The sequence below is a fragment of the Leuconostoc falkenbergense genome (assembly GCF_045801155.1).
Classification (GTDB): Bacteria; Bacillota; Bacilli; order Lactobacillales; family Lactobacillaceae; genus Leuconostoc; species Leuconostoc falkenbergense.
The window spans coordinates 2,020,001-2,077,671 of the sequence record NZ_CP174386.1 but is presented as its reverse complement, the minus strand read 5'-3'; the positions used below and the strand labels follow the sequence as shown (position 1 = coordinate 2,077,671).

Here is a 57,671-nt window from a genome sequence, read left to right as displayed (position 1 = left end):
TCAACGTACTGCTGGGAAAGCGGTGCTGGTAGTGAGTTTTGAATTAGATGAAATATTAAATTTGTCAGACCGGATTGCTGTCATTAATGCTGGTAAAATTGTTGGTATTGTAGACGCCAAGGAGACAAATAAACAAGAATTAGGTTTGTTGATGACTGGCATGAGTTTGGAAGCCGCGCGTGAAGCGTTGAAAGAAGAGGTGACAGTCTAATGGTGGTGCAAAAAAATAATTTTTCAGTTGCACTGTTTTCTGTATTATTTGGGTTGATTGTCGGCGCTATCATTATGCTAGTGTTCGGTTATAATCCTATTTCAGGTTATATTGCTTTAATTAGTTCGGCGTTTGGGTCAATGCAAGACATTGGTGGTGTCCTGACGCAAATGACACCGTTGATATTGACTGCCTTGGGTTTCACGGTTGCATCAACGGCGGGATTCTTCAACATTGGTTTATCTGGGCAAGCATTGGCTGGTTGGGTAGGCGCTGTATGGTATGCGTTGAGTTTCCCTGATATGCCAGCCTTTGTGATGATTCCTAGTGCGTTAATTTTAGGTACTGCTTTGGGTGCCGTTGCTGGGTTAATTCCGGGTTGGTTACGTGCACAGTTTGGTGCTAGTGAAGTGATTGTCACAATCATGATGAACTATATCTTGCTCTTCTTGGGTAACAATATTTTGCAAAATACGATGGCAAAAAGCATCAAAGAATCTGCTGAAACGACGAAACAAGTTGGGCATAATGCCTCTCTTCAATTAAAATGGCTGACAGATTTGACACAAGGTTCAAGCGTTTCGACTGGAATCTTCATTGCTTTAATTATGATAGTGGTAGTTTGGTTTGTCATGAAAAAGACAACATTAGGTTTTGAAATTACCGCTGTTGGTTTGAATGCTGACGCTGCTAAATACGCTGGTGTTTCGGCAAAAAGAACAGCAGTTGTTGCGATGGCAATTTCTGGTGGTTTAGCTGGTTTAGCTGGTACAATCGAAGGACTAGGCAACTATCTCAACTTCTTTACGCAAAATAGCTCACCATCTATCGGATTTGATGGTATGGCCGTTGCATTGTTGGGTGGTGGTTCATATTTGGGCATCTTGGGTGCTGCTGCGCTATTCTCAGTGCTTAAAATTGGCGGTTTAGGTATGCCAATGAGTTCAGGTGTGCCATTTGAATTAGTAGATATTGTGATTGCCTCAATTATTTTCTTCGTTGGCGCAAACTACCTAATCCGTCTGATTCAAAAGCGCATTAAAGCTATGGATGAAAAGGCAGCAGCTCAAGACGCTGCTAAAAAGTCGGCCAAAGTTGCTAGCAAACAAGCGAAAGGTGGTGAATAAACATGTCATTAGTAGCGATTCTTACATTAGTTGTATCAAGTACATTGGTTTATTCAGCACCACTGATATTTACATCAATTGGTGGCACATTTTCGGAACGTAGTGGTGTGGTCAACGTTGGTTTGGAAGGTATCATGGGTATGGGTGCGTTTGCGTCCGTTGTCTTCAATCTTACGTTTGCAAATACTTTTGGCACGTTGACCCCTTGGCTTGGTCTGGTTGCTGGTGCGATTGTTGGGTTAGTCTTCTCACTCTTACATGCAGTGGCGACGGTCACTTTACGAGCTGATCACATTATTTCTGGTACTGTTATTAATTTGATGGCGCCAGCGTTGGGTGTCTTTTTGATTAAAGTAATCTATGGCAAAGGACAAACCGAACCTATTTCACAAGACTTTGGTTATGCTAATGTACCTGTTTTAGATAAAATTCCGTTCATTGGACCAATCTTTTTTGAGAAAACATCAGCCCCAGCATGGTTAGCAATCATCGTGGCTGTTCTATCATGGTATATCATTTTCAAAACAAAATTTGGCTTGCGCTTGCGTTCAGTAGGTGAAAATCCACAAGCAGCTGACACGCTAGGTCTAAATGTTGCTCGTTTACGATATTCTGGTGTGATGATTTCAGGTGTTTTAGGTGGTGTTGGTGGTGCAGTAGTTGCTCAGTCAATTTCACTTAATTACAGTGTCGGCACTATCGTGGGACAAGGATTCGTGGCTATGGCGGCCATGATATTTGGCCGATGGAATCCATTAGGTGCCATGGGCGCTTCATTGTTTTTCGGATTATCACAGTCACTTGCAGTTGTGGGTGCACAATTGCCGGGCTTGAAAAATGTTCCGTCAATTTGGTTACAAATTGCGCCATACGTACTGACAATTGTCGTGCTTGTCTTCTTCTTTGGTAAGACACGAGCGCCAAAAGCAGATGGTGTTAATTATATTAAAGCAGCTTAATACACTTCAAAACATGTCAAAATGGCATGTTTTTTTTGATGCAAAAAACCCTTCGTAAGAAGGGTTTATGATTTAAGAATAATCTGCTGTTTTGGTTTGAATAGCTTTAGCGCTGGCTGCCAACTTGTCTTGCTCCTCAGCAGTTAGTGGCAAATCGAAGTTAGCGACAACACCGCCGCGACCAATAATCGCTGGGGATGAAATATAGCCATCAAAATCCTCGTTATAGTGAGAAACAATCGCTTCTTTTCGTGCATCAGACAAAATAATTTGTAGCAATGAGACGGCGGCGTGGGCAATGGCAAAATTTGTATAGCCTTTACCAGAATGAACAGTGAAGCCACCGACGCGAGCGTCATTTTCTAATTTATCCAAATCAAGTGATTTTTCTGCTGCCCACGTACGGGCATTTTGACCCATAACATTAACTGTTGACCAAGCGGCAAACTGGGAGGCGCCATGTTCACCTAATACATAGCCGTTGACACTACGCGGGTCGACACCTAGCGCTTCGCCAAAGACGCGCTTGAGTCGCGCTGTGTCAAGGTAAGTTCCTGTCCCGATGACTTGTGCACTTGGCAAGCCGGTAGCTTGCTGGTAGATACCAGTAATGACATCAACAGGATTACTAATGGCTAACAATACACCATTAAAACCGACTGCTTTCAAGTCAGCACCAACCTGCTTGGCCATTGGCAAGTTTGCCTTGAGTTCACCAAAGCGATCACCATCTGGTTTGATGAGATGAATGTGACCAAGTGCGCTGATGACAACATCTGCATCTGCTAAATCAGGGTAATCACCAACATGCACATCAATGTGCTTATCCAAAAGACTTGCTGCGTCGCTGAAGTCTAATGCCTCAGAGGCCACTTTCTCTGGTTTCTTGTCAATCAGCACTAGTTCATCAGCTAAACCTTGTGACACAATCAAGTGTGCGACGGTGGCACCCACATGACCGATACCAACTATTCCTACTTTACGCATAAAAACCCCACCTATTCATTTTCATTAAATATGAATTAAATTATACACTTAATAAGTTAAGATTTCATTGCTAATATCACATTTAATTAGTTAGGCAATAAAATACTTTAGAATTTGTTCTTCGGTGAGCATTTTTTTATCTTCGTCACGAACATCAAGGACAATTTGGCCTGCATTTAAAATGATGAGGCGATTACCATATTGTAAGGCGTCTGCCAAATTATGAGTAATCATCAAAGCGGTTAAATGATTGTCCGTGACCTGCTGATTGGTGGCTAACATCAGTTGTTCTGACGTTTTTGGATCGAGCGCTGCCGTGTGTTCATCTAGTAAAAGTAGCTCTGGTTTGACGCGTGTTGCCATTAAGAAGCTTAAAGCTTGTCGCTGACCACCAGATAAATCACCGGTGGCTGTTTGTAGCCGTGTATCTAAGTTATTACCCATTGTTTTTGTAATTGCGGCGTACTCATTGAGCTTTTCTTTTGTCAAACCTCGACTACGCAGACGACGCTTAGCACCTCGTTTTTCAGCGAGCAATAAATTCTCGGCAACAGTCATCCGAGGCGCTGTACCCATCTTCGGATCTTGAAAAACACGAGCGATATAGTTGGTGCGTGTTACGGCAGATTCGTTGGCAATGTTGTGATTATGGTGCAAAATTTGACCCGTACTAATTGGCAAATTACCAGCGATTGCGTTGAAAAGGGTTGATTTTCCAGCACCGTTGGTGCCCAAAACAGTAATGAAGTCACCGTCAAAAATATCAAGGTTGAGCGATTTGAGAATTTCGGTATTCTCACCGACAGTCACAACGACATTTTTAAGTGAAAAAACAGGTTCAGTCATGAGGGGCAACTCCTTTTTTAAGCATAGTGTCTAATTTCAGTGCGTGGCGAATTTGTGGTAACATCATAGCCAGTGCCAATACAAAGGCAGAAATTAAGTTCAAATCGTTAGTGCTAAAGCCAAGTTGCAAGACAGCCAGCAAGACCAAACGATATAAAATCGAACCAACAATCACGGCAACAAGTCGTTCATTTAATGTTAATTCGCCAAAGACAACTTCACCAATAATGATTGAGGCTAGGGCAATGACAATAATACCAATGCCCATATTAATGTCGGCGTAGCCATTATTTTGAGCAATGACAGCCCCGCCAAAAGCGATTAAACCATTTGATAACATCAGTCCCATGATTGTCATCCGATCGGTTTTGATACCAATTGATTGCGCCATATTAGGGTTATCACCAGTGGCAATGAAAGCTTGTCCGAGTTCAGTTTGGAGGAAGAAAATCAGTGCGATAGTAATGATTGCAATGATGACGAAGCCAACCAATACGGAGTCAAAATATTTAGGCAGGTGACGTAAGAAAGCGGCCGAAAAGAGTGACTTTTGGTTGAGCAATGAAATATTAGCTGACCCCATAATGCGTAAATTGATGGATAACGAGGCTGTCATAACCAAGATACCAGCCAACAAGATAGGAATTTTTCCTTTTGTGTAAAGTAGACCAGTGATTAAGCCGGCAATTGCGCCAACAATAAAAGCGCTGATGGTTGCCAAATAGGGATTCACGCCGTGGGCAATCATAGCCACAGCAGTCGCTGCACCCAATGGAAATGAGCCTTCGACAGTCATATCAGGAAAATTTAAGATACGAAATGTGAGAAATAGCGCGACCCCTAATACGGCCCAAAGTAGTCCTTGACCAATGCTTGAAACGATAATACTCATTTGATTACTTCTCCTTTACTTTCAGCGTCTTTGACGAGTGATTGTGGTAATGTGATACCCAATAATTTAGCTTGTTTTTCATTGACTACTGGCACACCCTTAGTGATTGTTTTGACAGGGTATGTGGCAGGGTTTTTGCCTTTCAAAACCTTAGCAGCCATGATGCCGGCTTGGTAACCAATGTCATATTGGCTCACTGAGATAGTGGCTAAACCACCGTCTTTAACCATTGTATCGACTGCGGGGATGACTGGAATCTTTTCTTGGTTTGTGACATTAATTAGAGTTTTCATGGCTGAAGCAACACCGTTATCTTGTGGGGCGTAGACAACATCGACTTGACCGGCCATGGTTTCAGCAATTTGTTGCATATCGTTGGTTGTGGCAATCGTGTACATTTTGACGTCATAGCCTTGGCTCTTAGCTAAAGTTGCCATTTTTTTGGCATTATATTCGCCACCGTGATCAGAAGTTGTGTAGATAATGCCAAGCTTTTTGGCAGATGGGACAACTTCTTTAATCACATCTAAATGCTGTTGAAGAGGTGAATCACCTGATGTACCAGTAATATTTTTACCTGGGCGTTGTGTTGATTTGACTAAGCCTCCTCCGACAGGGTCAGTAATACCGGCCAAAATAACAGGCGTTTGTCCGTCAGCTGTTTTAGCTAACGATAAGGCGGCAGGAGAAGCGATACCAACGGTTAAATCAGCATTCTCGTTAGCAAATTTCTGTGACATGGTCTTCAAATTAGACTGATCTGCTTGCGCATTTTGATAATCAATTTTGATTTTGCCTTTGGTGTAACCTTCATGAGCCAAACCAGCGACGACACCTTTGTGGATTTGATCCAGCGCCGGATGGGTTACTAGTTGTAGAATGCCCACAGTTGGTATGTACTGCTTTTTGGCGGTTTGAGGCTTGGATGTTTGGAAAAATGCGACACCCAAAAATGCGACAATGACGATGATAACTGCTGCTAAACGTTTGTTCATAATATAATCTCCATAACTGTTCTCTTCATAAAAAAATGACCTTGGGAAGCCACACAAAGCTTTCCAAGGTCAAAAGAAAAGTCTGCATGGCGTGTTGATTGCCATACAGACTCAAAGTAATGCAAAAGTCGTCGGTATGGACAAAACTGATTGTCTCAGCTTGTCCGTTACCGAAAAGCTGATTTACCGACGCCACCAAGCGTTACTAAATTGTGCTGAAACTTTTTGCATGATTTATCTCCGAGTTGTTTATGGAATAAGGATACTAAGAATTTGATGAGTTGTCAAGCACATTGTTAAGATAATTATTAAATCTGTTGTGTGATAATACAAACAGTAGTGGTTTGTCGCGTTAAAGGCTGTGTATAAACTAACAAAATCTCATATTTTATTCACAGTACGCCGCAACAAAGGGCTAGGTTTGCCGATTAAAATACCGGCCACTTCTTTGGCAAATTCAGATCTGGCAACTGGTCGAAATTTATTGAAGTAGGCGATACTTTTCAGATGGGTCAAGGCCACACCCGGCCAATATGAACTTTGTCGCGCGGGATCAAAAATAATACCAGGGTAAACTGCAAAAGCGCGACCAGGTAGCGCCTGAGCCATTTCGCGCTCAACGGCTAGTTTGGCTTTTAAGTAAGGTCGCATAAAGAATGGTCCAGCGTTTGCTGATATGAAAAGGAACTTTGGTTTGATTTCCTGAGCTAATAAATGAATCAGTTGATGAGCTGGTTCATAACTGCTGTTTTGGTAGGTTTGATTTTTTAATGGGTTGGGTAGCAGAATACCAACAGCGTCAATTACCCAATCCGCATCACTCACAATAGGACGCAATTGTTCACTATCACTTAGCGCAATTGCGTGATAGTGTGTCTGATCACCTGGTTTGCCGTTGAATGGATGGCGTGAAATGCTGTGCACCTCAAATAATTCGGACGACAAATATTTAATTAAACCCTGACCAACGAAACCAGTACCACCCACAATGACAATCTTTTGTTTCTTTTCAATCACCGGCTTACCTCACGATTATTTCAGCATATTGTTGCGATTGTCCCAAATATATGAAATAGCTAGAATCAATAATCCTAAGTTAGAAGTCAAAATAGCAAATGTAGATTGCTTCATAATCCAACTAATCAATGAGACAAACATCAAAACTAATGCTAGTATCACGACATACACGGTGCTTTTTTTCATGATAATCTCCTTAAATATATTACAATTACTATTTTAACACGAGTCCCTTGATAATCGTGAAATGAGAAACTGATTGCAGCAGTCATGATGGACTAGGCGAATGAGATGTCAATCGCTTGTAAATAGGCTGTACTGGTGTAATATAGATGAAGAACATTTGTCAGAAGGGACAGACAGATATCTGGCTTATCAAAAGTCGATTTGTTAAAATAGAGGGTATGCAAAAACAGAGTAGATTCTTAACTGAATTGATAGGGGTTGGTATCGGCGGTGCCATTGGTGGTAGCGTACGGTATTTGTTGGGATTAGTGCCAATCATTGGTGCTATGCCGGTAATGACAATGCTGATTAATTGGGTAGGAACGTTTTTGCTTGCATCACTTGGCGCTTATCTTGCGAAGCGTGAAAGTCGCTTACAACCTTGGCAAACTTTTATTGGTACAGGGGTAATCGGCGGCTTTACAACTTTTAGTACGATGATTTTACAAGTTAACCAGCAGGCTCTAATTAGCCTGACAACTGCCATAATCTATGTTGTCTTAACAATAGGTGGTGGGTTAATTATGGTTAAAATCGGTCAAAAGTTTGGTCGTAAAGTGAGCGAGGTGCGTTCATGACATTACTAATTGTTGCGATTGGTGCAGGATTAGGTACAATGTTGCGATACTTAACGGTCACTTTTTGGTCGACTAAGCCACAGTATCTCACAGCTATTTTTGCGGTTAATATGGTTGGTGCTTTTTTTATGGGGATACTAATGGCAACAGGCGCTACCAATGCCTTGCATCATTTTTGGTCAACCGGTGTACTAGGCGGATTGACGACATTTAGTACGATGATGACCCAAAGTGAACAACATGCCACCTTGCAGCAACTATTATATCTATTAATCCAGTTGGTTGGCGGTTTGGTCATCTTTGGCTTGGGATTTGCTTTAGCCACCTTTTTGTAAATATGGAGAGAACAAATGAGTAAAATAGCAGTTATTATTGATTCATCATCAGCGATGCCAGTGGTAACGCGCAATCGTTATCATATTTTTCAGGTCAATGATCCCATTATTTTTGGTGATGAGGTCTACAAAGAAAGTGTTGATATTCATGATCTTGGTGAGCTGGTTAAGATGATGAAAGATAAGAAGCAAATTGCTTCGACTTCTCAACCAGCACCCGGCGATTGGGAAGAAGCTTTGAATTTAGCCAAGGCATCAGGGTACGATCAGGCTTTATTGGTCACATTATCATCAGGTATTTCAGGCACTTATCAAACAGCTGCAGCAGTCGCTGATAGTTATGAAGGCATGTCTGATGTACGCGCATGGGATTCTAAAATTGCTGTCATGGGTGCTGGTATGCAGGCGTTAATGGCCGCTGCTATGGCTGAAAAAGGTAAGACATTAGATGAAATCATGGTAGCGCTTGAAAAATTGCGTGAGTCGATTGTGGTTCGTTTTGTGGTGAATGACATTTCACATTTGCAACGGACTGGGCGTTTGTCACGTGGTGCAGCCTTAGTGGGCGGTTTGCTCAATATTAAGCCGATATTATCAATGGACGTGCAAGATGAAGGTAAGATTGGTGCTGTTGGTAAGGCCAGAAAAATGAGCGGGGCGTTGAAAGAAATTAAAGAAACGCTACGTCAATCATTAGCCGAAGTCGATTATCCCGTGCGTGCCATTGTAGTCGATGGTAACGACGCCAAATTAGGTGATAAGTGGCTCAAAGATTTGCAGGCTGAGTATCCCACTGTCAAATTTGAACGTGGGGTGTTGGGTGCGTTTATTGGTGTTCACACAGGTGACGGCGCTATGGGCGTTCTCTGGGCACATGATTGGGAAGATTTAATTTAACTTAGAACAAAAATAGAAAGCATTGTCATCTTGATGACAATGCTTTTTGAGTGTTTTAGTGCTGTAAATGGTATTGATGCGTTACACTGAAAGTAGAGGAAATCACGATGGTAATAAAAAAGTGGCAGCATGTCGCCCTATTAGTTGGAATGGTTGTTGTGGTGGAGGCAATTGGTGGATTATCGGCTTTTTTAGCGGGTGACATTAAGCAAATTTATAATCAGTTAGTACAGCCACCACTTTCACCGCCAGATTTCGTTTTTGGGATTGTTTGGCCCATTTTATATCTGTTGATTGGTGTGGCTGCTTATTTATTATTAGTTAGTCAGCATCATGCAGCAGCCAAAAAGACTAATTTGGTGTTATTTGGGTTACAACTTTTTGTTAATTTTATTTGGAGTATTGTGTTTTTTGGTGGTAATCTTTACTGGATTGGTGTACCGATTATTCTGGTTTTAGATGTCCTAGTGATTGCCTGCATTGTCTCTTTCAGGCGCAATCAATTGTGGGCGAGTTACTTGATGTATCCGTACTTGGCGTGGATTATGTTTGCGACTTACCTCACGATTGCAGTGGCTATCTTAAATTAAAAAGTGACAGTTTTGTCAACTGTTAATCAACCGAGTCGTTCTAAAAATGGCTCGGTTTTGTTGTATAATTAAATCACATAATTATTTACGGGGGTTACTAATGCAACGTTCAAAACGTTACCTGATTGTTTACGAGGTATTAAACGCTGTAACACACGGTTTAGGATTTATTTTGGCCGTGATTGCTGGCATCGCATTGCTATTTCATGTCTTGCAACGACCAGTGTCTGCTTTCGAGTTGACAGCGATAATCATATATATCGCCACAGTTGGCTTGTTTTTGCTTGCATCAACTTTGTTTCATTCGTTGGTATTCACGCGTGCGGCCAAAATATTTCAATTTTTCGACCATGCGGGTATTTATCTAGTGATTTTAGGTAGCTATACGCCGTACACTTGGCTACTAATCAAAGGATGGGTCGGCTGGAGTATCTGGGGTGCTATTTTGGCAATGACGATTGCCGGCTTTGTCTATGACTTATTCTTTGTCGGACGCTGGCCATGGGTGTCGGTGGTCATTTACCTTGTGATGGGGTGGCTGATTATTTTGGCAATGCCAATCTTGTGGGGCGTATTGTCACACACAGCCTTCTGGTTGCTTTTGGCTGGCGGCTTAACCTATTCTGCGGGGACAATTTTTTATCTAATTCCTAAGATTCCTATGGGGCATGTCTACTGGCATCTATTTGTACTCGGTGGCGCTGGCTTGATGTATGCCAGTATCTTTATTTCACTCTAAAAATTTAAACAAAATCAATGTGATATTATTGTTTTTGAGCTATAATATAGCTGTTAAATAATTGCAGGAGAAATTAAAATATGGCATTGACACAATCACACGTTAAGCAATGGGTAATTGATCAGCACTTGGATACTTGGGGGCCAGTCAACGTTACCTGGCATGATGATTTGAAGCGTACGGTGATTATCGTCGCTGACGGGACGAAAAATCAAGTTCGTCAAGAGATTAAGAAAATTGTTGCTGGTAATATTGAAAAGGGCATCATTTCAAAAGAAGACGCAAATGACTTTCTCGATTCCTTACATGTCAATGATTATGCCGTTGAAGATTGAGCCGAAAGGCTTTTTTTTGACATCTAATCACAAAAAAAGCTATCAGAATTAATTCTGATAGCTGATATAGTGGTCAGCCAGGGGCTCGAACCCTGGACCCACGGATTAAGAGTCCGTTGCTCTACCAACTGAGCTAGCTGACCATATCATCTGTTTCACAACAATAAATATAATACCACGTGATTTATGAAAAAGCAAGCAGCAAATATGATAAAATGGAACTATTCTCAATATGGAAGGAAAAGCGTTGACTGTTAATAAGCAGTCTGAAACGCGTTTAGACACATGCTAGATCTGATTAAATCAATCATTATTGGTATCGTTGAAGGCCTGACAGAATTTTTGCCAGTATCATCAACAGGGCACATTATTTTGGCGGAAACACTGATGAAAATCCCCGGCGGCGCTGTGTGGACGAAGTCTTTCACCCCATTTTTCGACTATGCCATTCAATTGGGTGCCATTTTTGCCGTGATTCAACTTTATTTCAACAAACTGAATCCATTTTCACCCCAAAAAACAGACCGTGAAAAGTTCCAAACATGGCGCCTGTGGATTCGTGTGGCCGTTGGTGTCTTGCCCGCTGTGGTCTTTGGTTTATTGCTGAATGACTTCATGGATGCGCATTTGCTGAATTTCTGGGTTGTTTCAGCTATGTTGATTATTTATGGTGTGATCTTCATTGTGATTGAAAATCGTCAAAAGGGTATTGCGCCTTTAATTACAGACGTCAACCAAATCACGTTTAAGCTAGCGCTCTACATTGGTTTGTTCCAAGTTTTGTCATTAGTACCGGGAACATCTCGTTCAGGTGCCACGATTCTTGGTGCCATCATTCTTGGTGCTTCACGCTTTGTCGCTGCGGAATTTTCATTTTTCCTATCAATTCCGGTGATGTTTGGTGTCACGCTGTTGAAGATGTTCAAGTTCTTCCATGAAGGTGGCTCATTCACGGGTATGCAAGGCTTGGTTATGCTATTTGGCTTTGTGGTTTCTTGGATTGTGGCGTTGTTTGCGATTAAGTTCATGATGAATTACATCAAAAATAACGACTTCAAGGCATTTGGTTACTACCGTATTATCGTTGGTGTGATCTTCTTGTTGCTTGGCATGACAGGCGTGATTACGACAATGCATTAAAATAAAATGTGTTACCATTTCTGAAAAAATTTGATAAGACAATGAAATGTCATCTATCAATTACTAACTTATAGCTAGTAATTGATTTTTTTTATCAAAAATGACGGATGATTAGGTGACTTTTATTTGTTTATAAAAAGACATTTTTTGGACACATTTATTTCATAATATAGTCGCGTTATTGTGAAATAATGTTATTATCAAAAGAAAATGTAAATATAAGTATACAAGAGAGAAATGACAACATGAAAATTAAAATATCAATATGCCTATCGATATTACTAATAAATATTTTAATTTCACCAATAATGATGGTTGCAGCTGATGAAGTGAATGCAACGAGTTCAATGGCAACATCAGTACGTGATGAGCAAAAGGTCATGGCATCAGACGAAACAGTGAAAGAAGCGATAAAGGAAGCACAAACAGAATCTTCCGACACAAAGATAGATAAAAGCAACAAAAAGACCACTGAAGTTGAATCTGAAGATCATTCTAAAACAAGTAGCACTAAACGTGACATATCCTTATTAGATATGGCTGGGCAAGTAACAGTAACCAATGCAGCTGAGTTTACGGAAGCATGGAATACCCCAGCTGTGACTAAAATAACAGTAACTGATGATATTGATTTGAAGTATGATACTGAGTTGAGAACACAAGAAACTGGTACAGCGGCGCCCACAATCTCTAATGCAGAAAAGGCAGTCGATGACTATATGGCGGACGCACTAAAGCCTAGAGCTAATAATATTGAAATTACATCTAACAATAAAACTATCAATCTGAGTTCATCCGTTTTCACTGTTAGACGGGCGTCGGGCACAACTAATACAAGGATTGTAACGCGATATTACGGTTTACCAGTATCAACTGGTGTGGCGCCTGATATTAATATTAATCACTTAACGTTTACTTCAGCAAGTGCAGATGACTTTAAAAGTATGTCCGATTTTCGTAATAGTATCTTGTATCGTGGCACAACTAGCGCGTCAGGTGATATTGGTGGCACGTTAACATTATCAGACGTAACAGTGGCGATTGATAATGATCCTGCAACCGACGCAGGTAATACCATGTCTGCCTTTGTAGTACCGGGTATGAACATCGCGCTTTATAACCATATTGATATGCAAACCCGAGGTACTCAACTGATGGGCTCAAATATTCATGCTGATGCCTCAGTCCGTTATAGAGGTATTCATGATAATGTACCGGGGGTTATTGGTGTAAATTCGTTTAGTTATTTAGCAAATACATGGGCGTTATACAATAACTACTATTCAGGTAGTAGCTCAGGAACGTACCAAAATTATACTAATACTATTGCTAAAAATATTGATATTGAAAAAGGTGCCAAAGTTTACATGTCACGGTTAAATTTTGGCGCAACAAATAATGCCAGTCTATTATATCAAAATGGTGTGATAGATGGCGCCATTAGTAATCTTAACATTGCTGGCACGCTGATGATGAATGTCAAAGATGATGGATTTGTTTTTCAGTCACGCCGAGGTAGCGCCGTTAACATGTTGACAACCAAAATTAACGTTGCCTCTGCTGGTATCTTGGCAATGAACGGGACTAACACGACTGCTTCTGATTATTCTGGTGTTATTCAAGCACCTGCTAATCTCGTTCGAGGAGAATTTAACATTGCCGATGATGCGACTTTCTATTTAAAAAGTGGTCAGGGCTGTCAGACATTCTCTATTCCTGCTGGTGTTAACGAAACCAATGGCGGGATTGTTTTTAACGTTGAATCACCAAAATATATGTTAATTGCAAATCATAAGAGAGAAACTGATGCCGATGTTGCTGGTGCTGATTGGACGGGATATACAACTGGGTATATGCAATTAAACGTCAAGCATTCAGATGTTTCATTTTACAGTTCTGTCACGAATTATAATAATGGCAATCATTTAACTTATAATGCCCCTGCCGGATATAGTAGTTGGAAACGAGTTGGTATTGCAGACATGATGCAAGAAACTCAAGTTGGATCTACAGATAGTAGTTATTATAGTTTAAAAGAAACGCCTGAATCAAAAGTTACTGGTTCGGCAGGTGCTTTATGTAATAACAGATACTATCGTGTTTTTGAAATTCAGTCATACGTATTTAACTGGCTTAAATGGGTGCCTATGTCTGAAGCTGATACAGATGCAAAGTTGGCGCTGATTAGTGACGCCGAAAACCAAGAAGAAGCAGTTAGTGATGCGGATCGGTATATTCGTGGTCAATATGGTATATCAGAAAAACTGATTCCTAATTTTGCATTGCCAAATGCTGAGTGTGATGGAATTGCTGACTTTGAAAGCACAGGTGGTGCTAACAAACAAGTGACATGGGAAAGCAATCAGGTTGGCGTTAAACAAAACACAGTAACGACAAATAGCAATGGTATTTTTGTTTTTGAAAGCAATCGAAGTCAAGACTTCTCAATTCCAGGCGGTGATGCAAATAACCATGTTAAATATCAACAGGGTGATGATACAGTGTCTGTCACAGTGGATGGTGGAACCTATGAAACAAAGGTGGCATCAACACCAACCTACGCACCACAAGTCTATGATTTGCCCGCAGTGAATGTTGTTGGTGGCACAATCACTTTTAAAACATCAATGGCTGCGGATAACATTCTGATTAATGGTGAAGACAATGCTGAACAGTATGTCACGTTAGCAACACTAACAAAAGCTAATAATTCTGCGAATGGTGATGGGAAAGAATGGTCATTTAATATGACTGATTATAATAATGCCCATCAAGATGATCCAATTGAAGTTGGTGAAGGACTGGAGTTTTGGGTTATTGGAAATGATCAAGGTGTTGAAGCAGAATCAACTCGAACGACTTATACTTATCATGATTATTTGGCAGAAGCAGTTGGGTATCGGTTAATTGCTGCAGATGATTCATTGCCAATCATAGCTGATACAGTTGAAAAAATGACATTTGGTAATCTGAAACGTGGCAAGGATGGCTTATTTAATCGGGCACCGCTTGATTTGAGTCTGGACTACGGTCACTTAATAGTTGCTGATGGCACAATTCAAAAAACAACACCTTGGCAGATGCAAGCGTCATTGGTTGATAAAGGCTCTTTTGGCGATGATGAGTTACAACTTGAGTATGTTAACAGTACAAATGATAGTTCATTTTTGAGTAACGAAGGCGATTCATTATTGGTTGCTACGGCCCCTAACGGAAATAATGGCGATATGGTTGTGGAATTGGATACATCTTGGAACAAAGTAAGTAATGGTCAGGGCTGGTATTTGACGTTAAATAGTTTGAAAAAGTATTCGGTTGCGGATTATATTTATGATGATATAAAAACGCCGATAATGCAATGGACGCTAACAAGTGTACCTGGAGACGACTAAGGGAAAATATAATGTTACAAAAAATATTAACTTTTGCAACGGTTATTAGTCTATCGATTCTTATAAACCAAACAGTTGCTGCAGATTCAATTGAGTATGGGTCTGTAACGAATGGATTAGAGTTCAATGTGTCCAATAATTCGTTGCTAAATAACATTAATACTAATAGTGATTGGGGTACAGTGGGAGAGGTAATAAACCAAGAAAATGAAGGTATTATTATCGAAGATGGTGTGGGTTTTACACATTTCCCAGTCTTGAACTTTGGTGAAATAACGGAGAGCTCACTTGACGATGAACAAGTTGTGCAAAAATCAGACACGAGTTATAAAGTTTGGCCACTTTCTAATGTGCAACAAGTGGGAGATCAATCTGTTATCACACGACCATATTTGCAAATTGTGGATCAACGTTCTGATAAAGATGATCAACCTCTAAGCATTTCTGTACGTATGACGCAACCTTTCCAAGGTATGTATCGTGAGGCTGGGAGTGATAAAATTGATGTTCAACCGAACTTATTGGTGAGGACTGTGCCCTTTTTTGATTACAGCATCTCCGGATTAATTAATACGACGGGTCATTTTACTCAAAATTGGGGTGGCGAAGTAGGCGCTGGATCGGAATGGACTTTTGGACCAGATAGTTTAGAGATGACGGCTGGACCATCAGCAGATAGTTTTGGCACTATGAGCTACGAATATGGATCGCTGAAAAATCAAACGAATATTGAAGCAGGCAGCAACGGTAATAGAGCTGGGACAGCTACTTACAACAGTAATGAACGCATTAAAAATGGTATATATCTTGAGTTACCCCGCAATATAGTTTTAAAATCAAAAAGTTATCAAGCAGAGTATACATGGTCAATTGTTAATGGGCCCAACAGTGATAGTTAGCGTAAAATTTGCAATCGTAGGATGGTGGAAAGATTAATAATGCTAAAAAAAATATTAAAAGGGTGTCACGTTATTGTTGTTATTAGTATTTTAATATCGTCTTTTTTGATGATGAATGTATCAGCTAAAGCCGATACGTCACATTCTAGTATCAATTTTGCAGATGGGGCAATTGATATCTCAGTGCCATCTCTTGATTTTGGTGAAATAGATGTAACATCGCTACAAAATAATGATACTACGGCTCAATTTTTTCAAACATCATTAGGTCATATGAAATATTATCAAGGGGATGCAAAGTTAGTAGCGACGGATAAAAGATTTAATTCACGAGACGGTTTTCGTATTACTGCATCAACTGATGGGGATTGGTATCAAGGTGAGGATAAGGTTGCTGATGTTACGAAATTGGTGTTATTTATGAAAGATCCAGGAGATGACGATTTAAACATATTGTATGGTCCTGGCGCTGTTGTTATGGACGTTGACTCGCCTATTCTAGGTGAGAATAGCGAACGTAGTTTTAATTACGATGAGGATTCGACGGATCATGTTAATTTTGGAATTTTTGTCCCTAATAATGCTGATGTGAGTGCGCTTAAAAACAAGACGCTAACAACAACAATTACTTGGACGACAAGTGATATTCCACAAGTTTAGTATAGATAGCATTTCTTTAACAATGATTGATATCAAAAAGTTATTCTGAAAATAGTAAATTAAAGGAGCGGATAGTAGATATATCCGCTCCTTTAATTTACTATTTTATGATAATGACACCAATGGGACATCGTTCATAATCCAAGTTAATTCTGCTTGATAATGCTTATTCATAATAGTGGTTCCCGCGGGAATGTCTAATGAAAAACCACCAACAACATAGTTTCTTTTGCCATTATTTTTCTGACCAAATGTGTTGGTCCAATCACCCGCAGCTGTTGTTTCTTCGCCCATCATCATGCAAACTGCTTGCTGATCGGCAAAAGCTTGATTATTGTAATCCCGTGTATTAGCTGTTGATCCTAATTCGGTACCGCTTAAATTATGATCAGTAGTACTAACTTTTAGTTGTGCATTGGCAAGTGTTTCACCATCAGCTGTTTTAAAGTCACCGGTTTGAATCACGGATGCGCACCAGACATGTGCATTCGAAACAGTATGCACTTGAACGAATGGATTGACGTTCACTTGCTTATTATTCAAGAGCACCTGATCTGCGGAAGGATATAAGGTGTGACTTGTTTTTAATAGAAGACTTTCATTGCTTTTTTTACTTGCTAAACTATCGATGATTGGCGAAAAATTTAGTTCAGAAGCATAAGCGACGTATATACCATCTGAGCCAATTGTTGACATAGCAGTGTTGTTAATTGGCTTCACTGGTGTGTCATTGTTAATAATTGTAATTGGTTTATTCCCAGAAAGCCGTACTGTCGCTTTTGAAGTGTGGTGACCATCAGCTAACGCTATGCTTACAGGTGCCATTGCCAGCGCTAGAAAACTCAGGCTACCCAATAAATATTTTTTCATACAAATTTACCCTCAATTCTTCTTTACGTTTAGTGTATCAAATGGGTTAGTTTAAATTGGTAATAACTTTCGAATAGATTGTGACGAGTTGTGAAGAAAGTGTTGTGATCTGCCAATCTTTTTTGTTAATTAGGTGTTTCGTCATTTATTGCGATTTAAGGACACAAAAAATTCCCATTTTATCCACAAAATGCGCAAAGTGAGGTCACAAACTATTGGTATAGTAAAACTATAAATTGAAGTTGAGAAGGTAAAAAGTTATGCTAATTAAAAAAATTGGCCTTATTTTAGCGACAGCAACATTTTCTATGACACCATTACTTGGATTAGCGCATGGTGATGAGTCGTCATCGTCATCTGCTGATTCAGGAGCTATGGGGATGCGTGTTAGTGCTGTTTTGCCAGAAAATCAAGTTAACAAGGATCATACTTATTTTGATTTGTTAGTAAAACCCAATGACGAGCAAACGCTTGTTGTCAATCTGACTAACACGACTGACAAATCACAAACAGTGACGACGGCAGCAGCGGCTGCTAAAACTAATATTAACGGTGTGGCTGAATATGGTCCCTCAAAAAATAAATTAGATAAGTCAGCACCGTTTGATTTTGGAAAAGTCGCTGAGTTGCCGAAACAAGTTGAAGTGCCAGCTAATAGTACAAAAAAGTTAGAAATAAAGGTTAAAATTCCTGATAAGCAATGGCAAGGTATTGTGGCGGGTGGTATCACAATTACACAAGCTGCCACTGCAACAGAAAGTAACGCGTCAAAAAAAGCTGGCGTTACGATTCGTAATCGCTACGCTTATGCTATTGGTGTTGTGCTACAAACGGCTGAGAAAACAGATGTCAAAGAAAATCTTAGTCTTGAAAAGGTAGATGCTGGGCAAATCAGTTCGCGCAATGCGATTATTTCAGAATTGCATAGCACGACGGAAGCATATTTGAATGGTATTTCAATTACATCCAAAGTAACACGTAAAAATAGTAAAAAAGTGTTATATGAAGCCAAAAAAAGCAAGATGCAGATAACGCCAAATTCAGTTTTTGCATATCCGCTATCTCTTGACGGACATGCTTTCAAACCCGGCAAATATACGATGAACATGACAGTTAAGTCGAAAAAAAGCACTTGGCATTTTACAAAAGATTTCCCAATCACTAATGAGGAAGCTAAGAAGTTGAATGATAAAGATGTCACGCTTGTTCATGATGAGGGCTTTAATTGGTGGTGGCTTGTGTTAGCCGGTGCAGTCATTATAGCAATCATTCTGTTTTGGTGGCAACGTCGAAAGAAGCAGAGCGTCAATAATGATGTTAAGCATTTCTAGGGGTTAATCGGTAGAACTTTATTAAAGTGTCACTTTGTCCCATCATTTTTAAATTTTAAGCGTACAAGGTGGCAAAGTATTCTTGATAAATGCCAAAAAACATCTTACGAATCAATAAAACTTACAAAATCAAAAAATAAGGGGACTGCTATTGCGCTGCTGTGTGCTTAAATGGCATTCCCTTTATCAAGTGCTGGAAACGCAGTTATTGGCAGTCCAATAATAATATATGTTGATTCTGGTAGGTAAATATGTGTAGTTATAAAAGGTAGGTTAGTTATGAAAATAGTCAATAGAATCATTATTGTGATTTTAACGGCACTAATTGCCCAGTCGCCCATTACAATTTCAGCTGATACTATTGTCAGTAGTTACATTCAGTTCCAGAATGGTGAACTGAGCATGTCTGTTGATGATATGGATTTTGGTGTCTTAGATACGAGTAATCTCGAGGATACAGATAACCAGACATTTATGTCAGGCCTTGGACATTTCGTGTTATATAAGGGAGATGCTGAGTTAACAGTTACTGACGACAGGCTTGATAGTAATGATGGGTATACAGTGACTGTCAGTACTGAGGACGATAATTGGTATGATGATTCAGAGTCAGTAGTAGCTACAACCGATAGTATGGCTTTAGTACAGCTAACTTCTGATGAGATTAACTTAATTTCTAGCGGGACTAGCACGCTCGTGAAAACCGTCGATAATAGTCCCATTGCGCATCAAGAAGTTATTCCACTTGACAATAGCAGTACAGATATTGGGTATGCGATTTTAGTTCCAGCGAGTGTTGATGTGTCTAATTTGTTGGGAAAATCAATTCACACTAGTGTCGTCTGGACACTTGGTGATACGCCTTCTGAATAGTTAATGTTGTCAGTAAGATCGCGTAATTTTATCATCAAAAAAGACAAAACCCTTGTAAGTTTTATAAGTGAATATGTTTGTTATGAAAAATGTTTCACGTGAAACACTATTTCGATTAAAAAGGGCACTTTCTAATTGAAATGTTGTCAGTAGTTTTGTTAAGTTTCTTAACGTGTTTGATTTAGTGGCTGTTGATTAAAAAGCTAGCCGTCGACTTGTTTTTCGGGTAGAATAGAAGTACTATGGAAAACTTTCAAGAACAACTAAAAAATCGGCGGACTTTTGCGATTATTTCTCACCCCGATGCTGGTAAAACAACCTTAACTGAGCAGCTATTGTTGCATGGTGGCGTGATTCGTGAAGCTGGAACGGTTAAAGGTCGTGGCTCAAATAAGCTGGCCTCGTCGGACTGGATGGCAATTGAACAGCAACGTGGTATCTCAGTGACCTCGTCAGTGTTGCAATTTGATTATGAAGGTAAGCGAATTAACATTTTGGACACACCGGGGCACGAGGATTTTTCTGAAGATACCTATCGAACGCTGATGGCGGTTGACTCAGTTGTCATGGTTGTCGATGCAGCTAAGGGAATTGAGCCTCAAACAAAAAAGCTCTTTGAGATTGTGTCGCAACGTGGTATTCCCGTGTTTACTTTCTTCAACAAGATTGACCGAGATGCACGACCAGCGCTTGATTTGGTTGATGAATTAGAGTCTATTTTAGGTATTCAAGCCTATCCAATGAACTGGCCAGTTGGATCAGGACAAATTTTGCAAGGCATTTATGATTTGCAAAAAGATGAATTAGTACCTTTCAAAAATGCCAGTGATCACCCAGAAGTTGTCAGTGAAGCAATGGATGAAATTGAGTTATTACGTGATGCGGGTAACGAATTTGACGCCGATAAAATTGCTCATGGCAAATTGACCCCAGTCTTTTTTGGGTCAGCTTTGGTGAATTTTGGTGTCACCGAATTTCTGCGTGAATATTTGACCTATGCGCCGGCACCTGCTGCTGTGACAACAGTTGACGATCAAGTAATCTCGCCAGACAGTCCACAATTTACTGGTTTTGTCTTCAAAATTCAAGCCAACATGGATCCACGTCATCGTGATCGCATTGCCTTTGTTCGTATTGTCAGTGGTGAATTTGACCGAGGTATGGATGTCACTTTACAGCGAAATGGCAAGAAATTAAAGCTCTCTAATGTCACACAGTTCATGGCTGAAGAGCGTGAAAATGTACAAACAGCAGTACCCGGAGACATCATTGGTGTCTATGATACCGGAAACTTCCAGATTGGTGACACGATTTATGCTGGCAAAAAGAGTGTGCAGTTCCCTGATTTGCCAACATTTACCCCTGAATTGTTTAACCGTGTGATTGCCAAAGATGTGATGAAGCAAAAGTCTTACCATAAAGGCATTGAACAGTTGGTACAAGAAGGTACAATCCAACTTTACAAGTCTTGGAACGGTGGTGATTACATCATTGGTGCCGTTGGACAATTGCAATTTGAAGTGTTCCAGTTCCGTATGGAAAATGAATACAACGTCGAAATTCAATTTGAACCAATTGGTTCAAAAGTGGCACGTTGGATTAAACCAGAAGAACTTGACGAAAAAATGGGTTCATCTCGTAATTTACTTGTTAAAGACCGTTATGACGCCCCAGTTTTCTTATTTGAAAACAAGTTTGCACTCAATTGGTTCCATGATAAATACCCAAATGTGACGCTAGAAGAAAAAATGTAATGTGACCTAAACCACAAAAATCAATAACGATTTTGTGGTTTTTGTTTGCCTTTTTGGTGTTCAAATTGTGAATACATACGATAATATATTACATTTTAGGACAACAATGTGTTATTATTACATGTGAAATAGTTAACGAAAGCAAGGGGAGAATATATCATGGCTTTTCATATTGATGAAAATCACTATAATGAAGCATTAAAGTTTTTTATTAGGGAAAAGGGTGTGCCAGTAAAAATCATTTTGGCACACGCTGATATTTCACGTAGTCGTTTCTATGGTTATTTAAATGGGTCGGGTGATCTTGCAATGAGCAGATTACTCTCGATTTTGGAAGTGATTCATGTGTCACTTGACGAGTTTATGTTGTATGCGCGTTCATTAAAAGCGGTCAATACCAACATGCAGTCACAACCAGAAGCGCTAATTGTTGATGAAGCAATGGTGGAAAACGCATTACAAATATACAAACAAACCAAAGATGTTGCAGCGATTGGAACAGCTATTACACAAATCAAAGCACATGATTCGGAAGAGGTTGCGGGAAAATTATTTAAAAAAATTTTACCAACAGCTCGTAATATTTTGTGCAGACGTCATTATTTCTCGCTGATGGATGCGAATTTGTTATTAGATATCATGGACAATCTACGCTACGAGGATTTGCAAACAATTTTACCGTTTGTACGCAAAACAATGATGCAACAACAAGCTTGTCAACAGGCTGGTTTCAAAATGGAAGTCGTACGTCAACAAGCATTACTCACTGTAATCTATCGGTACACATTGCGAGCGTTTCACGAAAAAGCAAATGATGACACTAAGCGTGATTTTGATCTTGTTGATAGTCTTGAACCAGCTATTAGCGATTGGTATACGAACGTTATTCGTAAATTGATGACCGTGATAAAAACGCTCATCGTTGTCGGTAATGAATACGAGGCGCGAGTGGCATACAATAATATTTTGGCAGCCGTTTATGCGATTCAACCACAATCGGCTTGGAATAATTATGAGAAGCTCATGCACAATAACTTCAATGATTTCAAGACATACGCTATGTCATGACCTCATTTAATTCGGGATTCGCATTCAGTTTTGGTCGTGACTTATGTTAAAATGTAGTAACACTACATTGGAGAAAAATAATGGCATATTACACACAACAACTTTTTAATGGCCAAAGAGATCGCATTTTGCGTGTCGTTGACGCTGCGGATGAAACGCAAGCAACAGCAGGCTTTATCCATATTTTTGACGAACGTCGCCCGTTTGATTTTGAATACGCAACGGAATTAAGTAATGGCGAAATGACACAAGAGGAATTTGATGAGCAGGGTGGTGCTGGCAATACATTCAGTGCCAATTTTATGCCTATTGCTCAAAATGAGGATGAAGAGATACCTGCAGAAGTGTTTGAAGAATGGGCTGGTCTAGTTGGACGAGAGTACGCCTTAATTCCTAACTTGCACATCAATATGTACCAACAATCACTCAAGGCAGAAATTGAAGATATTGATAAAGATACTTTTGAAGAACGTTTGATGGAGTTAATCACACGTGTGTTGGGCTCATCTGTTGTGGGCTTTGAAGAAAAGTCATTGACACTTTATCCCAGCTTCTTAATCCAAGAGCAACCTGAACAGGCTGAACCACAAGGCCCTTCAACGCAAATCATTTTACCAGAATAAGACGCTGCCTAGAGGTGGCGTTTTTTTACGAACAATTAGCTAACTTTAATACCAACGTTCGGTTCATTTGGTGTTACAATGTTCGTTGTCGATAAGACAAAATAAAATCGGGGTAGATTGATGCGCGTTAAGTGCAGCGGAAACGGAATGTGGGTCGCTGACGAAACACGCTTGTGTGCGGTGCATCAATCACATTCACCAATATAATCATATAGGTGAACACTCCACTCGGAGGTTCTTTATTATGGAAAGTACATCGCGTACATGGGCGCTGTCAAAATTAGACACGCGCCAGTTTGTTGTTTTGGCATTTTTAATGGCCATTGACATGGCATTAAACAAATTCACTGTTGGGACGAACGTGATACAAGTCAGCTTTTCGTTCGTGGCAATGTCTTTGATTGCCAAGTGGTATGGTCCGCTGTGGTCGATGTTGATTGCTGCCGTATTAGACGTGGTTAATATCACGATTGTTAATCCCGGTGTCTTCTTCATTGGTTTTACTTTAACTGCGGTTGTTTCAACATTAATTTATGCGCTAGCTTATTATCGTCAAGATCACACAAGTCTATGGCGAATTATTGTTGCCGTTGGCTTGGTGTTGCTCATCACTAACATTGTGATGAACACAGCTTGGCTGGTAATCATGTATCACACAGCGCATGATTGGCCATCATTGGTGGCGTTCGCAATACCAAGAATTATCAAAAACTTAATTATGTACCCAATCCAAGTTGCTATCACCTATTTCTTTCTAAATAATCCGGTGGTACGCCGCACAACAAAAATAATTTTTAGTTAAACAGCTTCGGCTGTTTTTTTGAAAGCAGGTTATGATGACAAACGAATTTCCTCAAGTATTAACAATTGCCGGTTCTGATTCTGATGGATCAGCTGGTATGCAAGCTGATTTACACACCTTTTTTATTCGTAAGACGTATGGTATGAGTGTTCTAGTGGCAGCTGTTGCGGGTAATTCTTACGGTATCCACGCAGCGGAAACATTACCGTTGGCGTTTATTGCCCAACAGTTTGAAGCTTTGGCTGATGATTTTAAAATCAAAGCTAGTAAGACGGGAATGCTGTCTGATGCAGCTTTAATTGGCACGGTAGTTAAGGCATATCAGACTTACGATTTTGGGCCATTGGTCGTTGATCCCGTTATTACTACGAAACATGGGGCACAATTATTAGAAAATGAAGCGTTCAAAGCTTTGAAACAACAGCTGCTACCATTGGCAACTGTTGCCACGCCTAATTTTTTTGAGGCACAATTGTTAACAGGACGAACAATTCAAAGCGAAACAGACCAAGCAGCGGCAGCACGGGACATTCAGGCACTAGGTGTTCAGAATGTCATTGTGAAAGGTTGGCATCATCAAGATGACCAACAAGAAGTTGCAGACTACGTGTTACTAGCTGATGGATCAGATTTTTGGCTGCGCCATCCTTATTTTGATACGACACATATCAACGGTACGGGCGATACGTTAAGTGCCACCATTGCAGCTGAAATTGCAAAAGGACAGTCAGTCGCTAATGCCATTCGTATCGCGCATGATGTGACAACGGCAGCTATTGCTAGCGAAATAGCGGTTGGCCACCAATTTGGTCCAATTAATCATTGGGCAGCTCAAAATATTGATTAAAAAAAGTGTGAGTTGATAAATTTCAACTCACACTTTTTTAGGCTTGACCTGTGATATCACCATGGACAAGCCGTTTAAAAATATGTCGGTCGGCCCAAGCGATGTTACGGCCTTGGAAAAGAAAAGATACAATTGTGCCTAGTCCTAAAGCCACAAGCTGATGACTGAAAGGGAAGCAAACTGCTGAAATACCAATGGCAACAGCAAAGTTACTCATTTGCGCTTTACTAGCGTTGCCGTGAAAATAATCAAACCGTAAAATGTTGGTCAAGTCATCAAGGGGATGTAGAATCCAATTGACACGCTGATAAATTGAGATAGCAACACCAATCGTCCACACCGCAAAAATATCGATTGGAAGTAACCACCACCAAGCAAGATGTCGAATGCCTAAGGAGACAAAGAGATTAGCAAAGACGCCAACCAACAAACTAAACGACATGCCAAACACAATATTGCCAATTAAACGGGGCCAATTAAAGTGCATGGCGAGCCACATGTTCAAGAAAGCGACACTCGTAGCAAAAAAAGCAAGGAATAAACTGATCGGCGCACCAGTTAGATTGGATAAATTGGCAGCACCAGCCGTCCAAGGAGCTGATCCCATTGCAGTTGCCACACTCAAACCATTTCCAAAAGAATTGATAATTAAAGATACAACGAAAAAACTAATTTTTTGTTTGTACCCTAACTGGTAAAATTGTCCGTCAATATAATACATGTTGTCTCATCCTCAAGCTAATATATTATCTTATTATAGCATTGTCGTCGCAAAGTGCTTGGTACATTTAGATTGAGAGTTCACGATTTCATAACATTTAGGGCGCAATGTTTACACTTTCTTCATAGAATAGTTATATAATAAGCCGTAGGCGTAATATTAAAAAATATGCCGATACTGTGATTAAGTACACAATACTATTTCTGTGTTTGTAAGCGCTTTCAAACGTACATTTATCAGGCGTTTAACAAATAAAAATTAAAAGTGTTGCTTTTTCTTGACACTTATTATATACTTAGATTGTTAAGAAATGAGCAAACAAAAAGGAGCACAAATTATGGCAGAAGCAACTGCAAAGAAGCCCGCTAAAAAGGTTTTGACACCTGAAGAAAAAGCTGAATTGACAGCTCAAGCTGAAAAAATGACGGCCGAATTGGTCGAAAAGTCACAAAAAGCTTTGGCAGAATTTTCAACATTTTCACAGGAACAGGTTGACAAAATTGTTGCCGCAATGGCATTAGCTGGTTCTGAAAATTCACTATTGTTGGCCCATGAAGCCCACGATGAAACTGGTCGAGGTGTTGTTGAAGATAAAGATACCAAAAACCGTTTTGCCTCTGAATCCGTTTATAACGCGATTAAGTTTGACAAGACAGTTGGCGTTATCAATGAAGATAAAATCCAAGGAAAGGTTGAATTAGCAGCACCACTTGGTGTATTAGCTGGTATCGTACCAACAACTAATCCAACGTCAACAACGATTTTCAAGTCAATGTTGACAGCTAAGACGCGTAATACGATTATCTTCGCATTCCACCCACAAGCACAAAAGTCATCAGTTCACGCTGCACAAATCGTTTATGAAGCAGCTGTGAAAGCTGGTGCACCCAAGAACTTTATCCAATGGATTGAAAAGCCTTCAATCTACGCTACAACTGCTTTAATTCAAAATCATGGCATCGCTTCAATTTTGGCTACTGGTGGTCCATCGATGGTTAACGCCGCTTTGAAGTCAGGAAACCCATCAATGGGTGTTGGTGCTGGTAATGGTGCTATCTACTTGGATGCAACCGTAGATACTGACCGTGCGGTGTCAGACTTACTTTTGTCAAAGCGTTTTGATAATGGTATGATCTGTGCCACTGAAAACTCAGCGGTTATCCAAGCGCCAATTTACGACGAAGTTTTGGCTAAGTTACAAGAACAAGGTGCTTACCTTGTGCCTAAGAAAGACTACAAGAAGATTGCTGATTACGTCTTCAAGCCAAACGCCGAAGGTTTCGGTGTAGCCGGACCAGTTGCTGGTATGTCAGGTCGTTGGATTGCTGAACAAGCTGGTGTTAAGATTCCTGAAGGCAAAGATGTCTTGCTGTTCGAGTTGGATCAAAAGAACATTGGTGAAGCTTTGTCATCAGAAAAGTTGTCACCATTATTGTCAATTTATAAAGTTGAAAAGCGTGAAGAAGCCATTGAAACAGTTCAATCATTGTTGAACTATCAAGGTGCTGGTCACAACGCTGCTATCCAAATTGGTTCACAAGATGACCCATTCATCAAAGAATATGCTGATGCAATCGGTGCATCACGTATCTTAGTTAACCAACCAGATTCAATTGGTGGTGTTGGTGATATCTATACAGATGCTATGCGTCCATCATTGACGCTTGGTACCGGATCATGGGGGAAGAATTCATTGTCTCACAACTTGTCAACATACGACTTGCTTAACATCAAAACTGTTGCACGTCGTCGTAACCGTCCACAGTGGATCCGTTTGCCTAAGGAAGTTTATTATGAAGCAAACGCGATTACTTACTTGCAAGAATTACCATCAGTTAAGCGCGCCTTCGTCGTGGCTGACCCTGGTATGGTGCAATTCGGCTTCGTTGGTAAGGTTTTGAGCCAACTTGAATTGCGTCAAGAACAAGTCGAAACAAACATCTACGGTTCAGTTAAGCCTGATCCAACTTTGTCACAAGCAGTTGAAATTGCACGTCAAATGGCTGACTTTAAGCCTGACACAGTGATTTTGCTTGGTGGTGGTTCAGCATTGGATGCTGGTAAGATTGGTCGTTTCTTGTACGAATATTCAACACGTCATGAAGGTATCTTGGAAGATAATGATGCTATCAAAGACTTGTTTACAGAACTACAACAAAAGTTCATGGATATCCGTAAGCGTATTGTTAAGTTCTACCATGCACGTTTGACGCAAATGGTTGCAATTCCAACCACATCAGGTACTGGTTCAGAAGTGACACCATTCGCGGTTATCACTGATGATGAAACACACGTTAAGTACCCATTGGCCGACTATGAATTAACACCTGAAGTTGCCATTGTTGATCCAGAATTCGTGATGACTGTACCAAAGCGCACAGTTGCATTCTCTGGTTTGGATGCTTTGTCACACGCCTTGGAATCATACGTTTCAGTAATGGCTTCAGAATTTACACGTCCTTGGGCTTTGCAAGCTATTAAGTTGATTTTTGATAACTTGGCTGATTCTTATCACTATGATCCAAAGAACCCAACTAAAGAAGGTCAAAACGCACGTACAAAGATGCACTATGCCTCAACTTTGGCAGGTATGTCATTTGCTAACGCCTTCTTGGGTATCAACCACGCCTTGGCCCACAAGACTGGTGGTGAATTCGAATTGCCACACGGTTTGGCCATTGCGATTGCAATGCCACATGTGATTAAGTTTAATGCCGTAACTGGTAACGTAAAGCGTACACCTTATCCACGCTACGAAACTTATACAGCACAAAAGGACTATGCTGACATCGCGCGTTTCCTTGGTTTGAAGGGTAACACAGATGTTGAATTGGTTGATTCATTGATTGCAGCTGTTAAGGATTTGGCTGCGTCAGTTGAAGTTAACCAAACATTGTCAGGCAACGGCGTTGACAAGAAGCACTTTGACGATTCTTTGGATAGCTTGATTGATTTGGTTTACAATGACCAAACAACACCAGGTAACCCACGCCAACCTAGTTTGGCAGAAATTAAGCAATTGTTGAAAGATCAATTTTAATTAATGTTCATGAAAAACACACACAACATGAGTTGTGTGTGTTTTATTGTGTCATCACATAAATCAATAATGCAATTATCACGATGATAACCAAAATTATAGTGCCCTTAATTGATAGTAAGCCCAACCCACGCTCTGGGTGGTTGGTGACATCGTTTAAAGTATCATCTAAATCACTGCGACCAAAATTGTCTTTTTTCATGTCGTTCTCCAAAGGGTAAGTTGACGGAAGATGTTTCTTTCATTGCTAGATATTGTAATGCAAATTGATGAGGAATACCAGCTGTAATTAAAAAACACAAAGGATAATTTTATCCTTTGTGTGTCAAACTTAGCATTAAATATTTTCAAGATGACCTTTTTTATCTTTAGCGATTAAGTAGTAAACGGTTGCGGCAATTGACCATGCCCAAACGATATGTCCCCAGAATTCTGAGAAATGTTCATCGAATGGTTGATGCCATGGTGCAGGGACCGTTCCAAAGGCGGGCATCAAGATGACGTGCCACACAATCCAAAGAACGATACCATAAGCGGCACCTTGCCACAAGGCAATTTTTGACCAGTATTGTGATACAAAAACGTACAAGACTGAAAAGGCAATAGCAAATGAAAAATGCAAAATTAAGGTGAACCAGAAAACTTTTTGATCTTGTGAATAGTAGAAGTAAGATTCAACTAATTTTTTGGGGATACCTAATTGCATGGCCATGTGCTGTGGCGGATTAATCAGGTTACGGGCAATTGTACGAGGTGGAAAAATATTTTCCCAACCAATTTTGACCATGCCGGAAATCATACCGGCGATGAAACCGTACCAGACACTTTTGATAATAATTTCTTTGAGACTAGCCTTTGGCTTATTTAAAACAAACATCAACACTCTCCTTAAAATGTGAATAAAATAACAAACAAATACTAATTTTAAACGTTTATCAATTAGTTGTCAAGACAAGAAGTTGCAGTAGATATTATCATCAAAAAAATAGGACAAAAAACCGCGACACCATTTTGATACAAACAAAAGCCACCAAATTAATTAGTAAAATTTGATGGCTTTAAAATGAGTATTATTGTTTTCTGATTTAAGTCTCAGAGCTCTTACACTAACAAATAGATAGTTATTATGAGAAATAGTGAACATGAAATCACATATTACCACAGGTTAAAATTAGGCTTCATCATACCAAGCATAGTGGAACATTTCACCGGCTGGCTTATCCACGCGTTCATAAGTATGAGCGCCAAAGTAATCACGTTGTGCTTGGATTAAGTTAGCGGGCAAAACAGCGGAGCGGTAAGAATCATAATAGGCGACCGCAGCAGATAATGATGGTGTTGGCACACCGGCTGACACAGCCAGTGCAACAACACGGCGGGCTGCACCTTGATACTTTTCAGCAATGTCTTTAAAGTAGCTATCTAAAAGCAAATTATGCAAATCACTTTTAGTTGTGTAGGCGTCAGTGATTCTTTGTAGGAATTGTGCTCGGATAATCGCACCAGCACGCCACAATTGCGCAAGTTCACCAAATGGTAGATTCCAATCATAATGATCTGAAGCCATCCGTAATTGGTCAAATCCTTGGGCGTAAGACATGATTTTTCCAAAGTAGAGTGCCTGACGAACATCTTCTACGACGCTGTCTTTGTCACCATCAAAGGTAAAATCAGGACCGTTTAGCAAATCGGCAGCTACGAGACGATCTGCTTTTAGTGCTGAAATATAACGTGCGTAAACAGATTCAGTAATCAATGATTGTGGTGCCCCAACTTCAAGTGCTGATTGTGATGACCATTTACCAGTGCCTTTGTTACCGGCGCGATCGAGAATAACGTCTACTATTGGCTTGTCAGAGCCCAAATCATCTTTGCGAGTTAGAATATCGGCTGTGATTTCGATTAAGTATGAGTTCAATTCACCACTATTCCAATCAGCAAAAGTCTTGGCCAAATCATTGGCATTCAAATCGAGTACACGCTTTAAAATATCGTATGATTCGGCGATTAATTCCATATCACCATACTCGATACCATTATGCACCATTTTGACGTAGTGACCAGCACCATTTGGACCGACATAAGTAACGGTTGGCCGACCATCTTCTGGTGCTTTTGCGGCAATTTCTTCTAAAATAGGTGCCACTGAATCATAAGCTTCACGTTGACCACCGGGCATTAGTGATGGTCCTTCAAGTGCGCCTAATTCACCACCAGAAACACCCATGCCAATAAAGTTGATGCCTGATTGTGAGAGTTTTTCTGAACGACGGATTGTATCTTGGAAGAAAGTGTTACCACCATCAATGAGCAAATCACCTTTTGATAGGTGTGGCAGTAACTCATCAATGACATCATCAGTGCCTTTACCAGCTTTAACCATTAGTAAAATACGGCGTGGTGCTTTGATGGATTGTACAAAATCTGGGATTGAATAACTAGGAATAAATGATTTATCAGCGTGCTTTTGAACCAAATCGTCTGTTCGCGCGCGAGACCGATTAAACACTGAAACGGTGTAACCACGTGACTCAATGTTGAGTGCCAAGTTGCGACCCATTACTGCTAAGCCAACAACGCCAAAATCTGACTGTGTCATACTATTTACCTGCTTTCCAATAATTGTATTTATACGTGATATGAACTGCAATTTTTATTTTGAATTGTATTTAACTTACTACCCCAAAATCTATTAGTCAGTGTCTCATAAAACGGTATAAAAGAGTGCCTACTTTCCAAAATAAAATAATAGATTTGTTACTTTTATGGTAACACGCACATGGCTTTTGTCACTTGATATGTTTGTGAAAATTGTGAGTTTTTTGTGTTCAAATTGGCTTTTGAAAAGATGTTATTTTAGCCATTAGCGCGACAATAAAAAAAGCCTGATGACTCAGACTTCTTGGTAAACGAGTTCAATTTTTAATCGATCTGGATCTTCAAAATAAAGGGCTTGGTAATCTTGCCCGCCAGCGTATGGATATTGTTGCGGGTACAATTCTTTCAGGTTAAGCTCATGAATCCAGTCACGCCAGTGATCAAGCTCCTGACGTGAGGCGACATGGAAAGCGAGATGGTTTAGACCATTGTGCTTGCGATGGAAACTTGGTGATAAATAGTTGTCTTCGGTTTGGACAAATACTAAGTAGGTGTCACCTAATTTCATTGAAAAGCCAGCCGACCATTCTTGATAAAGGTCATAGTCGAGTGCTGTTAAAAAAGGTAGCCAAAATTGACGTGATTTCTCCAAATTAGCAACATTGATTTCAATATGGTGTATCACACCGCGCATAGTTAACCTCGTTTTGTTAATTTAACGACACCTTCCCAACGGGCAGTCTGTGGGAACATATCAATACTTTGAATATAATCAACCTGATAGACTTGTGCGAGATCAACTAAATCACGTGCTAATGTGGAAGCATTACATGAAATATAAACAAATTTCTCGGGTTTTGTGCGTAGAATTTCGCGCCGTAAAGCAGTGTCTAAACCAGTACGTGGGGGATCAACAATCAAGGCGTCGGCCACCCAGCCTTGCGCTTGCCACTTTGGAAATAAGGCTTCGGCTGTGCCAACTTCATAATGTGCATTTGTGATATTATTGCGTGCAGCGTTGTCATTGGCATCATCAACAGCCTCTGGTACAATTTCCATGCCACGGACTTCGCCAGCTTTGTCTGCTAATGTCAGACCAATCGTTCCAACACCAGCGTAGGCATCAACGAGTTTATCTGCATGGGTCAAATTTAGCGCGGTTAATGCTTCTTCATACGCCACAGTCATTTGCGTGTGGTTGAGTTGCATAAACGCCCGAGGCGATAATTGGAAGGTCTTGCCGAGAATGGTCTCTTCAATCGTGTCACGGCCCCATAATTTGAGCGTTTCCTCACCCCACACCAAACTCGTACGACCGGGATTGTAATTTTGGAAGATACCCACGACTTCAGGTAATGCTTGATTGATAGCAGCAATTAAAGCCGTATCTCCCGGGAAACCATCAGTATGCGTGACAAAAGTCAATTGCACGTCACCTGTTGTGTGTGAAACACGGGCGATAATTGTTTTCACAGTTCCGCGATTTTTATCTTCATTATAAATGGAGACAGACAGTTTATCGAGCAGTTCTGCGACCTTGCGGATAACTTTCATGGTGGCTGGGTCTTGCGTGTGTACAACGGGCAAATCGACAAGTTCATGACTGCCGCGTTTGTACATGCCAACACTTAATTTATCGCCAATTTTGCGAACGGGGAATTGCGCTTTATTACGGTAATCGTATGGGTTGTCCATGCCGATTGTGTCGCGTAATTCATAGTGTGTCCAGCCACGGGGTTGGAATTTTTCGAGTGCTTGGGCAATGACGTCTTTTTTGAAGGCGAGTTGCGCCGGATAGGTCATGTGTTCAAGTTCAAAGCCACCCACAGTATCAGCGTACTCATCGAGTGGTTTGACACGTTGTGGTGATTTCTCACGAATTTTGAGCACTTTGGCGGCGATGTATTTTGGTTCGACTTCCGTGACTTTCACCACAGCGACTTCGTCTGGTAAAGCGCCGGGGACAAAGACAATCTTGCGTTTGAAATAGCCAATACCCTCACCATTAATACCCAATCGTTTGATTGTTAATGGGAAATTTTGACCAACGCGAACATTGACCCCGTCTTGTGCGCCATGATTGGGTCGGCGGTTGCCTTTAAAAGACTGCTTATAAGTCGTCTTTTTTGGTGTATTGTTGTGATCGTTTTGGTAGGGCCGTTTTTTTTCTGTTGTCATGTTTTACTTTCTGCATTGCAATGCCAAATAGCGGTTCGTTACGTCCTTAATCATACCATGTTTGGATAAAGGAAAGGCACCTCAAGAAATTTTGACGACAAATGTTTGGTAGGCATGATAATACAGCCGGTAGATATTTTGTAATAGTAATAAAATCCAACTTAATGTCAGCCCAAAAGCAATGATTTCAAAAGCTGTCAGAGACAAATAACCAATGACTTCAAATAGCAGCATCGTGACGACCAAAACACCACCAATGACGTATGAAGTGACCATAAATTCACGCGGTGCATTTGGTAATAACCACCGGTTGCCAGCCATCAAAATTAAAATAAAATAGACTAAGCCGTTGGCGATTTGATCATGAATAAAATGCAGTTGTCCGGCGTTATTTGGAAAGGCACCAATACCTGCTAGTGAGATGGCCGATAATGTTAGCAAAACGCGTAAGACAATCAGTCGGTGATTGCCACGCATGACTTGTTGCAGTGGTACAAACAAATAATCGACTAAGGCAATCCAAATTAAGCCAGCCAAAATCAACGTTGCGTTAAATTGCCAAGCGTCAAGAGCGCCGTCCGTTCCTAAAAAACTCAAGTTATATTGCCACCATAGCCGTGAACTGTTGGTTACCATCGCAATTAAGACGCCGCCAATCATAGTCATCACAAAAATCGCAGTAATAAATAAAGTTGAAATCGACAAAGCGGCGTAAATCATCAAAAAATTAATAATCGCATCAAATAAAACAAATAACACCACCGAGGTGAATAAATCAAAGGTCACATTTTGAAATAAGTAATTAATTGCCCAAAAAAATCCAGAGGTTATAAAGGCTAAAATAATCGCAAAAGCAATCAATAAAGCAGGGAAAACACGCCAGCTCGTTTTGCGCTTGAGTGAATTAGGTTGACGACGAACTTCTTGAACATAAGTTACCAAAAAACTAAGCATACCACTCATTTCGCCTAACAGAATGACAGCGCTGGCAATTGAATCGTCGCCGCCTAATGGTAATTGAAAGTGTCTTTGATACAGTGCATAACCAATGAATAACAATGCCGCCAACACTGATGGGACTAGGAAATGTCGCAGTGATAATGTTTGAATTTCATTTTGACCGTCTATTGGGTGTAGCGTGAGCGATCCGTTTCGTAAAGTTAAATGAAATGATTGTTCAGGCTGTAAGTGCAATTCAGTGACAACTTCTTCAGGTAAGTTGATATGGTAGGGTGTTTTAGACATGATATTCTCCAATAACATCTAGTTTATCATGACATCACTGGGGGAAAACAACTAATGTAATAAAATAAAACAACAATTTAATAGTTTACACTTGTGTTATGTCATAAATGTGATATACTATAAATATAGAGAGAAACAAGAAAAGTGAGTGATGAAATCTCACGAGCCTCTTTTTGATAAAGGAGATGTAACTAGATGTTTAGAAGCAGCAACTTTATACAAGACTACGCCCACAATCGTGTGCGTGGTCAAACTAACGAGGACGGCGATTGACAATGAGATTTGATATTAAAGCATATTTAGATGATAATTCGCTAACAATTTATCGTGTGGCGAAGGATTCTGGTTACGGGTATACAACGATTCACAAGTCGTTTAATAAAACACAATCAGACGCAACGAGCTTGAATATGCGCGATCTTGACGCACTCGCGAAGGCACAACACAAAGCAATGTGGGAAGTGCTCAGAGAACTTGAGAAACTTTATTTTGATGAACAGTAAACAAGTGCTTGGGGAAGCACAAGCACGTAGATAAAAAGGGGAATTTAAACTATGGCTAACAATAATTTTTTCAATGATCCATTCGGATCAGATATGAATGACATTTTTAACAACATGATGGGCAATATGAACGGTATGAATTCGGAAAATCGTCGTTATTTGATTAACGGTCGCGAAGTCACACCAGAGGAATTTGCGCAATATCGCCAAAGTGGTCAGCTACCACAGGGTAGTCAGCAAGCCGGTCAAGTGGCTGGTAATGGTCGCCCAATGGCACAACAACCGGGACAAGTTAAGCAAGAAGGCATGTTGGCAAAGCTTGGTCGTAATTTGACGCAAGAGGCACGTGATGGCTTGCTTGATCCAGTGATTGGTCGTAACAAAGAAATTCAAGAAACAGCGGAAATTCTAGGTCGTCGTACCAAGAATAACCCTGTGCTAGTCGGTGATGCCGGTGTTGGTAAGACGGCGGTCGTTGAAGGATTGGCACAAGCGATTGTCAATGGGGATGTCCCAGCCGCCATTAAAGATAAGGAAATTTATAGCATTGATATTTCTAGCTTGGAAGCTGGCACACAATTCCGTGGCGCTTTTGAGGAAAATATCCAAAACTTGATGAAAGAAGTCAAGACGGCAGGTAACATCATCTTATTCTTTGATGAAATTCATCAAATCTTAGGCGCTGGTTCAACTGGTGGCGAAGATGGTGGTAAGGGATTGGCTGATATTATCAAGCCTGCTTTGAGTCGTGGTGAGATTTCATTGATTGGTGCCACAACACAAGATGAGTACCGTAACACAATCATGAAAAACGCTGCCTTGGCACGTCGTTTCAACGAAGTAACGGTTAATGCACCAAGTCCAAAGGACACGCTTGAGATTTTGAAGGGTATTGCTAAGTTATACGAGAAGCATCACCATGTCTCATTGCCAGAAGATGTTTTAAAAGCAGCGGTTGATTATGCGGTTCAGTACATTCCACAACGGTCATTACCAGATAAGGCGATTGATTTGTTGGATATGACAGCAGCACATTTGTCAGCGAAGAATCCAGTGACAGACAAGGTCAGCCTAGAAAAGCAAATGACTGATGTTAAAGCAAAGCAAGAAAAGGCAGTTAGTGATGAAGATTATGAAGCAGCCTTGAAATATAAGAACCAAATTGCTGATTTGGAGAAGAAAATCAATAGTGCTGAAGATGCTACAAAAGTTGTGGCAACGCCAAATGATGTTGCGGAATCAGTTGAACGTTTGACTGGTATTCCCGTTGCACAAATGGGTGCTTCAGATATTGAACGCTTAAAGACAATTGGTGATCGCTTGGCTGGTAAAGTTATTGGTCAAGATGAAGCTGTTAACATGGTTGCTAAGGCAATTCGTCGTAATCGTGCGGGATTTGATGAAGGTAATCGTCCAATTGGTTCGTTCTTGTTTGTTGGACCAACTGGTGTTGGTAAGACTGAACTTGCTAAGCAGTTAGCGTTGGATATGTTCGGTAGCAAGGAAAACATTGTCCGTCTGGATATGAGTGAGTATTCTGATTTGACGGCCGTATCAAAGTTGATTGGTACGACGGCAGGATATGTTGGTTATGACGACAACAGCAACACCTTAACAGAAAAAGTACGTCGTAATCCATACTCAATTGTCTTACTAGACGAAATTGAAAAGGCTAATCCGCAAGTTTTGACATTACTATTGCAAGTGATGGATGATGGTCGCTTGACTGATGGTCAAGGTAATGTGGTTAACTTTAAGAATACAGTCATTATTGCCACATCAAACGCCGGCTTTGGTCATGGCGCAGCAGGTGATGAAGAAGACTTGATGAAGAAGTTGGCACCTTACTTCCGCCCTGAATTCTTGAACCGTTTCAATGGTGTGATTGAGTTTAGCGCTTTGACAAAGGCGGACTTGAAGCAAATTGTTGACTTGATGTTAGATGATGTGAACAAGACATTGGCTAAGAAAGACTTGACATTGCAAGTATCTGAAGCGGTCAAGAATCATCTGATTGAAGATGGTTATGACGAAGCAATGGGTGCACGTCCACTACGTCGTGTCATTGAGCAACAAATTCGTGACCAAGTAACCGATTTCTACTTGGATAACCCCGGTGAAAAGGCTTTGAGCGCTGACTTAGTTGACGGCAAGGTAGTCATCTCAGCAGTGGTTGCAAAGACAGCAGTAACTGAATAATAGTTGTTAAATGATTGAACCAGTTCATCTATTGATGAGCTGGTTTTTTTGTATGATTTGTTCACAAAATGGTCATCATTTGTTCAAGGTAGCTTCACCCCCCCACTTTATACTAAATGATGACGATAAAACTGGGAGTATGCTGCATGAAAAAATATGTTAGAAAAGCCATCTTATTAACGATAACTTTGCTACTGGTTAGCGCAAGTCCTGTACAAATGGTAGCCGCTGTGGCTGCCGAACAATCTAATCTGAAATCGTCAACACAGGATAAGACAAAAAAGGCCGCATTACTGGATAAAGTTTTTAAAATGCCAAAAAGACAGTCGGAGGTTAATATCTCGGCTGATAATGATAAGGCACCAGCTGAAGTTCAGCCAGAGCCAAAGGCTGACCCTATGCCAGAACCAGAGAAGCCGGATGCAGCGCAAAAAGAAAAAATAAGTGAACCGACGTTAGCACCACAGTTAAAAGCAACTGAGACGATCACAGGGACTTATGGGACATCACCATACACGCTGGACCCAGATACCGGCGTTTTGGAGTTTGGAGCGGGAACGTTGGCAGGGGGTGCCATTAATAATGCTACCGAGTTCGCAAGCTATATCTCAATGATTAAGGAAATAAAATTCTTATCCGGTGCCAAGTTGCCATCGAATAGCAGTGATATGTTTAGGTCATTATCAAGTTTAGAAAAGTTTGATAGCGCGAATCTTGATACATCAGATGTGACGACAATGGTCCGCATGTTTTATGATTCGGCCGCCACGACGATAGACGTGAGTGGTTTTGACACAAGTGCAGTCACTGACATGAGGTATATGTTTGGTTATTCAAAGGCGACGACGATAGACGTGAGTGGTTTTGACACAAGTGCGGTCACTGACATGAGTGCTATGTTTTATGATTCGGCCGCCACGACGATAGACGTGAGTGGTTTTGACACAAGTGCGGTCACTGACATGAGTCGTATGTTTTATAGTTCGGCCGCCACGACGATAGACGTGAGTGGTTTTGATACAAGTGCGGTCACTGACATGAGTGCTATGTTTTATGATTCGGCCGCCACGACGATAGACGTGAGTGGTTTTGACACAAGTGCGGTCACTGACATGAGTCGTATGTTTTATAGTTCGGCCGCCACGACGATAGACGTGAGTGGTTTTGATACAAGTGCGGTCACTGACATGAGTGCTATGTTTTATGATTCGGCCGCCACGACGATAGACGTGAGTGGTTTTGACACAAGTGCGGTCACTGACATGAGTTCTATGTTTAGTAATTCGGCCGCCACGACGATAGACGTGAGTGGTTTTGATACAAGTGCAGTCACTGACATGAGTTCTATGTTTAGTTCTTCAGACGCGACACCGATAGACGTGAGTAGTTTTGACACAAGTGCAGTCACTGACATGAGTCATATGTTTTATAGTTCGGCCACCACGACGATAGACGTGAGTGGTTTTGATACAAGTACAGTCATTGACATGAGTTATATGTTTTGTCATTCAGAGGCGACAACGATAGACGTGAGTGGTTTTGATACAAGTGCAGTCACTGACATGGGTGATATGTTTGATGGTTCGGCCGCAACAACGATAGACGTGAGTGGTTTTGACACAAGTGCGGTCACTAACATGATTTACATGTTTTATTATTCGGCCGCAACAACGATTGACATCAGTAGCTTTGATACAAGTCTAGTGACCGACATGCGCTACATGTTTTATCAATCAAAGGTGTTGTCACTAGATTTAAGTCATTTTACGTTCAACTCAGAATGCGACGTTGACAACATGTTATATACGCATAGCGGTAACTTATGGAAGCTAACACTTGGCGCGAACCAAACATTTAATTCAGACGCCAATATTCAGAATCCAAGTGTGGGTTCGACTATTCCGGGAACTAGTGATTACGTGAGTGGTAATCGCTGGCAAATTGTTGGTGATGGGACTGACCATGCGCCCACTGGTGCCTTGATTTCCGGTTATGACATTCCAAGTGATAGTCGTGCAGTTACGACAACGTACGTTTGGGAACATCGTGAAAAGTGGCGTGGTGTTAATGGTAATTCACCGTGGTATTTGAATCCAGATGATGGTGTTTTGACATTCTACAAGTCTGAAGACAGCTCGCCCACGGTGCTGGCTGAGTCAGTTTATAACAATTTAATTAGTACTTTTGGCTGGAGTACTGAGTTACCCAAGTTAGTTACTGCTATTAGATTTGAAGATGATGTTGCAGCGCCAGTGAATTCAAGCTATTTGTTCTCGGATTTGGAGAACTTACAATCATTTGATGATACGAATCTCGATACTAGTAATGTTGAGGATATGAGTGGCATGTTTGCTTACGCATCACAGTTAAGTACGCTCGATTTGAGTCACTTCAACACTGATAAGGTTGAGTATATGGATACGATGTTTGGTGGATTGTCTAGTTTGACAGCGCTGAATATTGAAAGTTTTAACACGAGTAATGTAACAAACATGGGCTACATGTTTGTCGAGACGTCACTGAGTAGCCTTGATTTGAGTCATTTCAATACTGATAAGGTTGAGAATATGTCATGTATGTTTCTAATGATGCCTAACTTGACGGCGTTAGATTTGTCTAGCTTTAATACCAGCAATGTCACAGATATGTTTGGTATGTTTGCCCTGAACGGCCTGAAGCATTTAGACTTGTCACATTTCGATACGGCACGTGTTGAGAATATGCAAGTCATGTTTGTGGCTGCGTCACTGGAAACATTAGATATTAGCTCATTTGATTTATCTGGGTTAAAAGAAGTGAACCCTGACGAGGGTGGAATTGGCGTTACCTCGCCGGTTGCGTTCATGTTTAGCTCATGGCAAGCGTTGGACCCTGAATCTGATCAAGAAAGCAACCTTTGGCAGGTTAAGCTTGGTGAGCAGACAGTATTCCCAGACGACCCGGGATTTGAAGCAGCACCAGCGGCTGGCACAACGATTCCTAGCACAAGTTACGTCACGAATGACGCGGCTTGGCAGATTGTTGGCAACGGCACTTTCTTGAATCCAAAAGGTGACAAGGTTTCTACCACTGAAATGTGGGACGATGCGATTCGACCAGTAACGTATGTTTGGGCGAACAAAAATCAAGCTTCGCCAAGTATTGTATCAGTTGATGCCCTTAATTTTGGCACGTTGAGCTTGGCTAACACGAGCTTAACACCGACAGCAACCAATATGGCGACTGGTAATCTGAAATTAGGCGACTTGGACGGTAACTATCACGTTTCAGTGGCACAAGCTGCTAACTGGGAGATTGGTACTGGCGGACAGACGATTAGCAGTGATTATTTGCCTATTAAGTATGGCGACACGTCATTAGCGAGTGGGATAGCAACGTTTGTTTCAGGTGAAACTGAAGACGCTGTTGTGACTGAATTAGATGTTAAGTTTAACCATGCTACTGGGAAGAACTTTACGCTTGATTTGCGTGGTAGTGGTAATTTGTCACCTGCATTAGGCGAAACATTAACGACTACGATGACATGGACGTTAAGTGACACGCCAGAGTAATAACAGCAATGAGTGAAAATGGTACAATGAAGAAAATAGATAAAGGACTTTTTGCGTGTTAACCACGCACAACAGACATTACGATGATTATTCAACATGCCATTTTGCATATTTTAGATACGAACACAGGTAGTTTAATTGCTTCCCAAGCGGAAATGAACGTTGATAACGCTGGTGTTCATGATTATATTGACAAGATTGTCGCCAAGGTCATGCAAGGTGATATCAAGACAGGTCATCTCACCGCCGACAATTATCTCAAAAAAAGTTTGACACAAGATGATTTTGCGACCATGACCACGCAACTCGCTGCTAAATTATTTGACACAATGGCCGGGAGTGAAGCAATTCACCCCGGCGATTTGTTGAGTTTTCAAGCGACGATGGACGAAGGGCCAGTATTTGGGTTGATAAAGTTGGATTTTGCACCACGTTATGCACATGCTGTCGAATACGAAGACGACAAAATGGTGAATAACTTGGTGCTAAATCAAGCTGTTTTGCCCGCTGCGACGCAAACGGTCAGTGAAGCAATATTGGTTGATTTAAACGATGATAGTTATCAACTGCTAGAAAAGAAATACCTCATTGATGGTCACCGCGTGCCGTATTTTTCTGAAAAATTCCTCGAAATAAAACCCGACATTTCGGTAAAAGAGAATATTCAAACGATTAAGCGCACGGTTAAAAACATCGCTGAAAAATACGACGAACCAGAGCATGAAGCGCTCGCTATCACACAAACCGTTATCCATGATAGCATTGAAGCGACTGGTGAAATTGACACTGACAAAATTGCTGAAAAAGTTTTCACCAATAATATCAGCGCGAAGCAAGAATACACTGAAAAGGTGACCGAAAAGGCAATTCCAAAGACTGTTGCTGTACCCAACACGACCAAATACGAGAAAAAGTATCGCGTCCAAAAGTTTAAATTGGATTCCGGTATTGAATTATCCATTCCGATTGATATTTATCAAGATCATAGTAAAGTAGAATTTGTCAATAACGCGGATGGTACGATGTCGTTGGTGCTCAAAGACATTGCGTCCATCGTCAACAAGTTCAGCGTTTAAGGAGAAAAATATGCCCTATCAAGATTCCTATATTGCTAAAATACGTGAAAAAGTTGGTCATGACTTTGAATTAGTGACGGCCACTACTGACACCGTCATTGAAAATCAAAAAGGCGAGCTGTTGATGGTCTTTAATCGTGATTTCAATGCGTGGGCATTTCCCGGTGGCTACGTTGAGCCAGAAATGTCGTGGCAGGAAAATGCAGCGCGTGAATCGCTTGAAGAAGGTGGTATCGTCGCGGATCCACAACAATTACAACTGATAGGAACAGTATCAGGACGCCACTACGTTGCCCATTATCCCAATGGTGACCGCACGAAGCTTTACACAACGATTTATTTGTTAACATCATGGGATGATGAGTTATCTCAAATTGATGACACTGAAATCGACGCTAAGCGTTGGATGTCACCGAAAACAATTGCCCACACACCGCTAACGTTTTCTGGGGACGCTGTTTTTAGAGTATATCAGCAATACAAAGCGACCGGTCAAGCGCAAACATTGACGGTTGATAGTATCCTACAACGCTTTCTTGACGCCCAAAATGGTGAAATTATTGGCGTAAATTCCTATCAAGACGCACTTCAAGAATTAACCAATGGTCAAAAACAGACCCATTGGATGTGGTTTGTGCTACCACAATTAAAAGGTTTGGGTAGCAGCGCGCGTGCAATGTATTATGGTATTGATGGCGAACAAGAAGCCAACGATTATCTTACTGATGATACATTGCGTGAACGTTTAGAAACGATTGTCACGACCACACTGAATTTGCCTGACTCTGATCCGGTGGCATTATTTGGTGAAGTCGATGCGCAAAAATTCCAAGCGAGTTTGACATTGTTTGGTAAAGTCGCTGACAATTCTGAACTGTACCAACGTGCATTGGTGAAATACTTCAACGGACGCTTACATGAGCCAACGTTAGCACTGTTAAAATAAAAAAGCCTGCTTACCTAATGATAGGTTTCAGGCGTAACAGTATGTGTTGCAGTTGCGCTGTATCGCTAATGCCAGCAATTGCAATTCTGACAAAATAATCCCTGTGCGACCGCCAGCCACCAGCTTGAAATTGGGGGATCAACAGCACATGGATTTTTTGTTGCGCCAAATCGTCTTTAACTTTTCCAATTTCCAACTTAGGATTAATTTTGACCCATTGAAAAGGACTGTTTGGGGCGCTGAAATCAAATATTTCACGAAAAACAGCAACATGACGTTCTATTTGCTCACGTTGATAATGGATTAAAGGTTCAATAAGATGATGTTCAATCAGATAGCGGATAATTTCAAAGTCTAGCGTCGGTTCTTGCAAATTTAAATTAGTAAATGAATGACGCAATTGTCGATCAAATTGCTGGTCATACAGGAGAAAGGCGACGCGCAAACCGGGCGCAACAATTTTAGAAAAGCTAGTGATATAAATTGTGTTTTGCGGTGCTAAATCAATTATGGCAGGCAATTTTTGTGTATCTAAGTGTCTCAAATAGTCATCTTCAATGATAATAAAATCATGTTGCCTACTCAATCTTGCTAACTGTTGACGCCGAATCAGTGGCATGGAACGATTGGTTGGATTGGATAAAAATGGCATGACGTAAACACCGTTAATTTTTTGAGTGGTGAGTAAATGTTCGAGTGCAACGAGATCCATGCCATCTTGATTTTGTGCAATGGCCAGCAGTTTGATATGCAGTGTTTTCGCTAATTCAATGAAATTAGAATAGGTGTATTCATCGACGACGATTGTGTCATAAGGTTTGAACAAGCCAGACAAGATGACTGCTAAGCCACTCTGCCCGCCGCCGGTAATCAAGGGTGATTGATTCTTGTTCATGGGCACCTGTAAATAATCAAACCACTGCTGACAAATTTGTCGGTATTGTTGGTCGTCAAAAGCATTGGTAGAGTAGCGTGACAAAGTTGCTAATGTGACGTGTGACATAGCTAGTTTGATAGTGCTTTCTGCAAGACTATTAGGCGTGTGTCCCATATTGAGAATACCCAAATCGCTGATATGTGATGCGTTATTTTGTGCTTGAATTGTATTATCGCGCACACCATTAGGCGATACAAAAGTACCACGACCTTTTTCTGAGTAGAGCAGTCCTTGTTTGATCGCCAATTCATAAGCATGTGTGACAGTTGTGAAATGAATGTCTAAAAAATAGGACAGTTCTCGTTGGGAAGGTAGCTGTTTATAGGGTGGCAATATGCCGTTTTCAATGTCGTTTTGAATATTTTGATACAGCGATTGGTAAAGCGGTGGTTGCAAAGGCAATTTGCTGGGGACCCAAGATAAGTCATCATCAACCATAGTTGTTCTCCTAATTATCTGTGATTATTAAATATTATAAGGCATACAATATTTTTATTGTATGCCTTTGTATTTACTGGTAACTTGTTAGTAATCAGAAAAAGGCGGGTTTATGTATGAAAATAAGTGTTAAAGCAATTCTCATCGGTGTGCTATCTGCCTTCTTTTTCTCATTGACCTTTATTTTCAATGAAATCATTGCGAATAAGAACGGTTTTTGGCTATGGTCTGCGTCCCTGCGATTTTTATGGATGGTGCCCATGATGGCTGTTATTTTAGTACCACTCGGTGGGTCATTTAAGCACGTGAAGCAAGCAATCAGTCGGCAACCGCTGTCATGGTGGGTGTGGAGTCATTTTTGTTTTGTGCTGTTTTATGTGCCATTATGTTTAGCAAGCGCATATTTACCGGGCTGGCTGGTAGCAAGCGTCTGGCAAAGCACAATTGTTTGTGGTGTTTTGACGACCCCATTGCTCAACTTACGTGTTAAAGGGAAGACATCAAGACCAAAAATTCCTTTTCCATGGCAAAGTTTGCCTTGGATGGGGTTGATTTTGGCTGGTGTGTTGATGACGGTCATGCAATACATGGGGACAATTCATATCACTGGGCATATCTACTTAGCCCTTTTGGCAATTCTTGTTGGGGCGATTTGTTATCCTTTGGGAAATCGCCAAGTCATGATGATAGCGCCCAAAACAAGTGGAATTGAGCGAATCTGGGGGATGTTGATTTGTACAACACCGACGTGGCTATTGCTTGCTGGGATTAGTTTTGTTGTCAATGGCACCCCTAGCAGCAAAACAGTTATGGCAACTTTTCTGGTGGCGCTGTCTTCAGGTGTGATTGCTACGGCACTCTTTTTCCACGCAACCTCAATGGTTTTTAAGAACATCAAATCATTAGCCAAAGTTGAAGCAACACAAGCGATGGAATTAGTGTTTTCAATCATTTTAAGTGTGATTGTTTTACATCATCCGTTTTCATTTGGTTGGCAATTCTGGGGTGTTTTGGTGATTATTGTTGGTATTGTTGGGATTAGTTTGCGCGATTAAAAAAAGTAGTCGTCTGACTACTTTGGGTTTGACTATGCTTTGGCTTTGGGGGCATGCAACACAAGACCATGCTCTGGTGTTCGAGCGTTGATGACAATGTCTTCAACCTTGAAGATATGTGCCAGTTCATCTTCACTGAATACACCTTTATTTTCAGCGATCTGGCGCAACGATTTGCCAGTACGTAGTGATTCTTTAGCAATTTTAGCAGCTTCTTGATAGCCGATAATTGGGGCCATTGCGGTGGCAAAACTAGCTGACAAATCAATATCCTGTGACAAACGTGATTTGTTAATGGTGATACCATCAACCGCATTGATACGTAGTGTATCCATTGCACGGGTCAAATGTTCAATGCCGGCAATCAGGCTTTTGAAGATAATGGGCTCAAAAGCGTTGAGCTCAAGCTGTCCAGCCTCCGCCGCTGCTGTGATGGTGGCGTCAAAGCCAATCATTTCAAAAGCGACTTGGTTGACTACTTCTGGAATGACGGGGTTAACTTTACCGGGCATGATGGAAGAACCGGCTTGTTTAGCGGGTAGATTGATTTCATGGAGACCAGAACGCGGACCGGAACTAATGAGTCTTAGATCATTTGACATTTTTGATAGGTTGACCGCCAGTGACTTAAGAGCACCTGATAGCGCCACAAAGCTATCTAAATTAGAGGTGGCGTCAAATAAATCATGTGCCTGTGTCAAAGGCAAGTTGGTGATACTAGCAAGGTTTGGGACGATGTGGACTTGATAGTGATAGCTGACATTGATACCTGAACCAATGGCCGAGCCACCCATATTAAGCATATATAGCGCATCGCGAGCGGTGGTGAGCCGTGTTATATCACGACGTAGGGGCTTGAGCCATGCGTGAAAACTATTACCCAGCGTCATTGGCACGGCGTCTTGCAGTTGCGTGCGCCCCATTTTGTAAGTTGTAGAGAACGTGTCAGCTTTGTTGCCAAGAGCGTCAACTAGGGATTCTAATGAGTCAAGCAATGGCGCCATCAAACGAATCAAGGCAATTTTACCAGCGCTTGGATAAGTATCGTTGGTACTTTGACCCATATTAATATGATCATTGGGATTAATGCGTTGATAGTCGCCACGGGCGCGACCAATTTGTTCTAATGCAATGTTGGCAATCACTTCATTGACATTCATATTGGTGCTTGTACCAGCACCACCTTGAATGTCACTAATGGGAAACATACGAGAATCAATTGGTTGCTTGAGGAGTAATTTAGTTGCACTGACAATGTGCTTGGCAATTGAACGATCCAAATTACCTGACGTGGCGTTTGTTTGGGCAGCTGCTTGCTTAATTTCCAGAAAGGCGCGAATAATTTCTGGGTGAGTGACATTATCTGAAATCGGGAAATTATTCAAAGCTCGCTGGGTATGAACACCAAAGTAGACATCTTTTGGTAGTTCGATTTGACCAAGTGAATCTGATTCTGTACGCATGTTGGTTCTCCTTGCAGGTTATGAGAATATTTTACCGCACAAATCGAGTATACCAATTATCTATGTTATGTTTTATGACATCAAAAAAAGGCCCCTCAAGGTGCCTTAATAATTTCAACGTCATTCTCATGACCAATCACAATTTGATTGACGACATCGGTGAACAAACCATGTTCGACAACACCAACCATACCAATAAGTTCTTCACCCAAAGCCCTTGGGTCTTCAATGACTGGTAAATGTAAATCAATTAAGAAATTTGCCGAATCGGTGCGAACAGGATTACCATTTTGGTCTAATCGCCAAGTTGGGTGGAATCCATCTGCGGTAAAGCGCTTGAACAATTGTTCAGAACCATAAGGAATGACTTCCACGGGTAAATATTGTTCGAGTTTTGGGACACGTTTGGTTTGGTCAATGACCCAGATGTTTTCACGTGAATTGAAAGCGACAATTTTTTCCCATAGGAGAGCAGCTCCGCCACCTTTAATGGCTGAAAAGTCGTCGGCAACTTGGTCGGCACCATCAATCGTCAAATCAATTTTGTCGACATCATCAACATTATACATAGGAATGCCTAGTTTAGCCGCATTACGACGCGTTTTCTCGGAAGTTGGGACACCAACAATTTTGAGATTCTCGTTGGCAACACGTTCACCCAATGCTGTGATAACGTGGGCAATGGTCGAACCAGAGCCAATGCCGACCACCATACCATCTTGAACAAATTCAGCGGCACGTCGGCCAGCAATAATCTTTTGCAAATCTTGTGTTGAACTCATGACTTGTATTCAATCTCCTGATAAATGTCGGGATTGCGGAAAAACAAAGCGCGTGCGTATGAGCAGACGGGTTTCACTGTTTGACCGTTTGCTTGTGCTTCATGAACGACAGTATCGACTAACTGACGTGCGACACCTTGACCACGTAGTGATGGGTCAACGATTGTCGAGTTGAGTGACAAGGTTTTGCCATCATTAATTGTGGTATAAAGCACTTCTGCAATTGTTTTGCCGTCTTTTTCCAAAAAATAACGACCATTTTCATGTTGAAAGTCCATAATGATTTCCTCTGTCTACATTATAACAATAGAAGAGCAGTTAAGTGACAAAAATGCTGTCTAAAATTTGACCGAAATAACGTATAATGAAATATAAACAATTAATGAGGTATTTGAAAGATGACACGTGGTTTTGAAATAGTAAGTCAATACGCTAATGCTGGTTTAAATTTTCCTAAGCGAAGCACAACGCAAGCAGCTGGTTATGATTTTGAAGCATCAGCAGACGTTACCTTGCCAAGCGTTTTGAGTAATCCTTTTTTTAAGGGACTCAACATTTTATCCCTTGGTAAACTAAAAGGTATTCGTGATGATGCCGATTTACAAGACCTTTTAAAGCCTGTTTTGGTACCAACGGGTATTAAAGCATATATGGCTGAAGGTGAGTATTTGCAGCTTGTGTCACGTTCTAGCGGTCCAATCAAAAAGCGTATCATGATGCCAAATGCAATTGGTATTGTGGACGCTGACTACTATAATAATGATGCTAATGAAGGTGAAATTTTCTTCCAGTTCATTAACTTTGGCATTAAAGATGTTCACATCAAAAAAGGCGAACGTATTGGTCAAGGCATTTTCTTACCGTACCTGCTGGCTGATGGGGACGATCAAGTTGCTAAACAACAACGACAAGGTGGATTTGGGTCAACGGGTCAAAATTAATGGCAGATGAGGCGACAGATATTGTTTGGCGAGGAGTTGAACACGATTTTAAGTTGCGCGTGACACCAATGATTTAGCTGACTTTAAGCCAACAGCATTGCAGCCGTTTATACGTGAATTGCCTACTACGCCAATCCACCTCATGAATCAAGATTAGGAGAGCAATTCATCACATGCAACAAAAGATAGGTGTTTTAGCAGATGTTCATGGTAATTTAACAGCTTTAGAGGCTGTGATTGCTGATGCAAAAGCGAATGGGGTGACCGAGTTTTGGTCATTAGGAGATATTACAACGTTTGGGCCTGGCACGGTAGCGAGTTATCATTTGCTGCAACAGGAGAACACTACGGTTTTCTTACAAGGTAATTGGGAATCCACTTATTTTGAAATTGAAGCTGGCGAGCCAATAGATTTTGGTAATGCTAAGGATGTGGCCTTTTTGGCTTGGATGTCACGTGAATATGCGGCATTTAATCAGGCAGAGATTGATCAAATCAGGCAGTTGCCAATTAAGCGTCGTGTTGAACGTGCAGGACTAAAAATTGACCTCATGCATAATCAGCCCAATAAGAATTACGGTAGTGATTTATCGCCCGACGCACCACAAGCCAACTTTGATAGAGTATTTCAAGGTAGTGATGCGGACATGGCAATATATGCGCATGTTCATGCTCAAATTATGCGCAGTGACAACATTGTTTATGAACCGTATCGGATGCACCGTATTTTGAATACTGGGACAGTGGGGCAATCGTATCAACTGACTCAAAAAGGTATGATTGCACAGTATTTGTTATTGACATTAGACGATATTGTTGGTGTGGCGAGCGCTGATTTTCGACGGGTCAATTATGATACATCACTTGAAATAGCGCGTGCCAAGCAGGCTGACTGGCCATTTGATGAGTCCTATATTCGCATGTTAAAAACAGGTCAATTTACACGTGATGTTGATAGTTTGGCGGCGGACAAACGTTTTCCACAGTATCAAGCGCAAGCCCAGTCATTTTATCAACAGCTGAAAGGAGAATAACTATCGCTAAAGTTAAAACGCAATTTATATGTACCAATTGTGGGTTTGTATCAGCTCGTTATCTTGGGCGTTGCTCGAATTGTGGTGAGTGGGGGACATTAGTTGAAGAAAAAATTCAACCAGAAACCAATGATCGCAAGAGCCGTGTCAGCCTTGATGGTCGAACGGCCAAAGTTGAAAAAATTAACGAAGTGACTTCTGAGGCGACCCCACGGGTGGCAACGCAACTAAAGGAGTTAAATCGTGTCCTTGGTGGTGGTGTCGTACCGGGATCAATGGTACTGATTGGTGGCGATCCGGGTATTGGTAAATCAACGTTATTGCTACAAGTTTCAGGGCAATTGGCGCAAGCGGGTCGTGTTTTGTATGTAACCGGTGAAGAATCTGCGACCCAAGTTAAATTGCGCGCTGATCGTTTGGGCGTTGGGCATGACGAATTTTACCTTTATCCGGAAACGGATATGACGGCTATCAAAAAACAAATTGAAAGTTTACAGCCGGATTTTGTGGTGATTGATTCGGTTCAAACGATGCAAGAACCAGATATCACGTCTGCCATTGGCTCGGTCTCACAAATTCGTGAGGTAACGGCTGATTTGCTGCAAATCGCCAAGACTAATAATATTTCCATCTTTATCGTCGGTCATGTGACCAAAGATGGTGCTATTGCGGGACCAAAAATTTTGGAACACATGGTGGACACGGTATTATATTTTGAAGGTGATAGTCACTACAAGTACCGTATTCTACGTGCTGTCAAAAACCGTTTTGGGGCGACTAACGAATTAGGTATTTTTGAAATGCGAGATGGCGGGCTAATTGAGGTTGCCAATCCTTCTGAAATTTTCCTTGAGGAGCGCTTGGCTGGTGCAACCGGATCGGCCATCGTGGTGGCATTAGAAGGATCACGCCCAATTTTGGTTGAGCTGCAAGCTTTGGTTACACCGACTGTATTTGGAAATGCGCAACGGACCGCGGCTGGATTAGATCGTAACCGTGTGTCACTTATTATGGCTGTACTTGAGAAACGTGCTAATTTGCTACTGCAAAATCAAGATGCCTATTTGAAGGCGGCTGGGGGCGTCAAACTTGATGAGCCAGCGATTGATTTGGCAATTGCAATTGCGATTGCGAGTTCTTACTATGATAAAGAGTCACAATCTAGTGATGTATTTATTGGTGAAATTGGTTTGACTGGTGAAGTGCGCAGTGTTGCTGATATTGAAGGGCGTTTAAAGGAAGCAAAAAAGCTTGGCTTCAAACGTGCAATTGTACCAAAAAACAATTTAAATGGGATTACCAAGCCACGTGATATTCAAATCGTTGGTGTCGCAACCTTGAGCGAAGCGCTTAAAATTGCGCTAGGGTAACTTTTGCTAAAATCCAGCTCATGTTTGAATTCAAGTAGCTTAAAGACAATGACGTTGCCAACAAAAACGTGACACATAATTTATAAATCAAAAAGGACCGCATTTCCATAAATGTGGTCCTTTTTTGCAACTTCTAAGCGACGTCGACAAGTGGGTTTTTATTCTTTTGAAATGCGACAATGATCAGATGAATTACTATTGTCACAACGCCAATGGCGAAAAGTTGAAGCCAGAGTGTTTCCGTGTGATTGCCACCGTACAAAATGTTGTAATCAGCGCGAATCGCATAAAAACAAGGTGAAATATTACTCATGGCTTTGAAAAATTCAGGCAAAATCGGACGTGGAATTAAGCCAGCACCAGAGACAACTTGTGTCAGCATGAATGGCATATTGATCATAATGCCCAGCTGACCTAATATCAATGAGAAAATTAAGTTGACGTTTAAGGCTGCGAACAATTCTAGTGTGTGTGAGAACCATAGTTGCCAGTAGACGTTCGTGCTGAAATGAATCATGCTCTTGCTGAGGCCAACAATCAATAGAGGCGCAAACATGGCAATCATAACAATAGCGATTTCAGTGTAAATATACGACCGCCAACGACCAATTAATGGTGCAAATGATTTATATGCCATCACAATGAGCATGGCTGCAATCATTGAACCAATATAGAAAGATAGTGACATAAAGAAAGGTGCCATGCTGTGTTGCATGCCGGTTGGCACTTTGTTGACCTTCACAATATCATATTGGTATGATTTGGCAACATTAGCGTAGGTTTGGTTAATTTTTGCCGTGGCTGCTTGCTGTGTTGCCTTGGCTTTTGCTAAAATAGCGTCCTTTTGAGTAGGATTTGCCGCAATCAAAGATTTTGTTTCGGTTTCTAATTGAGATAAGGTTGCTGCTGATAAGACGCCTTTACCTTGCTGAAGTAAAACATTCTTTTGTACCTTGGCACCAACTGATTTTGACATGGTTTCCATAGCAGAGACGGCAGTCGTTGGATTAGCATAGTTGATATAAAACTTTAATTTGGCTGTACTTTTACCATCTATTTTTTTCAATTTGGCATTGAAATTTTTGGGGATGTTAATAATCAAATAAATTTTACGATCATTAAGTTGCGCTTTGGCGTCGGACAAACTGAGATTTTTCTTGATATGTTTGAATGGCAAAGCGTCTTCTAATTGATGAGCGAGCTTTGTGCTATCTTTGTCTTGGCTTACCACGGCGACAGGCAATTGATCAATTTTACTAGGAACCGCTTTGTAGCCAGAAAAATAAATACCGACCATTAATAATCCGTAAAATAAAACGATGATGAGTGCGCCAATCACACCCTTGTTGAGCAGAAATTTTTTGAAATTCATGTGGCTCTCCTTTTTATTTGCTGACAACAGAATAGCACTATTATGTTTTGCATGCAAGTGCTTGCTTGCATTTATGAAGAACAGTCCTTTAAAATAGAAATATGATAATATAGCTAAGAAGAGGTGTGATATGACAACTAATCCAACATCAAAACAAGATTTGATTTTAAATGCTTTCATTACTTTGTTAATTCAGGGTGGCTATCAATCGGCAACTATCAATAAGACAGCCGAAGTGGCGGGTGTTAATCCTAGTACGATATTTCGTAAATTCACTGATAAAGAAGGATTGCTTTCAGCCGTTGTCGAGCGCCATTTGCACGACTTATCGACCATTTTTGATGGCATGGTTGTCATTGGCGACGTCGAAAAAGATTTGATTACGATGTCTAGAATTTATCAAGAATTTCAAGCCAATCATCAAGAGATTGTGCTAGTTGGGGTCCAAGAATCATTTAGAATGCCTGCAATGAGTCGAGCAGTTGAAGAAATACCCCTCCAATTCAAGCAAATGTTAAGAGAATATTTTAAGGACATGCGTGCACAACACAAAATTAGTGACCAAGTCGATATTGAAGCAGCCACTATGAATATGATTTGGTTAAATTTTGGCTATTTTTTAGCAGCTATTCGTTTTGAAAATCCCGATTTGGTAACGCCGCCTGAAGATTTTTATGACAAACAAATTCGTTTTTTTGCCAAAAGTTTAGCAGTATGACTAGCATTCGCTTCGTTATTGGAACTAGCTTCTTGATTGTTGTATACTAGTAGCTAGACAAATCGTGATTACATCACAAATAGGAGATTGATAACACATGACAGAAGACATTCGTGTCCGCTATGCGCCGTCACCAACGGGACATTTACATATTGGTAACGCGAGAACTGCAATTTTCAACTGGCTTTTTGCGCGCCATTATAACGGCACATTCATTATTCGTATTGAAGATACAGATTCAGCACGTAATATTGCTGACGGTGAAAAATCACAGCTGGATAATCTAGCGTGGCTTGGTTTGGATTGGGACGAAAGTCCTGATAAGCCGGGAGAGTATGGTCCTTATCGCCAATCGGAACGTAATGAACAGGGTGTTTATCAAGAATTTATTGATGCTTTGCTAGCCAATGGGCAAGCTTACAAGTCATACAAAACCTCGGAACAATTAGCTGAAGAACGCGAAGCACAACAAGCTGCCAAACAAGCACCACATTATATTTATGAATATGAAGGATTGACTAACGAAGAACGCGAAGCTAAGTATGCTGAATTTGAGGCGCAAGGGCTTAAGCCGGTTGTGCGTTTCCGCGTACCAGAGGAAAAAGTTTTTGCGTGGGACGATATTGTTAAGGGTCACATTGAAATTGGTGCCAAGGAGGTCGGTGGCGATTGGGTCATTCAAAAGGCTGATGGCATGCCAACTTACAACTTTGCCGTGGTGGTGGATGATCATTTGATGAAGATATCTCACGTTTTGCGTGGTGATGATCACGTTTCCAATACACCAAAGCAAATGATGATTTACGATGCTTTAGGTTGGGACGTGCCAAAGTTTGGCCACATGGCATTGATTATCAATGGTGAGACGGGTAAAAAATTGTCAAAGCGTGATGAAAATGTTTTGCAATTTGTCGAACAATATAAAGAACTCGGGTACCAACCACAAGCAATGGTTAACTTTATTGGCTTATTGGGCTGGTCACCTAAGGGTGAGGACGAAATTTTCTCACTCGAAGAATTTAAAAATATGTTTGATGAGACACGCCTATCAAAAGCTAATGCTAAGTTTGACCAAAAGAAGTTGGAGTGGATTAACAACCAATGGATGCGCCGTGACACAGCTGCCGTTATGCCACAGTTAATTCAAGAACTAGTGAATGCTGACTTGATTTCTGAGTCCGATGCGCAACTCAAAAAAGATTGGTTAGCCGACGTTATTAAGATTGCTGGGGTTGATGGCATTTCCTATACACGTGAAATCGTTGCATTAGTGCGTAAGCCTTTCTTTGAACTTGGCGACGTGACTGATGAAATGGTTGACTATTTGACTTCCGATGATGGTCGCAAAGTATTTGATGCTTGGGAAGCCGCATACACAGCTTTGCCAAACGATGCCACAGCAGAAGATTATATGGCAGCCATTCGTGGCATTCAAAATGATTTGGAAATTAAAGGTCGCAATTTGTGGAATCCAATTCGTATAGCCACAACCCACGAAATTCAAGGTCCAAACTTACCAGAAATGTTAGTAGTTTTGGATAAGAATACTGTTCTACAAACAATGGCTGACATTAAACAAAAATATTTGAACTAATAACAGGCGCCACGACGTGGCGCTTTTTGTTTGCAGTGCCTCATGAAAAGCCCCAAGCATTTGACGAGTCCTGTATAATATAAGTAAATATGTTTACAGGAGACAATGTATGATTCAGGTATTCAACACTTTGACTCGCGAAAAAGAGGTGTTCAAGTCAATAACACCGGGCAAAATTAACATGTATGTTTGTGGACCAACAGTCTACAACTATATTCATATTGGTAACGCACGTTCTGCAATTGCCTTTGATACTGTGAGACGATATTTTGAGTATCGTGGATATGATGTGAATTATGTCTCTAATTTTACAGATGTTGATGATAAAATTATTAACCGCGCCCAAGAAGAGGGTATTTCAGAAATGGCAGTGGCTAATAAGTATGCTGATGCTTTTCATGAAGACACATTGCCACTTAATATCAAGCCTGCAACTGTTCGATCACGTGCTACCGAGGTGATTCCAGAAATTATTGCCTTTGTCCAAGACTTAGTTAGTAAAGGCTATGCTTATGAAGTTGAAGGGGATGTTTATTTTCGTGCTAAAAAGTTCAAAGGTTATGGCATATTAGCACATCAAGATTTGGCCGAAATGGAAGCAAACGCCGCAGGGCGTCTTGATGATGAAGAAACGGCTCGTAAAGAAGATCCAATTGATTTTGCAGTTTGGAAAAGTCAGGAAAATCCAGACGTTATTTCATGGCCATCACCTTGGGGCAACGGACGACCGGGTTGGCATATTGAATGCTCGGTCATGGCACAAAAATATTTGTCAGATACCATCGATATTCATGGCGGTGGTATTGATTTGGCCTTTCCGCATCATACAAATGAAATTGCGCAATCTGAAGCGCATACGGGGCAAAGGTTTGTCAATTATTGGATGCATAATGGCTTTGTTAATGTTGATAACGAAAAAATGTCCAAGTCATTAGGCAATTTCACTACTTTGCATGACATGTTGGCTAACTATGATGACCCAATGGCTATTCGTTATTTGCTTGCGACAACACAGTATCGACGACCAATTAATTATGCTGAAGAGACATTAGCGCAGGCGCGTGCGGAATTAGACCGTATTCGTACAGGGTACCGGAATCTTGAGTTCCGTTTGACATCAGCTATCTCAGGTCATGATAATGTGATAGATCAAGAAGTGAATAGACAACAGCAAGCATTTGAAACAGCGATGGATGACGACTTCAACGCCCAAAATGCAATTGCTGCTGTATTTGAGCTTGTGACATTGGCTAATACTTATGCTGAGTCTGATACGGTTAAGCAATCGTCTGGTAATCAGCTACTAGAAACACTTCAGATGTTAATGCAGATATTTGGTGTGGATATTGTCGAAACACAGACTTCTTTAAACCCTGAACAGAAACAATTATTTGATGACAGAGCAAATGCTAGAAAATCACATGATTTCCAAAAATCAGATCAATTAAGAGATGAACTAAACGCTCAAGGGATTATCGTAGAGGATACGCCGCAAGGACAACGTTGGCATAAAGCATAACCCGACAAAATATCAAACAATAAAACCGATAACTGAGACTAAGAAACACATGTCAAAAGTTATCGGTTTTGTTTTTGACAATAAACTCTCTTTTGAAATATTAAGATAAGGTAAAGGGAGGGGCAAATGAAGCGAACGGGGGAGAGGGAAACAGGGAAGAAGGGAGGTAAAAAGCGAACGAAGCGAGGGGAAAACCGAGCTAGAATAAGGAAAGGACAAACGGAGTAAAGTGGAGGTAAAAGAAAGGGAAAAAGGAGTTGACGAGGCGGGATAAAGTTGGTATATTAATATATGTTCTGACGGAGGCAAAAGCGAGTCAGGGCGAGCCGGAAGCATGAGCAAGTCAACGAAGAAAGTAGTTGACAAGACAAGAACAAGGTGATAAGATAATATAGTTGTCTCAAGGGGCAATAAGTAGCACATTGAAAACTGAACAAAACTTTGAACAAACGAATCTGTGGCTGTTACTTAGGTAACAAAAACAAATTTGCGAAGTCAATTCGTAACAAACAATAAACGGATTAGCGTTATAGAGAATATAGCGAAATAATCGTCAGTTTAATCGAAGAGCAATCTTCAAATTTTCAAATTGAGAGTTTGATCCTGGCTCAGGATGAACGCTGGCGGCGTGCCTAATACATGCAAGTCGAACGCACAGCGAAAGGTGCTTGCACCTTTCAAGTGAGTGGCGAACGGGTGAGTAACACGTGGACAACCTGCCTCAAGGCTGGGGATAACATTTGGAAACAGATGCTAATACCGAATGAAACTTAGTGTCGCATGATACGAAGTTAAAAGGCGCTTTGGCGTCACCTAGAGATGGATCCGCGGTGCATTAGTTAGTTGGTGGGGTAAAGGCCTACCAAGACAATGATGCATAGCCGAGTTGAGAGACTGATCGGCCACATTGGGACTGAGACACGGCCCAAACTCCTACGGGAGGCTGCAGTAGGGAATCTTCCACAATGGGCGAAAGCCTGATGGAGCAACGCCGCGTGTGTGATGAAGGCTTTCGGGTCGTAAAGCACTGTTGTATGGGAAGAACAGCTAGAATAGGGAATGATTTTAGTTTGACGGTACCATACCAGAAAGGGACGGCTAAATACGTGCCAGCAGCCGCGGTAATACGTATGTCCCGAGCGTTATCCGGATTTATTGGGCGTAAAGCGAGCGCAGACGGTTGATTAAGTCTGATGTGAAAGCCCGGAGCTCAACTCCGGAATGGCATTGGAAACTGGTTAACTTGAGTGCAGTAGAGGTAAGTGGAACTCCATGTGTAGCGGTGGAATGCGTAGATATATGGAAGAACACCAGTGGCGAAGGCGGCTTACTGGACTGTAACTGACGTTGAGGCTCGAAAGTGTGGGTAGCAAACAGGATTAGATACCCTGGTAGTCCA

The 57,671-nt window shown here is 41.0% G+C and carries 52 protein-coding genes, 1 tRNA gene, 1 rRNA gene and 1 riboswitch (2 of these 55 running past the window's edge); of the genes, 34 read left to right on the top strand and 20 right to left on the bottom strand.

Annotated features, from left to right (window positions below; all coding sequences use genetic code 11):
- The 3 genes in view from ACI3ES_RS10715 to ACI3ES_RS10705 are tightly spaced (at most 2 nt apart) and all read left to right on the top strand, a layout consistent with a single transcriptional unit that may run on beyond the window.
- On the top strand, positions 1-211 hold the final stretch of the coding sequence (locus ACI3ES_RS10715; RefSeq protein WP_080519419.1) for an ABC transporter ATP-binding protein. The gene continues 1,346 nt to the left of window position 1, outside the view; only the last 211 of its 1,557 coding nucleotides appear in the window; its start codon lies off the left edge, out of view; it ends in the stop codon at positions 209-211.
- Positions 211-1,338, top strand: coding sequence for an ABC transporter permease (locus tag ACI3ES_RS10710; RefSeq protein ID WP_114667132.1), 1,128 nt, complete (start codon positions 211-213; stop codon positions 1,336-1,338). Before ACI3ES_RS10715 ends, ACI3ES_RS10710 begins: the two co-directional genes overlap by 1 nt.
- Before the next feature lie 2 nt (positions 1,339-1,340).
- Positions 1,341-2,297 carry an ABC transporter permease gene (locus ACI3ES_RS10705; protein ID WP_004911876.1) on the top strand — a complete coding sequence of 319 codons (957 nt, stop codon included), beginning with the start codon at positions 1,341-1,343 and terminating at the stop codon, positions 2,295-2,297.
- 72 nt (positions 2,298-2,369) lie between these two features.
- Here ACI3ES_RS10705 and ACI3ES_RS10700 read toward each other — a convergent pair whose 3' ends face one another.
- The 6 genes from ACI3ES_RS10700 to ACI3ES_RS10675 form a co-directional block, all read right to left on the bottom strand.
- A complete protein-coding gene (locus ACI3ES_RS10700) occupies positions 2,370-3,284 on the bottom strand; it encodes an L-lactate dehydrogenase (protein WP_114667131.1) in 915 nt (304 codons plus the stop codon).
- Between the two features lie 90 nt (positions 3,285-3,374).
- The gene (locus ACI3ES_RS10695; RefSeq protein ID WP_114667130.1) at positions 3,375-4,130 is read right to left on the bottom strand and encodes an ABC transporter ATP-binding protein; all 756 of its coding nucleotides are present in this window, start codon (positions 4,128-4,130) and stop codon (positions 3,375-3,377) included.
- Entirely contained in the window at positions 4,123-5,022 is a 900-nt protein-coding gene (locus ACI3ES_RS10690) for an ABC transporter permease (protein WP_114667129.1), read from the bottom strand. Before ACI3ES_RS10690 ends, ACI3ES_RS10695 begins: the two co-directional genes overlap by 8 nt.
- Positions 5,019-6,017, bottom strand: a complete 999-nt coding sequence (gene trpX / locus ACI3ES_RS10685; protein WP_004911887.1) for a tryptophan ABC transporter substrate-binding protein — start codon at positions 6,015-6,017, stop codon at positions 5,019-5,021. The genes ACI3ES_RS10690 and trpX overlap by 4 nt, the downstream gene beginning before the upstream one ends.
- A 381-nt stretch (positions 6,018-6,398) precedes the next feature.
- A complete protein-coding gene (locus ACI3ES_RS10680; RefSeq protein ID WP_114667128.1) occupies positions 6,399-7,034 on the bottom strand; it encodes an NAD-dependent epimerase/dehydratase family protein in 636 nt (211 codons plus the stop codon).
- A gap of 15 nt (positions 7,035-7,049) precedes the next feature.
- On the bottom strand, positions 7,050-7,220 hold the full coding sequence (locus ACI3ES_RS10675) for a hypothetical protein (RefSeq protein WP_004911891.1): 171 nt from the start codon (positions 7,218-7,220) through the stop codon (positions 7,050-7,052).
- A 218-nt stretch (positions 7,221-7,438) separates the two neighbouring features.
- On the opposite strand from ACI3ES_RS10675, the gene ACI3ES_RS10670 reads away from it, so the two are divergent.
- From ACI3ES_RS10670 to ACI3ES_RS10645, 6 genes are all read left to right on the top strand, one after another.
- Positions 7,439-7,837 carry a CrcB family protein gene (locus ACI3ES_RS10670; protein ID WP_114667127.1) on the top strand — a complete coding sequence of 133 codons (399 nt, stop codon included), beginning with the start codon at positions 7,439-7,441 and terminating at the stop codon, positions 7,835-7,837.
- A complete protein-coding gene (locus ACI3ES_RS10665; RefSeq protein ID WP_004911893.1) occupies positions 7,834-8,172 on the top strand; it encodes a CrcB family protein in 339 nt (112 codons plus the stop codon). The genes ACI3ES_RS10670 and ACI3ES_RS10665 overlap by 4 nt, the downstream gene beginning before the upstream one ends.
- Positions 8,173-8,187: 15 nt before the next feature.
- A complete protein-coding gene (locus ACI3ES_RS10660) occupies positions 8,188-9,069 on the top strand; it encodes a DegV family protein (RefSeq protein ID WP_004911894.1) in 882 nt (293 codons plus the stop codon).
- A gap of 107 nt (positions 9,070-9,176) precedes the next feature.
- Entirely contained in the window at positions 9,177-9,659 is a 483-nt protein-coding gene (locus ACI3ES_RS10655; RefSeq protein WP_080519417.1) for a TspO/MBR family protein, read from the top strand.
- A gap of 100 nt (positions 9,660-9,759) precedes the next feature.
- Positions 9,760-10,398 (top strand): PAQR family membrane homeostasis protein TrhA, encoded by a 639-nt coding sequence (locus ACI3ES_RS10650; protein WP_004911898.1) that lies wholly within the window; start codon positions 9,760-9,762, stop codon positions 10,396-10,398.
- A gap of 80 nt (positions 10,399-10,478) precedes the next feature.
- Positions 10,479-10,733: a hypothetical protein gene (locus ACI3ES_RS10645; RefSeq protein WP_004911900.1), complete on the top strand. Its 255-nt coding sequence runs from the start codon at positions 10,479-10,481 to the stop codon at positions 10,731-10,733.
- A 70-nt stretch (positions 10,734-10,803) separates the two neighbouring features.
- Here the strand turns inward: ACI3ES_RS10645 and ACI3ES_RS10640 are convergent.
- Positions 10,804-10,876 (bottom strand) — tRNA-Lys (locus tag ACI3ES_RS10640).
- A 142-nt stretch (positions 10,877-11,018) separates the two neighbouring features.
- Between ACI3ES_RS10640 and ACI3ES_RS10635 the strand changes: the two genes are divergently transcribed.
- The 4 genes from ACI3ES_RS10635 (at position 11,019) to ACI3ES_RS10620 (ending at position 16,824) form a co-directional block, all read left to right on the top strand.
- Positions 11,019-11,873 (top strand): undecaprenyl-diphosphate phosphatase, encoded by an 855-nt coding sequence (locus tag ACI3ES_RS10635; protein ID WP_036068612.1) that lies wholly within the window; start codon positions 11,019-11,021, stop codon positions 11,871-11,873.
- A gap of 245 nt (positions 11,874-12,118) precedes the next feature.
- Positions 12,119-15,265 carry a pectate lyase-like adhesive domain-containing protein gene (locus tag ACI3ES_RS10630; RefSeq protein WP_114667126.1) on the top strand — a complete coding sequence of 1,049 codons (3,147 nt, stop codon included), beginning with the start codon at positions 12,119-12,121 and terminating at the stop codon, positions 15,263-15,265.
- Between the two features lie 11 nt (positions 15,266-15,276).
- Positions 15,277-16,164: a hypothetical protein gene (locus ACI3ES_RS10625; RefSeq protein WP_114667125.1), complete on the top strand. Its 888-nt coding sequence runs from the start codon at positions 15,277-15,279 to the stop codon at positions 16,162-16,164.
- Positions 16,165-16,203: 39 nt separating this feature from the next.
- Positions 16,204-16,824: a hypothetical protein gene (locus ACI3ES_RS10620; RefSeq protein ID WP_114667124.1), complete on the top strand. Its 621-nt coding sequence runs from the start codon at positions 16,204-16,206 to the stop codon at positions 16,822-16,824.
- Positions 16,825-16,929: 105 nt separating this feature from the next.
- On the opposite strand, the gene ACI3ES_RS10615 is transcribed toward ACI3ES_RS10620, so the two are convergent.
- On the bottom strand, positions 16,930-17,694 hold the full coding sequence (locus tag ACI3ES_RS10615) for a WxL domain-containing protein (RefSeq protein WP_114667123.1): 765 nt from the start codon (positions 17,692-17,694) through the stop codon (positions 16,930-16,932).
- A 260-nt stretch (positions 17,695-17,954) separates the two neighbouring features.
- Between ACI3ES_RS10615 and ACI3ES_RS10610 the strand changes: the two genes are divergently transcribed.
- The 7 genes from ACI3ES_RS10610 to thiD all read left to right on the top strand — a co-directional run bounded on the left by ACI3ES_RS10610 (position 17,955) and on the right by thiD (position 24,992).
- Positions 17,955-19,025, top strand: coding sequence for a DUF916 and DUF3324 domain-containing protein (locus ACI3ES_RS10610; protein WP_114667122.1), 1,071 nt, complete (start codon positions 17,955-17,957; stop codon positions 19,023-19,025).
- Between the two features lie 279 nt (positions 19,026-19,304).
- Positions 19,305-19,898: a hypothetical protein gene (locus tag ACI3ES_RS10605; RefSeq protein WP_114667121.1), complete on the top strand. Its 594-nt coding sequence runs from the start codon at positions 19,305-19,307 to the stop codon at positions 19,896-19,898.
- A gap of 242 nt (positions 19,899-20,140) precedes the next feature.
- Positions 20,141-21,652 carry a peptide chain release factor 3 gene (locus ACI3ES_RS10600; protein ID WP_114667120.1) on the top strand — a complete coding sequence of 504 codons (1,512 nt, stop codon included), beginning with the start codon at positions 20,141-20,143 and terminating at the stop codon, positions 21,650-21,652.
- Between the two features lie 159 nt (positions 21,653-21,811).
- Positions 21,812-22,720 (top strand): XRE family transcriptional regulator, encoded by a 909-nt coding sequence (locus tag ACI3ES_RS10595; protein ID WP_114667119.1) that lies wholly within the window; start codon positions 21,812-21,814, stop codon positions 22,718-22,720.
- A gap of 80 nt (positions 22,721-22,800) precedes the next feature.
- Complete coding sequence (locus ACI3ES_RS10590; RefSeq protein ID WP_004910942.1) at positions 22,801-23,343, top strand: hypothetical protein; 543 nt, start codon at positions 22,801-22,803, stop codon at positions 23,341-23,343.
- 106 nt (positions 23,344-23,449) lie between these two features.
- Positions 23,450-23,546, top strand: a riboswitch (THF riboswitch).
- 41 nt (positions 23,547-23,587) lie between these two features.
- On the top strand, positions 23,588-24,145 hold the full coding sequence (locus ACI3ES_RS10585) for a folate family ECF transporter S component (RefSeq protein WP_114667118.1): 558 nt from the start codon (positions 23,588-23,590) through the stop codon (positions 24,143-24,145).
- Between the two features lie 34 nt (positions 24,146-24,179).
- Positions 24,180-24,992 carry a bifunctional hydroxymethylpyrimidine kinase/phosphomethylpyrimidine kinase gene (gene thiD, locus ACI3ES_RS10580; RefSeq protein ID WP_114667117.1) on the top strand — a complete coding sequence of 271 codons (813 nt, stop codon included), beginning with the start codon at positions 24,180-24,182 and terminating at the stop codon, positions 24,990-24,992.
- A gap of 37 nt (positions 24,993-25,029) precedes the next feature.
- Here the strand turns inward: thiD and ACI3ES_RS10575 are convergent, their stop codons facing one another.
- The gene (locus tag ACI3ES_RS10575) at positions 25,030-25,713 is read right to left on the bottom strand and encodes a hypothetical protein (RefSeq protein ID WP_114667116.1); all 684 of its coding nucleotides are present in this window, start codon (positions 25,711-25,713) and stop codon (positions 25,030-25,032) included.
- A 337-nt stretch (positions 25,714-26,050) separates the two neighbouring features.
- Here ACI3ES_RS10575 and adhE point away from each other — a divergent pair, with 337 nt between their 5' ends.
- A complete protein-coding gene (gene adhE, locus ACI3ES_RS10570) occupies positions 26,051-28,753 on the top strand; it encodes a bifunctional acetaldehyde-CoA/alcohol dehydrogenase (RefSeq protein ID WP_114667115.1) in 2,703 nt (900 codons plus the stop codon).
- A 43-nt stretch (positions 28,754-28,796) separates the two neighbouring features.
- On the opposite strand, the gene ACI3ES_RS10565 is transcribed toward adhE, so the two are convergent.
- The 6 genes from ACI3ES_RS10565 to ACI3ES_RS10540 all read right to left on the bottom strand — a co-directional run bounded on the left by ACI3ES_RS10565 (position 28,797) and on the right by ACI3ES_RS10540 (position 34,774).
- Positions 28,797-28,955: a hypothetical protein gene (locus tag ACI3ES_RS10565; RefSeq protein WP_181809847.1), complete on the bottom strand. Its 159-nt coding sequence runs from the start codon at positions 28,953-28,955 to the stop codon at positions 28,797-28,799.
- 135 nt (positions 28,956-29,090) lie between these two features.
- Positions 29,091-29,630 (bottom strand): DUF1440 domain-containing protein, encoded by a 540-nt coding sequence (locus ACI3ES_RS10560; protein WP_114667114.1) that lies wholly within the window; start codon positions 29,628-29,630, stop codon positions 29,091-29,093.
- A 294-nt stretch (positions 29,631-29,924) separates the two neighbouring features.
- Positions 29,925-31,352 carry an NADP-dependent phosphogluconate dehydrogenase gene (gndA, locus tag ACI3ES_RS10555; RefSeq protein ID WP_114667113.1) on the bottom strand — a complete coding sequence of 476 codons (1,428 nt, stop codon included), beginning with the start codon at positions 31,350-31,352 and terminating at the stop codon, positions 29,925-29,927.
- A gap of 294 nt (positions 31,353-31,646) precedes the next feature.
- The gene (locus ACI3ES_RS10550) at positions 31,647-32,045 is read right to left on the bottom strand and encodes a VOC family protein (RefSeq protein ID WP_114667112.1); all 399 of its coding nucleotides are present in this window, start codon (positions 32,043-32,045) and stop codon (positions 31,647-31,649) included.
- A 2-nt stretch (positions 32,046-32,047) separates the two neighbouring features.
- Complete coding sequence (rlmD, locus tag ACI3ES_RS10545) at positions 32,048-33,529, bottom strand: 23S rRNA (uracil(1939)-C(5))-methyltransferase RlmD (RefSeq protein WP_114667111.1); 1,482 nt, start codon at positions 33,527-33,529, stop codon at positions 32,048-32,050.
- Between the two features lie 81 nt (positions 33,530-33,610).
- Entirely contained in the window at positions 33,611-34,774 is a 1,164-nt protein-coding gene (locus tag ACI3ES_RS10540) for a DUF998 domain-containing protein (RefSeq protein ID WP_114667110.1), read from the bottom strand.
- 275 nt (positions 34,775-35,049) lie between these two features.
- Between ACI3ES_RS10540 and ACI3ES_RS10535 the strand changes: the two genes are divergently transcribed.
- The 5 genes from ACI3ES_RS10535 to ACI3ES_RS10515 all read left to right on the top strand — a co-directional run bounded on the left by ACI3ES_RS10535 (position 35,050) and on the right by ACI3ES_RS10515 (position 43,049).
- On the top strand, positions 35,050-35,277 hold the full coding sequence (locus ACI3ES_RS10535) for a hypothetical protein (protein WP_004910965.1): 228 nt from the start codon (positions 35,050-35,052) through the stop codon (positions 35,275-35,277).
- 51 nt (positions 35,278-35,328) lie between these two features.
- Positions 35,329-37,476, top strand: coding sequence for an AAA family ATPase (locus ACI3ES_RS10530; protein WP_010276070.1), 2,148 nt, complete (start codon positions 35,329-35,331; stop codon positions 37,474-37,476).
- Between the two features lie 146 nt (positions 37,477-37,622).
- Positions 37,623-41,027, top strand: a complete 3,405-nt coding sequence (locus ACI3ES_RS10525; RefSeq protein ID WP_407631994.1) for a BspA family leucine-rich repeat surface protein — start codon at positions 37,623-37,625, stop codon at positions 41,025-41,027.
- An 83-nt stretch (positions 41,028-41,110) separates the two neighbouring features.
- Entirely contained in the window at positions 41,111-42,103 is a 993-nt protein-coding gene (locus ACI3ES_RS10520; RefSeq protein WP_114667481.1) for a nucleoid-associated protein, read from the top strand.
- A gap of 10 nt (positions 42,104-42,113) precedes the next feature.
- Positions 42,114-43,049 (top strand): DUF1810 family protein, encoded by a 936-nt coding sequence (locus ACI3ES_RS10515; RefSeq protein WP_114667480.1) that lies wholly within the window; start codon positions 42,114-42,116, stop codon positions 43,047-43,049.
- A gap of 10 nt (positions 43,050-43,059) precedes the next feature.
- Here the strand turns inward: ACI3ES_RS10515 and ACI3ES_RS10510 are convergent, their stop codons facing one another.
- Entirely contained in the window at positions 43,060-44,424 is a 1,365-nt protein-coding gene (locus tag ACI3ES_RS10510) for a PLP-dependent aminotransferase family protein (RefSeq protein WP_317212523.1), read from the bottom strand.
- Positions 44,425-44,540: 116 nt separating this feature from the next.
- Between ACI3ES_RS10510 and ACI3ES_RS10505 the strand changes: the two genes are divergently transcribed.
- The gene (locus ACI3ES_RS10505; RefSeq protein WP_114667478.1) at positions 44,541-45,479 is read left to right on the top strand and encodes a multidrug resistance efflux transporter family protein; all 939 of its coding nucleotides are present in this window, start codon (positions 44,541-44,543) and stop codon (positions 45,477-45,479) included.
- A gap of 32 nt (positions 45,480-45,511) precedes the next feature.
- On the opposite strand, the gene ACI3ES_RS10500 is transcribed toward ACI3ES_RS10505, so the two are convergent.
- The 3 genes from ACI3ES_RS10500 to ACI3ES_RS10490 form a co-directional block, all read right to left on the bottom strand.
- Positions 45,512-46,942 carry an aspartate ammonia-lyase gene (locus ACI3ES_RS10500; RefSeq protein WP_080519296.1) on the bottom strand — a complete coding sequence of 477 codons (1,431 nt, stop codon included), beginning with the start codon at positions 46,940-46,942 and terminating at the stop codon, positions 45,512-45,514.
- A 95-nt stretch (positions 46,943-47,037) separates the two neighbouring features.
- A complete protein-coding gene (gene rpiA / locus ACI3ES_RS10495; RefSeq protein ID WP_114667477.1) occupies positions 47,038-47,724 on the bottom strand; it encodes a ribose-5-phosphate isomerase RpiA in 687 nt (228 codons plus the stop codon).
- Positions 47,721-48,002 (bottom strand): GNAT family N-acetyltransferase, encoded by a 282-nt coding sequence (locus tag ACI3ES_RS10490; RefSeq protein WP_004910985.1) that lies wholly within the window; start codon positions 48,000-48,002, stop codon positions 47,721-47,723. Before ACI3ES_RS10490 ends, rpiA begins: the two co-directional genes overlap by 4 nt.
- Positions 48,003-48,122: 120 nt before the next feature.
- On the opposite strand from ACI3ES_RS10490, the gene ACI3ES_RS10485 reads away from it, so the two are divergent.
- The 3 genes from ACI3ES_RS10485 (at position 48,123) to radA (ending at position 51,069) form a co-directional block, all read left to right on the top strand.
- Positions 48,123-48,665: a deoxyuridine 5'-triphosphate nucleotidohydrolase gene (locus ACI3ES_RS10485; RefSeq protein ID WP_114667476.1), complete on the top strand. Its 543-nt coding sequence runs from the start codon at positions 48,123-48,125 to the stop codon at positions 48,663-48,665.
- A 173-nt stretch (positions 48,666-48,838) separates the two neighbouring features.
- On the top strand, positions 48,839-49,699 hold the full coding sequence (locus ACI3ES_RS10480) for a metallophosphoesterase (RefSeq protein ID WP_114667475.1): 861 nt from the start codon (positions 48,839-48,841) through the stop codon (positions 49,697-49,699).
- A 2-nt stretch (positions 49,700-49,701) separates the two neighbouring features.
- Positions 49,702-51,069, top strand: a complete 1,368-nt coding sequence (gene radA, locus ACI3ES_RS10475; protein WP_080519300.1) for a DNA repair protein RadA — start codon at positions 49,702-49,704, stop codon at positions 51,067-51,069.
- A 133-nt stretch (positions 51,070-51,202) separates the two neighbouring features.
- Here radA and ACI3ES_RS10470 read toward each other — a convergent pair whose 3' ends face one another.
- A complete protein-coding gene (locus ACI3ES_RS10470; protein ID WP_188353953.1) occupies positions 51,203-52,441 on the bottom strand; it encodes a YhgE/Pip domain-containing protein in 1,239 nt (412 codons plus the stop codon).
- A 130-nt stretch (positions 52,442-52,571) separates the two neighbouring features.
- Here ACI3ES_RS10470 and ACI3ES_RS10465 point away from each other — a divergent pair, with 130 nt between their 5' ends.
- The 4 genes from ACI3ES_RS10465 to ACI3ES_RS10450 form a co-directional block, all read left to right on the top strand.
- Positions 52,572-53,159, top strand: a complete 588-nt coding sequence (locus ACI3ES_RS10465; RefSeq protein WP_114667651.1) for a TetR/AcrR family transcriptional regulator — start codon at positions 52,572-52,574, stop codon at positions 53,157-53,159.
- A gap of 97 nt (positions 53,160-53,256) precedes the next feature.
- Complete coding sequence (gene gltX / locus ACI3ES_RS10460; protein ID WP_004911032.1) at positions 53,257-54,753, top strand: glutamate--tRNA ligase; 1,497 nt, start codon at positions 53,257-53,259, stop codon at positions 54,751-54,753.
- Positions 54,754-54,862: 109 nt separating this feature from the next.
- On the top strand, positions 54,863-56,272 hold the full coding sequence (gene cysS, locus ACI3ES_RS10455; RefSeq protein WP_114667650.1) for a cysteine--tRNA ligase: 1,410 nt from the start codon (positions 54,863-54,865) through the stop codon (positions 56,270-56,272).
- A gap of 585 nt (positions 56,273-56,857) precedes the next feature.
- Positions 56,858-57,671: ribosomal RNA gene (locus tag ACI3ES_RS10450) — 16S ribosomal RNA — on the top strand; it runs 737 nt beyond the window's last position.

Bases quoted from the DNA above. Each gene is read 5' to 3' on its own strand.
- ACI3ES_RS10710 (WP_114667132.1), top strand. From the start codon at position 211: ATGGTGGTGCAAAAAAATAATTTTTCAGTTGCACTGTTTTCTGTATTA.
- ACI3ES_RS10705 (WP_004911876.1), top strand. From the start codon at position 1,341: ATGTCATTAGTAGCGATTCTTACATTAGTTGTATCAAGTACATTGGTT.
- ACI3ES_RS10700 (WP_114667131.1), bottom strand. From the start codon at position 3,284: ATGCGTAAAGTAGGAATAGTTGGTATCGGTCATGTGGGTGCCACCGTC.
- ACI3ES_RS10695 (WP_114667130.1), bottom strand. From the start codon at position 4,130: ATGACTGAACCTGTTTTTTCACTTAAAAATGTCGTTGTGACTGTCGGT.
- ACI3ES_RS10690 (WP_114667129.1), bottom strand. From the start codon at position 5,022: ATGAGTATTATCGTTTCAAGCATTGGTCAAGGACTACTTTGGGCCGTA.
- trpX (WP_004911887.1), bottom strand. From the start codon at position 6,017: ATGAACAAACGTTTAGCAGCAGTTATCATCGTCATTGTCGCATTTTTG.
- ACI3ES_RS10675 (WP_004911891.1), bottom strand. From the start codon at position 7,220: ATGAAAAAAAGCACCGTGTATGTCGTGATACTAGCATTAGTTTTGATG.
- ACI3ES_RS10670 (WP_114667127.1), top strand. From the start codon at position 7,439: ATGCAAAAACAGAGTAGATTCTTAACTGAATTGATAGGGGTTGGTATC.
- ACI3ES_RS10665 (WP_004911893.1), top strand. From the start codon at position 7,834: ATGACATTACTAATTGTTGCGATTGGTGCAGGATTAGGTACAATGTTG.
- ACI3ES_RS10660 (WP_004911894.1), top strand. From the start codon at position 8,188: ATGAGTAAAATAGCAGTTATTATTGATTCATCATCAGCGATGCCAGTG.
- ACI3ES_RS10655 (WP_080519417.1), top strand. From the start codon at position 9,177: ATGGTAATAAAAAAGTGGCAGCATGTCGCCCTATTAGTTGGAATGGTT.
- ACI3ES_RS10650 (WP_004911898.1), top strand. From the start codon at position 9,760: ATGCAACGTTCAAAACGTTACCTGATTGTTTACGAGGTATTAAACGCT.
- ACI3ES_RS10645 (WP_004911900.1), top strand. From the start codon at position 10,479: ATGGCATTGACACAATCACACGTTAAGCAATGGGTAATTGATCAGCAC.
- ACI3ES_RS10635 (WP_036068612.1), top strand. From the start codon at position 11,019: ATGCTAGATCTGATTAAATCAATCATTATTGGTATCGTTGAAGGCCTG.
- ACI3ES_RS10630 (WP_114667126.1), top strand. From the start codon at position 12,119: ATGAAAATTAAAATATCAATATGCCTATCGATATTACTAATAAATATT.
- ACI3ES_RS10625 (WP_114667125.1), top strand. From the start codon at position 15,277: ATGTTACAAAAAATATTAACTTTTGCAACGGTTATTAGTCTATCGATT.
- ACI3ES_RS10620 (WP_114667124.1), top strand. From the start codon at position 16,204: ATGCTAAAAAAAATATTAAAAGGGTGTCACGTTATTGTTGTTATTAGT.
- ACI3ES_RS10615 (WP_114667123.1), bottom strand. From the start codon at position 17,694: ATGAAAAAATATTTATTGGGTAGCCTGAGTTTTCTAGCGCTGGCAATG.
- ACI3ES_RS10610 (WP_114667122.1), top strand. From the start codon at position 17,955: ATGCTAATTAAAAAAATTGGCCTTATTTTAGCGACAGCAACATTTTCT.
- ACI3ES_RS10605 (WP_114667121.1), top strand. From the start codon at position 19,305: ATGAAAATAGTCAATAGAATCATTATTGTGATTTTAACGGCACTAATT.
- ACI3ES_RS10600 (WP_114667120.1), top strand. From the start codon at position 20,141: ATGGAAAACTTTCAAGAACAACTAAAAAATCGGCGGACTTTTGCGATT.
- ACI3ES_RS10595 (WP_114667119.1), top strand. From the start codon at position 21,812: ATGGCTTTTCATATTGATGAAAATCACTATAATGAAGCATTAAAGTTT.
- ACI3ES_RS10590 (WP_004910942.1), top strand. From the start codon at position 22,801: ATGGCATATTACACACAACAACTTTTTAATGGCCAAAGAGATCGCATT.
- ACI3ES_RS10585 (WP_114667118.1), top strand. From the start codon at position 23,588: ATGGAAAGTACATCGCGTACATGGGCGCTGTCAAAATTAGACACGCGC.
- thiD (WP_114667117.1), top strand. From the start codon at position 24,180: ATGACAAACGAATTTCCTCAAGTATTAACAATTGCCGGTTCTGATTCT.
- ACI3ES_RS10575 (WP_114667116.1), bottom strand. From the start codon at position 25,713: ATGTATTATATTGACGGACAATTTTACCAGTTAGGGTACAAACAAAAA.
- adhE (WP_114667115.1), top strand. From the start codon at position 26,051: ATGGCAGAAGCAACTGCAAAGAAGCCCGCTAAAAAGGTTTTGACACCT.
- ACI3ES_RS10565 (WP_181809847.1), bottom strand. From the start codon at position 28,955: ATGAAAAAAGACAATTTTGGTCGCAGTGATTTAGATGATACTTTAAAC.
- ACI3ES_RS10560 (WP_114667114.1), bottom strand. From the start codon at position 29,630: ATGTTTGTTTTAAATAAGCCAAAGGCTAGTCTCAAAGAAATTATTATC.
- gndA (WP_114667113.1), bottom strand. From the start codon at position 31,352: ATGACACAGTCAGATTTTGGCGTTGTTGGCTTAGCAGTAATGGGTCGC.
- ACI3ES_RS10550 (WP_114667112.1), bottom strand. From the start codon at position 32,045: ATGCGCGGTGTGATACACCATATTGAAATCAATGTTGCTAATTTGGAG.
- rlmD (WP_114667111.1), bottom strand. From the start codon at position 33,529: ATGACAACAGAAAAAAAACGGCCCTACCAAAACGATCACAACAATACA.
- ACI3ES_RS10540 (WP_114667110.1), bottom strand. From the start codon at position 34,774: ATGTCTAAAACACCCTACCATATCAACTTACCTGAAGAAGTTGTCACT.
- ACI3ES_RS10535 (WP_004910965.1), top strand. From the start codon at position 35,050: ATGAGATTTGATATTAAAGCATATTTAGATGATAATTCGCTAACAATT.
- ACI3ES_RS10530 (WP_010276070.1), top strand. From the start codon at position 35,329: ATGGCTAACAATAATTTTTTCAATGATCCATTCGGATCAGATATGAAT.
- ACI3ES_RS10525 (WP_407631994.1), top strand. From the start codon at position 37,623: ATGAAAAAATATGTTAGAAAAGCCATCTTATTAACGATAACTTTGCTA.
- ACI3ES_RS10520 (WP_114667481.1), top strand. From the start codon at position 41,111: ATGATTATTCAACATGCCATTTTGCATATTTTAGATACGAACACAGGT.
- ACI3ES_RS10515 (WP_114667480.1), top strand. From the start codon at position 42,114: ATGCCCTATCAAGATTCCTATATTGCTAAAATACGTGAAAAAGTTGGT.
- ACI3ES_RS10510 (WP_317212523.1), bottom strand. From the start codon at position 44,424: ATGGTTGATGATGACTTATCTTGGGTCCCCAGCAAATTGCCTTTGCAA.
- ACI3ES_RS10505 (WP_114667478.1), top strand. From the start codon at position 44,541: ATGAAAATAAGTGTTAAAGCAATTCTCATCGGTGTGCTATCTGCCTTC.
- ACI3ES_RS10500 (WP_080519296.1), bottom strand. From the start codon at position 46,942: ATGCGTACAGAATCAGATTCACTTGGTCAAATCGAACTACCAAAAGAT.
- rpiA (WP_114667477.1), bottom strand. From the start codon at position 47,724: ATGAGTTCAACACAAGATTTGCAAAAGATTATTGCTGGCCGACGTGCC.
- ACI3ES_RS10490 (WP_004910985.1), bottom strand. From the start codon at position 48,002: ATGGACTTTCAACATGAAAATGGTCGTTATTTTTTGGAAAAAGACGGC.
- ACI3ES_RS10485 (WP_114667476.1), top strand. From the start codon at position 48,123: ATGACACGTGGTTTTGAAATAGTAAGTCAATACGCTAATGCTGGTTTA.
- ACI3ES_RS10480 (WP_114667475.1), top strand. From the start codon at position 48,839: ATGCAACAAAAGATAGGTGTTTTAGCAGATGTTCATGGTAATTTAACA.
- ACI3ES_RS10470 (WP_188353953.1), bottom strand. From the start codon at position 52,441: ATGAATTTCAAAAAATTTCTGCTCAACAAGGGTGTGATTGGCGCACTC.
- ACI3ES_RS10465 (WP_114667651.1), top strand. From the start codon at position 52,572: ATGACAACTAATCCAACATCAAAACAAGATTTGATTTTAAATGCTTTC.
- gltX (WP_004911032.1), top strand. From the start codon at position 53,257: ATGACAGAAGACATTCGTGTCCGCTATGCGCCGTCACCAACGGGACAT.
- cysS (WP_114667650.1), top strand. From the start codon at position 54,863: ATGATTCAGGTATTCAACACTTTGACTCGCGAAAAAGAGGTGTTCAAG.